Origin of the sequence: Bradyrhizobium hereditatis, assembly GCF_020329435.1 — a bacterium.
GTDB lineage: Bacteria > Pseudomonadota > Alphaproteobacteria > Rhizobiales > Xanthobacteraceae > Bradyrhizobium > Bradyrhizobium hereditatis.
This window is the reverse complement of sequence record NZ_JAGKJK010000010.1, coordinates 287581-342889: the sequence shown is the minus strand read 5'-3', so window position 1 is coordinate 342889 and position 55309 is coordinate 287581. Positions and strand designations below refer to the sequence as shown.

Annotated in this window: 62 protein-coding genes and 2 pseudogenes (1 of these 64 cut by a window edge); 41 read left to right on the top strand and 23 right to left on the bottom strand. The window is 59.6% G+C overall.

The features are described 5' to 3' along the window. Positions 1 to 688: 688 nt before the first annotated feature. Both J6524_RS38050 and J6524_RS38045 read right to left on the bottom strand, forming a co-directional pair. Positions 689 to 1171 (bottom strand): GTP-binding protein, encoded by a 483-nt coding sequence (locus tag J6524_RS38050; protein ID WP_376712072.1) that lies wholly within the window; start codon positions 1169 to 1171, stop codon positions 689 to 691. A gap of 132 nt (positions 1172 to 1303) precedes the next feature. Further along, positions 1304 to 1948 (bottom strand): annotated as a pseudogene (locus J6524_RS38045) (GTP-binding protein); the annotation flags it as partial. A 467-nt stretch (positions 1949 to 2415) separates the two neighbouring features. Between J6524_RS38045 and J6524_RS24340 the strand changes: the two are divergent. Then, the gene (locus tag J6524_RS24340; RefSeq protein WP_225675223.1) at positions 2416 to 2619 is read left to right on the top strand and encodes a hypothetical protein; all 204 of its coding nucleotides are present in this window, start codon (positions 2416 to 2418) and stop codon (positions 2617 to 2619) included. Between the two features lie 658 nt (positions 2620 to 3277). On the opposite strand, the gene J6524_RS24335 is transcribed toward J6524_RS24340, so the two are convergent. From J6524_RS24335 to J6524_RS24325, 3 genes are all read right to left on the bottom strand, one after another. Further along, positions 3278 to 3472: a hypothetical protein gene (locus J6524_RS24335; RefSeq protein ID WP_225675222.1), complete on the bottom strand. Its 195-nt coding sequence runs from the start codon at positions 3470 to 3472 to the stop codon at positions 3278 to 3280. A 400-nt stretch (positions 3473 to 3872) separates the two neighbouring features. Next, the gene (locus J6524_RS24330) at positions 3873 to 4292 is read right to left on the bottom strand and encodes a hypothetical protein (protein WP_225675221.1); all 420 of its coding nucleotides are present in this window, start codon (positions 4290 to 4292) and stop codon (positions 3873 to 3875) included. Positions 4293 to 4329: 37 nt separating this feature from the next. Beyond that, positions 4330 to 4503, bottom strand: coding sequence for a hypothetical protein (locus tag J6524_RS24325; RefSeq protein ID WP_225675219.1), 174 nt, complete (start codon positions 4501 to 4503; stop codon positions 4330 to 4332). A 63-nt stretch (positions 4504 to 4566) separates the two neighbouring features. Between J6524_RS24325 and J6524_RS24320 the strand changes: the two are divergent. Beyond that, positions 4567 to 5711 (top strand): annotated as a pseudogene (locus J6524_RS24320) (epoxide hydrolase family protein). A gap of 15 nt (positions 5712 to 5726) precedes the next feature. Here the strand turns inward: J6524_RS24320 and J6524_RS24315 are convergent. Beyond that, entirely contained in the window at positions 5727 to 6668 is a 942-nt protein-coding gene (locus J6524_RS24315) for a GAF domain-containing protein (RefSeq protein WP_225675217.1), read from the bottom strand. Positions 6669 to 6835: 167 nt separating this feature from the next. On the opposite strand from J6524_RS24315, the gene J6524_RS24310 reads away from it, so the two are divergent. Continuing rightward, positions 6836 to 7846, top strand: a complete 1011-nt coding sequence (locus tag J6524_RS24310; protein ID WP_225675215.1) for a glutathione S-transferase N-terminal domain-containing protein — start codon at positions 6836 to 6838, stop codon at positions 7844 to 7846. 14 nt (positions 7847 to 7860) lie between these two features. Here J6524_RS24310 and J6524_RS24305 read toward each other — a convergent pair whose 3' ends face one another. From J6524_RS24305 to J6524_RS24285, 5 genes are all read right to left on the bottom strand, one after another. Then, a complete protein-coding gene (locus tag J6524_RS24305) occupies positions 7861 to 8490 on the bottom strand; it encodes a 2-hydroxychromene-2-carboxylate isomerase (RefSeq protein WP_225675212.1) in 630 nt (209 codons plus the stop codon). Positions 8491 to 9023: 533 nt separating this feature from the next. Beyond that, positions 9024 to 10937, bottom strand: coding sequence for an NAD(P)/FAD-dependent oxidoreductase (locus tag J6524_RS24300; RefSeq protein ID WP_225675210.1), 1914 nt, complete (start codon positions 10935 to 10937; stop codon positions 9024 to 9026). A 14-nt stretch (positions 10938 to 10951) separates the two neighbouring features. Next, entirely contained in the window at positions 10952 to 11725 is a 774-nt protein-coding gene (locus J6524_RS24295) for an SDR family NAD(P)-dependent oxidoreductase (RefSeq protein ID WP_225675208.1), read from the bottom strand. After that, positions 11715 to 12371: a TetR/AcrR family transcriptional regulator gene (locus tag J6524_RS24290; protein ID WP_225675205.1), complete on the bottom strand. Its 657-nt coding sequence runs from the start codon at positions 12369 to 12371 to the stop codon at positions 11715 to 11717. Before J6524_RS24290 ends, J6524_RS24295 begins: the two co-directional genes overlap by 11 nt. A gap of 2 nt (positions 12372 to 12373) precedes the next feature. Next, a complete protein-coding gene (locus J6524_RS24285; protein WP_225675203.1) occupies positions 12374 to 13864 on the bottom strand; it encodes an AMP-binding protein in 1491 nt (496 codons plus the stop codon). Positions 13865 to 14033: 169 nt separating this feature from the next. Between J6524_RS24285 and J6524_RS24280 the strand changes: the two genes are divergently transcribed. The 10 genes from J6524_RS24280 (at position 14034) to J6524_RS24240 (ending at position 22359) form a co-directional block, all read left to right on the top strand. Next, positions 14034 to 15293 (top strand): ABC transporter substrate-binding protein, encoded by a 1260-nt coding sequence (locus J6524_RS24280; protein WP_225675201.1) that lies wholly within the window; start codon positions 14034 to 14036, stop codon positions 15291 to 15293. A gap of 99 nt (positions 15294 to 15392) precedes the next feature. Further along, complete coding sequence (locus J6524_RS24275; RefSeq protein WP_225675199.1) at positions 15393 to 16295, top strand: branched-chain amino acid ABC transporter permease; 903 nt, start codon at positions 15393 to 15395, stop codon at positions 16293 to 16295. Next, positions 16292 to 17317 carry a branched-chain amino acid ABC transporter permease gene (locus J6524_RS24270; RefSeq protein ID WP_225675198.1) on the top strand — a complete coding sequence of 342 codons (1026 nt, stop codon included), beginning with the start codon at positions 16292 to 16294 and terminating at the stop codon, positions 17315 to 17317. Before J6524_RS24275 ends, J6524_RS24270 begins: the two co-directional genes overlap by 4 nt. A 2-nt stretch (positions 17318 to 17319) precedes the next feature. Continuing rightward, the gene (locus J6524_RS24265; protein ID WP_225675196.1) at positions 17320 to 18078 is read left to right on the top strand and encodes an ABC transporter ATP-binding protein; all 759 of its coding nucleotides are present in this window, start codon (positions 17320 to 17322) and stop codon (positions 18076 to 18078) included. Continuing rightward, positions 18075 to 18791, top strand: coding sequence for an ABC transporter ATP-binding protein (locus tag J6524_RS24260; protein WP_225675194.1), 717 nt, complete (start codon positions 18075 to 18077; stop codon positions 18789 to 18791). The genes J6524_RS24265 and J6524_RS24260 overlap by 4 nt, the downstream gene beginning before the upstream one ends. A 31-nt stretch (positions 18792 to 18822) precedes the next feature. Next, complete coding sequence (locus tag J6524_RS37450; RefSeq protein WP_283843343.1) at positions 18823 to 18951, top strand: hypothetical protein; 129 nt, start codon at positions 18823 to 18825, stop codon at positions 18949 to 18951. Then, complete coding sequence (locus J6524_RS24255; protein ID WP_225675193.1) at positions 18948 to 19724, top strand: enoyl-CoA hydratase/isomerase family protein; 777 nt, start codon at positions 18948 to 18950, stop codon at positions 19722 to 19724. Before J6524_RS37450 ends, J6524_RS24255 begins: the two co-directional genes overlap by 4 nt. Next, complete coding sequence (locus J6524_RS24250) at positions 19724 to 20179, top strand: MaoC family dehydratase (RefSeq protein ID WP_225675191.1); 456 nt, start codon at positions 19724 to 19726, stop codon at positions 20177 to 20179. Before J6524_RS24255 ends, J6524_RS24250 begins: the two co-directional genes overlap by 1 nt. Positions 20180 to 20184: 5 nt before the next feature. Next, a complete protein-coding gene (locus tag J6524_RS24245) occupies positions 20185 to 21042 on the top strand; it encodes an HpcH/HpaI aldolase/citrate lyase family protein (protein WP_225675189.1) in 858 nt (285 codons plus the stop codon). Between the two features lie 84 nt (positions 21043 to 21126). Further along, positions 21127 to 22359, top strand: a complete 1233-nt coding sequence (locus J6524_RS24240; protein ID WP_225675187.1) for an acetyl-CoA C-acetyltransferase — start codon at positions 21127 to 21129, stop codon at positions 22357 to 22359. An 11-nt stretch (positions 22360 to 22370) separates the two neighbouring features. Here J6524_RS24240 and J6524_RS24235 read toward each other — a convergent pair whose 3' ends face one another. From J6524_RS24235 to J6524_RS24225, 3 genes are read right to left on the bottom strand one after another with little or no spacing between them, the layout of a single operon-like run. Beyond that, positions 22371 to 23963 carry an ATP-binding protein gene (locus J6524_RS24235; RefSeq protein ID WP_225675185.1) on the bottom strand — a complete coding sequence of 531 codons (1593 nt, stop codon included), beginning with the start codon at positions 23961 to 23963 and terminating at the stop codon, positions 22371 to 22373. Further along, positions 23960 to 24664, bottom strand: coding sequence for a response regulator transcription factor (locus J6524_RS24230; RefSeq protein WP_225675183.1), 705 nt, complete (start codon positions 24662 to 24664; stop codon positions 23960 to 23962). Before J6524_RS24230 ends, J6524_RS24235 begins: the two co-directional genes overlap by 4 nt. Positions 24665 to 24698: 34 nt before the next feature. Further along, on the bottom strand, positions 24699 to 26186 hold the full coding sequence (locus J6524_RS24225) for a DUF4153 domain-containing protein (RefSeq protein ID WP_225675182.1): 1488 nt from the start codon (positions 26184 to 26186) through the stop codon (positions 24699 to 24701). A gap of 293 nt (positions 26187 to 26479) precedes the next feature. On the opposite strand from J6524_RS24225, the gene J6524_RS24220 reads away from it, so the two are divergent. Then, entirely contained in the window at positions 26480 to 27781 is a 1302-nt protein-coding gene (locus tag J6524_RS24220; protein ID WP_225675180.1) for a glycoside hydrolase family 3 N-terminal domain-containing protein, read from the top strand. 42 nt (positions 27782 to 27823) lie between these two features. On the opposite strand, the gene J6524_RS24215 is transcribed toward J6524_RS24220, so the two are convergent. The 3 genes from J6524_RS24215 to J6524_RS24205 all read right to left on the bottom strand — a co-directional run bounded on the left by J6524_RS24215 (position 27824) and on the right by J6524_RS24205 (position 30248). Next, a complete protein-coding gene (locus J6524_RS24215; RefSeq protein WP_312002463.1) occupies positions 27824 to 28999 on the bottom strand; it encodes an OpgC domain-containing protein in 1176 nt (391 codons plus the stop codon). Between the two features lie 166 nt (positions 29000 to 29165). Continuing rightward, a complete protein-coding gene (locus J6524_RS24210; protein ID WP_225675175.1) occupies positions 29166 to 29441 on the bottom strand; it encodes a hypothetical protein in 276 nt (91 codons plus the stop codon). Positions 29442 to 29609: 168 nt separating this feature from the next. After that, entirely contained in the window at positions 29610 to 30248 is a 639-nt protein-coding gene (locus tag J6524_RS24205; RefSeq protein WP_225675173.1) for a S24 family peptidase, read from the bottom strand. A gap of 132 nt (positions 30249 to 30380) precedes the next feature. Here J6524_RS24205 and J6524_RS24200 point away from each other — a divergent pair, with 132 nt between their 5' ends. The 3 genes from J6524_RS24200 to J6524_RS24190 are packed head-to-tail and all read left to right on the top strand — an operon-like array spanning position 30381 to position 31711. Beyond that, positions 30381 to 30920 carry a GcrA family cell cycle regulator gene (locus J6524_RS24200; protein WP_225675171.1) on the top strand — a complete coding sequence of 180 codons (540 nt, stop codon included), beginning with the start codon at positions 30381 to 30383 and terminating at the stop codon, positions 30918 to 30920. Then, on the top strand, positions 30917 to 31087 hold the full coding sequence (locus J6524_RS24195; RefSeq protein WP_225675169.1) for a hypothetical protein: 171 nt from the start codon (positions 30917 to 30919) through the stop codon (positions 31085 to 31087). Before J6524_RS24200 ends, J6524_RS24195 begins: the two co-directional genes overlap by 4 nt. 48 nt (positions 31088 to 31135) lie before the next feature. After that, the gene (locus J6524_RS24190) at positions 31136 to 31711 is read left to right on the top strand and encodes a DUF6456 domain-containing protein (protein WP_225675167.1); all 576 of its coding nucleotides are present in this window, start codon (positions 31136 to 31138) and stop codon (positions 31709 to 31711) included. Here J6524_RS24190 and bamA read toward each other — a convergent pair. Continuing rightward, positions 31692 to 34037 carry an outer membrane protein assembly factor BamA gene (gene bamA / locus J6524_RS24185; protein ID WP_312002462.1) on the bottom strand — a complete coding sequence of 782 codons (2346 nt, stop codon included), beginning with the start codon at positions 34035 to 34037 and terminating at the stop codon, positions 31692 to 31694. The two genes, J6524_RS24190 and bamA, sit on opposite strands and share 20 nt — an antisense overlap. Positions 34038 to 34264: 227 nt before the next feature. On the opposite strand from bamA, the gene J6524_RS24180 reads away from it, so the two are divergent. Beyond that, a complete protein-coding gene (locus J6524_RS24180; RefSeq protein ID WP_225675165.1) occupies positions 34265 to 35317 on the top strand; it encodes a hypothetical protein in 1053 nt (350 codons plus the stop codon). 21 nt (positions 35318 to 35338) lie between these two features. Here J6524_RS24180 and J6524_RS24175 read toward each other — a convergent pair whose 3' ends face one another. After that, positions 35339 to 36895 (bottom strand): winged helix-turn-helix domain-containing tetratricopeptide repeat protein, encoded by a 1557-nt coding sequence (locus tag J6524_RS24175; protein ID WP_225675163.1) that lies wholly within the window; start codon positions 36893 to 36895, stop codon positions 35339 to 35341. 462 nt (positions 36896 to 37357) lie between these two features. Between J6524_RS24175 and J6524_RS24170 the strand changes: the two genes are divergently transcribed. The 4 genes from J6524_RS24170 to J6524_RS24155 all read left to right on the top strand — a co-directional run bounded on the left by J6524_RS24170 (position 37358) and on the right by J6524_RS24155 (position 40983). Continuing rightward, positions 37358 to 37780: a GFA family protein gene (locus tag J6524_RS24170; RefSeq protein ID WP_225675162.1), complete on the top strand. Its 423-nt coding sequence runs from the start codon at positions 37358 to 37360 to the stop codon at positions 37778 to 37780. Positions 37781 to 38077: 297 nt separating this feature from the next. Further along, entirely contained in the window at positions 38078 to 39340 is a 1263-nt protein-coding gene (locus J6524_RS24165) for a CaiB/BaiF CoA transferase family protein (protein WP_225675159.1), read from the top strand. Between the two features lie 145 nt (positions 39341 to 39485). Next, on the top strand, positions 39486 to 40619 hold the full coding sequence (locus tag J6524_RS24160) for an alpha-hydroxy acid oxidase (protein ID WP_225675158.1): 1134 nt from the start codon (positions 39486 to 39488) through the stop codon (positions 40617 to 40619). Between the two features lie 157 nt (positions 40620 to 40776). Next, a complete protein-coding gene (locus J6524_RS24155) occupies positions 40777 to 40983 on the top strand; it encodes a hypothetical protein (RefSeq protein ID WP_225675156.1) in 207 nt (68 codons plus the stop codon). On the opposite strand, the gene J6524_RS37445 is transcribed toward J6524_RS24155, so the two are convergent. Beyond that, the gene (locus J6524_RS37445) at positions 40984 to 41112 is read right to left on the bottom strand and encodes a hypothetical protein (protein WP_283843342.1); all 129 of its coding nucleotides are present in this window, start codon (positions 41110 to 41112) and stop codon (positions 40984 to 40986) included. It lies immediately after the preceding gene. A 343-nt stretch (positions 41113 to 41455) separates the two neighbouring features. On the opposite strand from J6524_RS37445, the gene J6524_RS24150 reads away from it, so the two are divergent. Further along, a complete protein-coding gene (locus tag J6524_RS24150; protein WP_225675154.1) occupies positions 41456 to 41809 on the top strand; it encodes a phasin in 354 nt (117 codons plus the stop codon). Positions 41810 to 41818: 9 nt separating this feature from the next. Here the strand turns inward: J6524_RS24150 and J6524_RS24145 are convergent, their stop codons facing one another. Next, positions 41819 to 42040: a hypothetical protein gene (locus J6524_RS24145; RefSeq protein ID WP_225675255.1), complete on the bottom strand. Its 222-nt coding sequence runs from the start codon at positions 42038 to 42040 to the stop codon at positions 41819 to 41821. 230 nt (positions 42041 to 42270) lie between these two features. Here J6524_RS24145 and J6524_RS24140 point away from each other — a divergent pair, with 230 nt between their 5' ends. The 18 genes from J6524_RS24140 (at position 42271) to J6524_RS24055 (ending at position 53984) form a co-directional block, all read left to right on the top strand. Further along, the gene (locus J6524_RS24140) at positions 42271 to 42555 is read left to right on the top strand and encodes a hypothetical protein (RefSeq protein ID WP_225675152.1); all 285 of its coding nucleotides are present in this window, start codon (positions 42271 to 42273) and stop codon (positions 42553 to 42555) included. A gap of 800 nt (positions 42556 to 43355) precedes the next feature. Continuing rightward, positions 43356 to 43517 (top strand): hypothetical protein, encoded by a 162-nt coding sequence (locus J6524_RS24135; protein WP_225675149.1) that lies wholly within the window; start codon positions 43356 to 43358, stop codon positions 43515 to 43517. After that, positions 43518 to 43781 (top strand): hypothetical protein, encoded by a 264-nt coding sequence (locus tag J6524_RS24130; protein ID WP_225675147.1) that lies wholly within the window; start codon positions 43518 to 43520, stop codon positions 43779 to 43781. A gap of 108 nt (positions 43782 to 43889) precedes the next feature. Further along, positions 43890 to 44363 carry a hypothetical protein gene (locus J6524_RS24125; protein ID WP_225675145.1) on the top strand — a complete coding sequence of 158 codons (474 nt, stop codon included), beginning with the start codon at positions 43890 to 43892 and terminating at the stop codon, positions 44361 to 44363. Between the two features lie 407 nt (positions 44364 to 44770). After that, on the top strand, positions 44771 to 45907 hold the full coding sequence (locus J6524_RS24120; RefSeq protein WP_225675143.1) for a hypothetical protein: 1137 nt from the start codon (positions 44771 to 44773) through the stop codon (positions 45905 to 45907). A 39-nt stretch (positions 45908 to 45946) separates the two neighbouring features. Next, positions 45947 to 46468 carry a phage terminase large subunit gene (locus J6524_RS24115; RefSeq protein ID WP_225675141.1) on the top strand — a complete coding sequence of 174 codons (522 nt, stop codon included), beginning with the start codon at positions 45947 to 45949 and terminating at the stop codon, positions 46466 to 46468. Positions 46469 to 47557: 1089 nt separating this feature from the next. After that, a complete protein-coding gene (locus tag J6524_RS24110) occupies positions 47558 to 47824 on the top strand; it encodes a hypothetical protein (protein WP_225675138.1) in 267 nt (88 codons plus the stop codon). Between the two features lie 8 nt (positions 47825 to 47832). Continuing rightward, positions 47833 to 48336 carry a hypothetical protein gene (locus J6524_RS24105; protein WP_225675137.1) on the top strand — a complete coding sequence of 168 codons (504 nt, stop codon included), beginning with the start codon at positions 47833 to 47835 and terminating at the stop codon, positions 48334 to 48336. Next, positions 48308 to 48508 carry a hypothetical protein gene (locus J6524_RS24100; protein WP_225675135.1) on the top strand — a complete coding sequence of 67 codons (201 nt, stop codon included), beginning with the start codon at positions 48308 to 48310 and terminating at the stop codon, positions 48506 to 48508. Before J6524_RS24105 ends, J6524_RS24100 begins: the two co-directional genes overlap by 29 nt. A 31-nt stretch (positions 48509 to 48539) precedes the next feature. Then, complete coding sequence (locus J6524_RS24095) at positions 48540 to 49514, top strand: phage tail protein (protein WP_225675132.1); 975 nt, start codon at positions 48540 to 48542, stop codon at positions 49512 to 49514. Between the two features lie 240 nt (positions 49515 to 49754). After that, complete coding sequence (locus J6524_RS24090) at positions 49755 to 50459, top strand: hypothetical protein (protein ID WP_225675130.1); 705 nt, start codon at positions 49755 to 49757, stop codon at positions 50457 to 50459. Continuing rightward, entirely contained in the window at positions 50456 to 50686 is a 231-nt protein-coding gene (locus tag J6524_RS24085; protein ID WP_225675128.1) for a hypothetical protein, read from the top strand. Before J6524_RS24090 ends, J6524_RS24085 begins: the two co-directional genes overlap by 4 nt. 1 nt (position 50687) lies before the next feature. Further along, positions 50688 to 50855 (top strand): hypothetical protein, encoded by a 168-nt coding sequence (locus J6524_RS24080; protein WP_225675126.1) that lies wholly within the window; start codon positions 50688 to 50690, stop codon positions 50853 to 50855. Next, positions 50846 to 51229: a hypothetical protein gene (locus J6524_RS24075; RefSeq protein WP_225675124.1), complete on the top strand. Its 384-nt coding sequence runs from the start codon at positions 50846 to 50848 to the stop codon at positions 51227 to 51229. The genes J6524_RS24080 and J6524_RS24075 overlap by 10 nt, the downstream gene beginning before the upstream one ends. Next, positions 51226 to 51525, top strand: a complete 300-nt coding sequence (locus tag J6524_RS24070; RefSeq protein WP_376712067.1) for a hypothetical protein — start codon at positions 51226 to 51228, stop codon at positions 51523 to 51525. The genes J6524_RS24075 and J6524_RS24070 overlap by 4 nt, the downstream gene beginning before the upstream one ends. A gap of 50 nt (positions 51526 to 51575) precedes the next feature. Next, positions 51576 to 52001, top strand: a complete 426-nt coding sequence (locus J6524_RS24065) for a GNAT family N-acetyltransferase (protein WP_225675122.1) — start codon at positions 51576 to 51578, stop codon at positions 51999 to 52001. A gap of 191 nt (positions 52002 to 52192) precedes the next feature. Beyond that, the gene (locus J6524_RS24060) at positions 52193 to 53419 is read left to right on the top strand and encodes an acyl-CoA dehydrogenase family protein (RefSeq protein ID WP_225675120.1); all 1227 of its coding nucleotides are present in this window, start codon (positions 52193 to 52195) and stop codon (positions 53417 to 53419) included. Positions 53420 to 53429: 10 nt separating this feature from the next. Further along, positions 53430 to 53984, top strand: coding sequence for a flavin reductase family protein (locus tag J6524_RS24055; RefSeq protein WP_225675118.1), 555 nt, complete (start codon positions 53430 to 53432; stop codon positions 53982 to 53984). 49 nt (positions 53985 to 54033) lie between these two features. Here J6524_RS24055 and J6524_RS24050 read toward each other — a convergent pair whose 3' ends face one another. Continuing rightward, positions 54034 to 54909: a polysaccharide deacetylase family protein gene (locus tag J6524_RS24050; RefSeq protein ID WP_225675115.1), complete on the bottom strand. Its 876-nt coding sequence runs from the start codon at positions 54907 to 54909 to the stop codon at positions 54034 to 54036. A gap of 13 nt (positions 54910 to 54922) precedes the next feature. Next, positions 54923 to 55309: the final stretch of an LLM class flavin-dependent oxidoreductase gene (locus J6524_RS24045; RefSeq protein WP_225675113.1), read on the bottom strand. 720 nt of this gene lie beyond the right edge of the window; 387 of the gene's 1107 nt are visible here — the last part of the coding sequence; its start codon lies beyond the right edge, outside the window; it ends in the stop codon at positions 54923 to 54925.

Genomic DNA, 55309 nt, shown 5'->3' with positions numbered 1-55309 from the left:
TATGACGGGTTGCAGTCGTGATGACTGAATGGATGCCGAAGCGACAGCTTTAATGGACGGGCCGTCCTTGGTTCGCTGGACAGCCATGGTGCGCTCTGCAGTGATCCTGAACGAGTGCGCATGCTGGGTCGGCGAACAACTGTGCCTGACCCGCTGCTCGGCCGCGATCGCGCCACTATCCGCAATGGTTGCTAAGATCGCCAGCAATGTTTAATTTCCATCGATTAAACCGAAAAATTAATCCGATTAATATATTTAATATCAAATTGCCGCCGTGTCGAGTAACAAGTTTTCGCCATTAACAAGATATCGATCCAAGTTGCTCCCGTCAGTGAATAGCTTTGATTTTCAAGAAGGTATTCCGGAAGAACGTTTGGTTTTGATAGCTATCCTGATTGTTATGAAAAGGAGAAATCAACCAGAGATTTACAAGCGCGTTCGGGAGAGGGCGCGCGTATTGTTCAAAAAGCGGCCCTGCTTCCCGCGCCACCATGAGCGGCTCGCCAAGCTGGAACTAGCGTTTTCATATCCGTTCGCTGTTGGCCGATGACGATCGGATGTTGTCATTTGCGAAGGCCGAGAGGCTCATGTGCAACGGTGGCCTTGTCGTTGGACGGGCAAGAATCGTCAATCGCTCGGTGCTCCAAGCGCCTCCTCGAGACCTAGGCCGGCAAGCGTTGAGCTCCAGCTAACGAAGGGAGGCGCCGATATTGTTGGTGTGATCGGGATATTGCCACGGAGGAAAAGGGTCGCTCAGATTGCGCCAGCTGTCCGGATCGAACCCAAACTCCGAATGGACAAGGCAGGCATCCAGCGCGGCTCGGATGTACCCTTCGTCCATGTCTGAACCGATGAACACCAGTTCCTGACGCCGGTCGCCCCAGGTGCCATCCCACCGGCTGTTGAGCTGTTCTTGAAACTGAGGATGGCTTGGCCAGCTCGGCCTTGGAACCGTCGCCCACCAAAAGCCCATGGGCTCGCACCGACGTTGTATCCCGGCAACGGAGAGAAGACCCACCCAATCCGGACGCGTGGCAAGCCAGAAATGTCCTTTGGCACGTATTACACCCGGCCAAGGCTTATTGAGAAAAGACAAGAGCCTTGCGGGATCGAAGGGACGTCTTTCCCTGTAAACGAAACTGGAGATGCCGTACTCCTCGGCCTCCGGCACATGAGAATCAGGGGTGTATAGTTCTCTATACCAGAGCGGATGTGTCGCAGCCTTCGCTTCATCGAAAAGGCCGGTGTTGAGAATCGCGCTGAGAGGAACCTTGCCGAAGTCAGTCTCGAGTTGGCGCGCCTGGGGATTGAGTGCGGCGATCACCTTGCGAATTTCGGCACGCGTCGCCTCTGTCGCTTCTGAAACCTTGTTGATCACGACCACATCAGCAAATTCGATCTGGTCAACCAGAAGATCAACCAGCGTTCGCTGGTCGTAACTATCGCGCAACTCGCCGCGGTCGCGCAGCAGATCGCGACTGCTGTAGTTGGCCAGCAGGCTCAGGGCGTCTACGACGGTGACCATCGTGTCGAGCCTCGCAACATCTGAAAGCGAGACACCAGCTTCGTCGCGAAATGAGAACGTTGCCGCAATCGGAAGAGGTTCAGCAATCCCAGTTCCTTCGATCAGAAGATAATCGAATCGCCGTTGTTCGGCCAATCGCCTTACCTCCACCAGGAGGTCGTCACGTAACGTGCAGCATATGCAACCATTACTGAGCTCGACGAGCGACTCGGTCGTGTGGGAAAGGTTGGCGCCACCGTTGCGGACCAGATTCGCGTCTACGTTCACCTGACTCATGTCATTAACGATGACCGCAACACGTAGGCCTTCGCGATTCGTCAGTACGCGATTAAGCAGCGTTGTCTTCCCTGCGCCCAGAAATCCGCTGAGCACCGTCACTGGCAGCCGATTGGCCTCGCTCGGTCTGTCGTTCATAAGTCTTCCTGGCCCAAGATCTGCAGGCGGAACGGAACGGCGCGCAGGCATGCAGCTCTATGCGTTCGCAGTTCGCTCCGCGATTAAATATCGGATTTGATTTAATACGGCGTCGCGGATTATGTAAAGTTTAGTCGCGCCCAGAATTAAATGACAGGTAATACCTGGTTTCCTGCTGTGAGTCGATTTGGACCATCAATGGCTTTTCTTACAAATAACGAGCGACCAGATGTGAACCTCGCATAGGTGCGCATGGAGAGGCAGAACACTGATTGCTGAGTACATCGGGACACGCGTTGCAGAGTTGATTGCTAGCAAACGTCTTTCTCGGTTTTGACGCGCTTATGCATGTTTCCATGCATATGAGCGTAGCGCAAAGTAGAAAGGCAATGGTTGCCACCGTGCTCTCCAACTCTTGCCAAGATTGCTGGTCAGCAGAGAGGGCCAGTAGAGCAAAGGAGCATCGAGGACTAGCCGTGACCATCAAGAACATTGTCATCCCCTTGGAAGTTGAATATCTCCAGGAGGCTGCAAAACAGCGCGGCGTCTCGCGCACGCGACTTGTGCGGGCTGTGATGGAGAAGGTGGTTAAGGATGAACTGGTCGCGGATATTTTGGGAGAAAACGGAGTGCCGGCCGAGGCGGCCCCGACCAGATATCGACGCTTTCGAGATACTTAGTAAATCCTATCCTTTTTCATTGATATGAAGCCGTGCGCTTTAGCAAAGTGGCTTGGGGTTCTCAGCGGTTGCGATCACAGCCTAGTAGCCAATTCGGCGACCGCTTCATGCGCACTTGGTGACTTAGCTCGAGCAGTGATTGCGCGACACTCTCCTTTCGAAGTCGAGCCGCAGCGAAAAGTTGGAGCGGGACGAACGTTGATCGGCAACGCCCCCTGATTGGGCGGTGCAATCTCGCCGTGTCGGCTCACCGGCTCCCATTGACGATTTCGCTCAGCGGACCGGCTGGAAGGAGTGATCAAACCGTTGCTAATGGCTTGATAAGCGTGAAGCCAATTGGCACCCTGTGGTGTGTTCGCTCCGGATTGGGGTTCCTAGAAAAAAATACTCTTTGCAATTGTTGGCACGGTCATTTCGCTCGTTATCGTTTCAAGCAGCCGCGCTTACAGCGGTCCTTATCCCTTCGGGGATGAACATTACCGGCTGGATTGGGGATATGACCCGGCAGTGGAATCTGGATGCTTGAAGTGGAATTGGCAACTGCATCAGTGGAACGATTACTGTACGCGCTACGTCCAGCCCAAAGCCCTACATGTACCCCCGCGCTTCGCGCGTCGTGGTCCGCACAAGGGGTAAAGGGTGGCCTGTTTACGTGCAGTCAGCGCGTGATCAGGAGCGCTGCGACCTGGCTGTGGTTTCCGAAGTTGAGCCGCGCGTTCTTGCGGAAGCCGTCCAGCCACAACCCACGCCCGTCATATCGGTAACCGGCGCCCATCGGGACCAGCCGAACGTGAATGCCCTCGCGGTGGCCAGTGCGCAGCGAGGCGGTAACGACTTCTACGACGACGCTCACTGCAATCGGGCAGAGCGGATACTGTTTGCCATTCTCGCAGGTGAAAACGATTTCGGAGCAATTACCTATTGAGCCGGGCCCCGCTGTCATCAAACCGAGGTCGGCTGCGCCAGCCGGATACGTGCTTGCCCATGCGGTGAATCCCAACGAAGCTGCGATCAAAACGAATTTGCCCAATGCGGACCGCGTGGCTGCCCCCAAATCGAAAAAGAGAATGCAGTCAACAGAGCAAGAATCAGCCGTATCGTCAAACTGATAATCCGTTGTGCACCGGCAGGACCATATCTTGGCGGAGCTTGCTGTCGCAGATCGAGCCCGCCTGGGCCATGGCGGTTTGTCGTTGAGGACAATCTCCCGACGAGCCCGCCATCAGGTTCGGTGCGGACCAATCAAATCGCGATCAGATTTTTTGCCCTGCGCCTGCACTCATCACGTTCACCGTGATTTTCTGGATTTCAGTACGGCCGCCGGCGTATTTGACCTCGATCGTCAACACATCGTTGCCGAGAAAGTCTGCAGGCGATTTGTAGAATGCGACATAGGCCGGCACTTCCAGCGCCAAGCAGGCCTTGTAATTGGTGGCCTTCACCTTCGCGTTCTTGACGACAACCTTGCCGGAGGCGGGCGGGCTGACCAGTCGAATCGTTGGCAACGGCCCAGATGTGCAATCGGGCTGCACGTTGAGGTAGACCCCAATCTGGGTGTCCCTGTTTGGCACGCTCTTGACCGTTCGTTCGATCGTGCGGGACTGCTCCTGGGCCCAGGCGGAGCCTGCCAGACCAGCGACAAACAGGGCGCCGGCAAATAGTGAAACCTTCATCTGTTGATCCTTGCTCGGCCGCCAATATTGGCCAGTTTTAGGCAAGCCGGTTCATTTCAAAGCCATTTTCAATGGCGGTCACCCGCCGTTTCAAGTTTACCACAGCGAGGTAAAAAACAGACGTTAACCAATTGATTTTGTTGACCCGCCGTTGCCGTAGCATTTCGGCCGCCATGGCCGCTTGCCCCGCCAGCAAAAGGCAATCGCTCACGACCTCGCTTTTTTCGGTAGCATCAGCTTGGAGAGCGCGACATCCATCGGAGCTGGAGGCTTCATGAGCGCTGAAATCAAGCCTTATCGTATTTCGATCGGCGATGCCGTGCTGGACGATCTCAAATCGCGGCTGCGCAACACGCGCTGGCCGGAAGCCGAACTCGTCGACGACTGGGCGCGCCGCTGAAATGGGTCCGGGATATCTGCCGCTACTGGGCCGAGGAGTACGATTGGCGGCAGCGCGAGGCACGGCTCAATCGTTTTGCCCAGTTCACCACGGAAATCGACGGCCTCGACATTCATTTCCTGCACGTCCGCTCACCGCATCCGGACGCGATGCCGCTGGTCATCACGCATGGCTGGCCGGGCTCCGTGGTCGAGTTTCACAAGGTGATCGAGCCGTTGACCGATCCGATTGCACATGGCGGCAATGCTGCCGACGCGTTTCACGTCGTCTGCCCGTCGCTGCCTGGCTTCGGGTTTTCAGCCAAGCCGAAGACGACCGGCTGGGGCGTCGATCGCATTGCGTCAAGCTGGGCGGTGCTGATGGACCGCCTCGGCTATGCGCGATACGGCGCGCAGGGCGGCGACTGGGGATCGGCGATCACCACCGCGCTTGGCGCGCAGGATCCGGAACACTGCGCGGGCATTCATATCACGCTTGCGATGTCAGTTCGGCCCAATGTCGAGGGACAACCAACGCCTGAGGAAGCACGGGCGTTGAAGGGCATCCAGCATTACGCCGATTGGGATTCAGGCTATTCCAAGCAGCAATCGACTCGGCCGCAGACGCTTGGATATGGTTTGACGGATTCGCCGAGTGGGCAGGCCGCTTGGATCCTGGAAAAGTTCTGGGCCTGGACCGATTGCGACGGTCATCCCGAAAATATCCTGGGTCGCGATGAACTGCTCGACAACGTCATGCTCTACTGGGTGACGGCGACGGCAGCTTCATCGGCGCGCTTATACTGGGAAAGCTTCGGGCCGAAGCGACGAACGGCGCACAAGGTTACGGTCCCGACCGGCGTCGCCGTCTTCCCCAAGGAGATCGTCACGCCGGTGCGAAAGTGGATGGAAGCGAGCTACACGAATATCCAGCACTGGAGCGAAATGCCGAGGGGCGGCCACTTCGCAGCTTTCGAGCAGCCGGACCTGTTCGTGCGTGAGGTGCGGGAGTTCTTCCGGACATTGCGAAGGGCAGGCTGACCTTTCCGACGCGCCTCAGAGGTACCAGGCGAGTACGGCCTTGAGCTGAGCGTCTTCGATCACCGGAAGCACGACGATCTGGTTCATGCCGGCCGCGCGCGCCTGGCGCGCCGCAATGGATTCATCGACGTTCAGATGCTCGTTGATGGCCGGCATGCCCGTCGCCCAAGCGCCGCCGATGCTGCCTTCGCCCTTGCGGATCGTCTCTGACGCATAAAGCGAGCTCAGATCGGCATTCTTGCTGCAATCGCCAGACTGAAACACCAGTTCCGTTCGCGCCGGGTTCGGTACCCAGATCTCAAAACGCCTGGCGATCGGCGTTGCCTGTGCGGATAGGAACGTCATGACCCAAGTTTGGTCCGACGCTGTCCGATAGGGAATGCCGACGCCGCAATTGATTCCGATCTCGGTTGCTTCCTCCCAACGCAGGAAGCTTTTCGCGTTGTGCAGGTCCTTGATGATGAGTGGCATGCCGGCCTTCCAGGCACGGCCGGGCAGGCCGAATCCGCGCGGGAACTTGGTGTGCCTGGAATTGAACTCGAACATGTCGGCGGTGCCATAATAACCGTCAACCAAGCTCATCTCGTGCGACTTCTCGGGATCGTTGTGCCAGAGCTCGATGGCGCCGACGTGCTTTTCGTCGTCGCCGCAGAACAGCACCATGACGGCCATCAGGAACTCGCCAGCAAAAACCGGCAACGCGACACCGCAGGTCAATCCGGCTTCGATCGCCTCGTCCGTGCGTCTGAAGTAAGAGTTTGCGAATTTCGTGAGGATAACGGGATGGCCGGAGGCCCAGGCCTTGCCGGGTAAACCCTCGCCATAGGCGAACAGCGCGTTTTCGCTGACGGCCTTGAACTCCGAATACTGCTCGCTGCAAAGGCAGCCGCCGAATTCAAGGCGGGTGCGGGTTCGGTCGGGGACCCACAATTCAACCACGCGAATGAATGTCTTCATCGGAACGCACCTGTCGCTACGACGATCTCAGCATCGGCGATTTAGCGACGGCATGTGCGAACAAATTACAGGCAGGTGCCGCCCAAAGATCGTGCGGGGCCGGCGACAATATTGAGGAACTGGCGGGCGAAGTTTGAATGCGCTATTGACCCGGTGAGGTGAATGCCATGACCGAGGGACGCTACCGGCTGATTGGCTCGACCGCATCGCCCTATGCGATCAAGCTTCGCGCCTTGCTGCGCTACCGGAGAATTCCGTTCGATTGGGTCATCATGACCAAAGCGCTGCGCAAGGCGACCGAGCATTTGCGCCCCAATCTAATTCCGGTACTGCAATATCCAGACGGTACTTATCGCGGCGAGACCACGACGCTGGCTTACGATCTGGAACGGCGTCACAAGGGTCGTTCCGTCATTCCTGATGACAAGGCGGTCGCGTTCGTCTGCGATCTCCTGGAAGACCTTGCCGACGAATGGGCGGTCAAGCCGCTGTTTCTCTATCGCTGGTGGGATGCGGAGGACCAGGCCTATGTCTCGCGCTGGGCCGGCGAAGAGTGGTCGGTTTCGGAAGCTGAAGCCGGCAGCGCGGAGGAGATCGAGCAATTCAGGCAGCGGCAAATTTCGCGCATGGTCATTCTTGGCGCGACCGCAGAAAACAGGCCGCTTCTCGAAGAGAGCTACTTGCGTATCCTGGCGGCGTTCGAGCCGCATGTCGGCATGACCAACTATCTGTTCGGGAGCCGGCCTTCGCTCGCCGATTTTGCCTGGTTCGGCCAGCTCAGCGAGATGGCGACAGACCCGACGCCGATGCGGATCATGCGTGCAAAAGCACCGTTCACCGATCACTGGGTGCGGCGGCTGGATGATGCCTCCGGCGTCGAGGGCGAGTGGTATCCGCGCGAGCGGGCGCTCGGCGGCATGGTGGAAGTGCTGTTGAGGATATCAGGCGAACTTTATCTGCCGTTCCTTGTTGCCAATGCCGAAGCCTTTGCCAAAGGCCTTGAACGGCTGGAGATGAATATTTGGGGCCTGCCTTACGCGCTGGCGCCGTTCAAATATCAGGTGAAGTGTCTGCAACGGCTTCGCGACAAGTTTTCAGCGCTCGATGCGGACAGCCGGGCTGCGTTGCGGCCGGTGCTGGAACGCACCGGATGCTGGCAGCATCTGGCGAGCGGCTAGCAAAAAGAGTGGCCTCACTTCCGATGGCGGTTGCCCAGCGCCGTCGCGATCGATTCCGGATTCCTGATGCGCTCGATCAGCATGTCGATGCGATCGCCGCCCCAGAACAATTCGCCATTGAAGACCATGGTCGGCACGCCGAACACGCCGAGCGCTTCGGCGTCAGCGATGATGCGGTCGTGCTCCGCTCGTGCCGAGCCGTGGACGTAAGCTTCGAATTCTTCCGCTGAACCGCCGAGCGATGCGATGACGCCGGAAATGGCCGACAGCTCGTCAATTTCCAAATCATGGCTCCAGAAGCGACGGAATACCGTATCGTGATAGGGACGGAAAAGGCCGTGACGTTGGGCGAACAGCATGCCGGCACTGGCATAGAAGGCGTCGTAGATGCGCCGCGGACCTTTCATGACAAGGCCTTGCGCGTTGGCGTAGCGGCGCGCGTCCATATAGGCGTAGCGCACCTTGCGCCAGAAATGCGGCGTGCGCTCCTCCACCGTTCCCATGAACTCAGGAATGCGCAGTGTGTATGGCAGCCATTCGAGTTCGACGCCGTGAGCTTCCTCGAGCTCGAACAGTCGCTTGTTGGCGACAAAGGCGTAGGGGCTTTTGTAGTCGGTGTAGATTCGCACGCGCGGTTTATCCATGGGCCTACCCTTGTTCGATCGGATCAGTATCTTCGATCTGAATGGAGCAGGGAACTGCGCGACGCATTCTGATTGATTCAAAACGAATGGGCCCCGGTGCATGAGAGCATCGCGGGGCCCGACATCTTCGTTATAGGCGAAGGATTTCTGGTAGACACCAGCATTTTTATCAGGATTCGGCAGCGCGTGGCCTTTGCGCTCCGTCCAGCAGATGTGTTCGAATTGTTGAAGGCGCGATGAGGCTGGCAGCTGCTTATGACCTCAACCGCACCTGGACCTTGCGCTGAGCAAGGTCACCGGTCTGACCCGGTGGCGTCATGCTCCTCTCCAAGAAGTTGGCCAACGGACCACAGGTCCGCTCCTGCTGCGTGTCGTCTCGATCATTTAACCGGGGCGCCAATGCCCGCGAAGCGGGGAGCGCGCACGCTCCATGGCTCCAACAGGTGCAGCACGCGAAATGCTGCGGCAGACGCCGGCCGGTGTCAAGTCATCCCAAAGACGGTCGCGCGATGGGTTCCCGGGAACAACAATTCTCAAGCCTTAGTCTGCCGGTAGTCGTGTAGGTCGGGATCATGGGTCATTGCCCAGTAATCCACAAATCGCCAAGGCATTGCTGAAAACACGCGGCCCTGCTTGTTGCGGTAGTAGGTAGTCATGCCTGGATGAGTCCAGATCAACTGCTCATGCTCGGCATCGACTTTCTTGATGTACTGATCGTGCGCCTCGGGGCGCACATCGATCGCGGCGATGTCTTGCTCGATCATCTCGACGAGGCAGGCCGAGATGTAGCGGCTCTGGCATTCCGACTGGAAGATCACGCTGCCGCCGTGTGCTGGACCTGAATTGGGACCAAGCATGACAAAGAGATTGGGAAAGTCCGGCACGGTGAGGCCGAGATAGGCGGTCGGATTGTCGTTGGCCCAGGCCCTCCGCAGATTTTTTCCGTCACGCCCCGTGATGTTGAGGCGGGCGGCCATTTCCGTGACCTTGAAGCCCGTCGAGATGACGATGATATCCGCAGGCCGCAACTTGCGGTCTGAAGTTACGATGCCGTCTTGCGTGAAGTGGTCGATCTTTTCGGTGACCAGTTCAACATTCGGCTTCGTCAGCGTCTTGAACCAATTGTTGTCGAGCAGAATGCGCTTGCCGTAGGGCGGATAGGTCGGCACGCATTTCTCGATCAGGTCAGGGCGGTCCTTCAGTTCCGACAGGATGAAATTGGTCAATTCCTCTCGATGGCGGTCGTTGCCCTTGTTGACGGCGCGCTCGGGATGCGGCCAGTCAGGGTTCTTGCGCAGGAACGGCAGCAGGCCATCGCCATAACGCCAGAACATGTTGAAGCGATACCATTGCACATAGAACGGCAAATGCGCGAGCAGCCACTGCGCGCCCTCGGTGATCGGATCGGAATAACCCGCCACGGGGCGCGCCCATTGCGCAGTCCGCTGATAAACGGTGACCGAGGCCACGCGGTCGGCGATCGACGGCACCAGTTGCATCGCAGTGGCGCCAGTGCCAATGACGGCGACGCGCTTGCCGTCGAGTTTGATGTCATCGGACCAGAGAGCGGAGTGCAGCGTAAGACCTTTGAAGTCTTCCTCGCCCTTGAAGTGCGCCGGATGTGGGTCGTTGAGCTGACCGATCGCGCTGACCAGAATCGTCGATTCAAATATCTCCTCGCCATGGTCGGTCTTCAATGTCGATATCCAGCGCCGCTTGGTTTCGTCCCACCGTGACGACGTCAGCTCGGTGCTGAGGCGTAGATGATTTCGGATATCGTATTCGAGCGCGACTTTCTTGAGATAGTCGAGCAACTCCTCGCGCTGAGCGAAGTAGCGGGTCCAGGCATTACGGCGGCCGAACGAGAAGGAATAGGAATGGTTGGGCGTGTCGACGCCGCAGCCGGGATAGCGGTTGACGTACCAGGTACCGCCGAGCTCGTCGTTCTTCTCGACGATGGTGTAGGGAATGCCGAGCCGGCCAAGCGCGACGCCAAGCGCAATGGCGCAGACGCCGGCGCCGACGATCAGCACATGCTGCTGTGCCAGCTTCTCGTTCGAAGGCGGCCTGGTCCAGCGCGCATCGCGGGGAATGAAGCCCATTTCCTCGCGCATCAGCGGCGCATATTCCGGCGCGACATTTTCGCCGAGCGTGGCGCGCATCATCTTCAGCATCAGCGCATTGCCGGGGTCGGTGATGACGGGCTTCGGCTCTCCATTCGCGAACAGTTTCACCACGGCAGCACGGATCTCGGCCTGGACCTCCGGGGGCACGCCGGCTTGGGGGTCCGGAATCAGGCGCACGTCGCGCTTGGGCTTGTAGGGCGGCTCGAGCCATCGTTCGTCGCCGGTCATGTGCACCAGCACCATCAGCAGCACGCGGATATCGCCTTCGGCAATCGCCGACGACAGATCGAGTTTCTTGCGCGGTAGCAGCTCGATGTTCATGCTGGTGTCCTCGTTTACGCGCCTTGCGCTTCCGGCAAGCCGCCATAGGCGGCCCAGGTGGTGCCGGCGATATAGCCAGCATCGACAGGAAGATTGATTCCGGTGACGCCGCTGGCCATTGGCGAGAGCAGCCAAGCGATCGCCTGTGCGACCTCGATCGGCTCGACCAGCCGGTTCATCGCAGTCGGGCTTTCGAGCCATTTTTTGTTCAGCGCGCCGGAGGCGATGCCGGCTTCGAGCGCAGCGGTGCGGGTGAATCCCGGCGAGACGGCGTTGACGCGTACGCTGCAGCGGCCCCATTCGGCCGCGAGCGTCTGCGTGATCTGGATGACACCGGCTTTCGCGGCGGTGTAGGCATGGATCGGGCCGGAGGTCATGCCAGCGACGGAGGCGACATTGACGATTGCGCCATGACCGCGCTCGGCCATCTTCACGCCGACGCTGCGAGCGACCAGGAACGTGCCGCGCAGGTCAATATTGACCTCGCGATCCCATTGCTCCATCCGCACGCGTTCGATCCGGTGCATCTTGCCGAAGACGCCGGCAGCGTTGACGAGGCCCGTGATCGGGCCGTGCGCGGCCTCGATGTCGGTAATGCCGCTGACGACGACGCTTTCGCTCGCGACATCGAAAGGCGTGGGCCACAGGACGACTTGCGTTCCAGCCAATGGCTCCGGCGCGATATCGACAATGACGACCTTTCGGCCCTGGCCAGCGAGAAGCGTTGCGGTGGCCGCGCCAATGCCGCGGCTGCCGCCGGTGACCAGAACGATGCCTTCAGCGTTCACTGCTGCTGCCCTTATCCAGCGTGAACAGACCGCGGGTGATCAGCTTCCGGTACGCGGAGATGACGTGCTCGGGGACTGCGGTGACGGCGCCGTTGGCATAGGAGTAACGCCGGCTAAGATAGCCACGCGCGCCCATGAACATGTGAACGATGGCTTCGAACTCCTCGTCGCTGAAATCCACGATGGCGCCGGTCAGGCGGGCGCGCCGGAGAATGCGGACATAGGCGGTGGAAACATTGTCGAGGTGCTTCTGATAGCCGCTCGGTGCAAAGAACTCGGCTTCGTTGAGGATGCGCAGGAACTCCGGCACTTCGCGGATGAATTCGAAGAAGGCAGTGAAGCGTTCGATCTCCTGCCTTGCCGCATGCGCGTTGCCAGTGCGCTCGCGGATGAAATGAACCATGTCGATGCCGATCTTCGGCAGCAATTGATCGAGCAATTCCTGGCGGTTCTCGAAGTGATTGTAGAACGTGCCCTGGGCGACGCCGGCCTCCTCCGTAATGCGGGCGACGGAAGCTTCGGCGTAACCATACTTGCCGACGACCTTGGTCGCGGCGTCGAATATCTTGCGCTTGGTCCAGGCGTTGCGCTCGACACGGTTGAGTTTCGTCAATTTGCCCGATGCGGCTTGCGATGATTGTATCATGGTTAAGATTCCAGTTCAGCGCGCAGCACGCGCTTGAGGACTTTGCCGGACGGATTGCGTGGCAGGCTGTCGCGGATGATCAGTTGCTTCGGCACCTTGAAGCCGGCGAGGCGCGCGCGGCAGTGTTCGACAAGGCCAGGCAAATCCAGCGTGGCGCCATTGCCCAGCACGACAACGGCGACCGGCCTTTCGCCCCAGCGCTCGTCGGGGATGCCGATGACGGCGACTTCGCGCACCTGCGGCAGCTCGTAGATGACGCGCTCGACTTCGGAGGAGGCGATGTTCTCGCCGCCGGAGATTATCATGTCCTTCTTGCGATCGGTCAGATAGAGGAAGCCGTCTTCATCGAGATAGCCGATGTCGCCGGTGCGGAACCAGCCGCCGAAGAACGCCGCCGCGCTCTTTTCCGGATCCTTCCAATAGCCTTGCGTGACCTTCGGTCCGCGCAAGCAGATCTCGCCATTCTTGCCGGGCGGCAGTCGATTGCCGGCGTCATCGCGGATATCGATTTCGATATGGGCGATGGCGCGGCCGGTCGAACCGATCTTCTCGATCTCGCGGCCCGCTTCCATGAAAGTGTCGCCACCGCAGGTTTCCGTCAGTCCGTAGGCATCGATGTAGCGGGCGTTTCTAAAATACTCTGAGAAGGCGCGAATGCGCGCTTCCGGGGTTTTCTCGCCGCCGCCGATCGCCCAGCGCAGGCTGGAGACATCGTAGCGATCGCGGGTAGGGCAGGTGAGGAGCGCTGTGGTCATGATGGGCGCGAACCATGCAGCATTGAGCTTCTCGGCTTCGATGGCGGCGAGCGCTTGCTCGGGCTCGAAGTTGCGGTGAATGGAAAGCAGGCCGCCATGCCAGAGCACCGCAATTCCCGGCAGGTCGAGCGCGCCGACATGGTAGAGCGGGCCGACCACCAGCAATCGCGTTTCTGCGTTCAATCCCAGTACCAGCGTCTGATCGGCCGACTTCCAGTACATATTCTCGTACGTGAGCATCACGCCCTTGGGACGGTCGGTCGTACCTGACGTGTACATCAGCCGCATCAGGTCGCGCGGCTGTCGTACGTGCATGGGAGCTGGCGCAACACCGGGTGCGAGGAGGCAAGCATTCGACTGCGCAGCTTCGTTGAGAAGGACCACTGGCGCGCCGCCGGCTGCTGTGCCGGAAAACTCTTCGTCCGCGATCAGGATGCGCGCGCCGGAATTGCCGACGATGTAGCCGACTTCGTCCGCCGACAGGCGAAAGTTGATCGGCAGAAACACCGCGCCGACATGGCTCGTCGCAAACACCAGTTCGAGAAATGCCGTGCTGTTCTTCATCAGCACCGCGACGACGTCGCCCGGACCGATCCCGCGCGATCGGAGCCATCCGCCCACCTGCCGGACACGGCGGTGGAACTCGGCATAGGAGATATCCTCGCCGCGATATTTCAGCGCACAGCGGTTCGGTGTCCGCCGGGCGTGAAACGCGATGAAGCTCGAAAGATTGATCATTTCCCGTTCAAAAGGCCGATTCCACGGCCCTTTCTCGTTTGATGAATTCTGACTCGTAATTCATCTTCGGCTTGACGTCACCCCCCTCGCTCTGAAATTCTCATTCCGTACGGAGACGACACGATCTCCGGCTGGGACTTGGGAAAGCCAACCCCATAGGGAGGAAGCAATGACGAGAACCCGCAAACCGGGCGTAAGCCGACGTGCGACGTTGGCGATGATGGGCGCCGGTGCCGTAACGTTCGCGACGCCCTGGGTGGGGCGCGCGCAAGCCAAGACCATCAAGATCGGTATGCCGACCATCCTCTCCGGGCGCGTGGCGCAGCTCGGCACATCGTCGCGCAACGCGGTGATGCTGGAGATCGCAAAGGTCAATGCTGCGGGCGGCCTGGCCGGCCGGACGATCGAAATGGTGATCCGCGATTCCAAGGGGCAACCGCAGGAAGCCGCCCGCGTCGCCCGCGAACTCGTCAACACCGATGGCTGCGAAATCCTGATCGACGCGGAAGCATCGTCGGGCGCGTTCGCAGTGCACGAGGTGGCGCGCGACCTCGGCGTGCTCTGCATTCACACCAATTCGGAAACCTCGGCGCTGACCGCCGATCCCAAGCAGCACATTCCGAACGCGTTCCGCACCGCGCGTCAGGGTGTGCATGATTCAATCGTCGGCGGCAGTTATGCGGCGGCGATTGCCAAGGCCAAGGGGCTGAAGAAATGGGCGACCTGTTCGCCCGACTACGCCTATGGCCGAGACACCACGGCCGAATACGTCACCTATCTGAAGCGCTTTGCGCCCGACGTCGAAATCATCAGCGAGTCCTGGCCAAAGCTGTTCCAGCCCGACTACACTGAGGTCGTGACAAAGATCCTGCAGGCCAAGCCGCAGGCGCTTTATTCCTGCCTTTGGGGCGGCGATCTCACGTCCTATATCGATCAGGCCAACATCTATGCGCTGTTTAGTCAGATGGAGGTGTTTGCGGTCAACATGGCGGACTACACCGCGCTAACGGTCGTGAAGAATCTTCCGAAAGGCATCCACTCCGGCAATCGCTACATCAAGACCTATCCAGCAACCCCTGAGAACGCTGCGTGGGGCGATGCCTACAAGGCGAAATACAACGAGTATCCCACCAATTGGTCCTGGGAGAATGCAACCGCGATCATGCTGCTGGCTGAAGCGTCGAAGAAGGCAAACTCGGCCGACGGCAAGAAAGTCGCGGAAGCTCTGCGCGGCCTGAAAATCAAGTCTCCATTCGGCGCCGACGGCACCGTCACCATGCGAGCCGAGGATCAGACGCTCGTTGGTTACGCGATCGGCTGGGGGACAACGATCCCGCAGGAGCCCTATGTGCCGCAGGTTCAGGCGGGCGACTGGAAGACGATCTTCGAGCTCGAAGCCGAATGGAAGAAGAGCAAGGGCTACGCCTGATCGGACGGCAATGACGGAGGCGGGTAAGTCGCCTCCGTTTCGCTGCAGAATGTTTCTCGCGTGCCGCTCTCGTCAGGCACGCCGCAATGGATGCTTCCCTTGGACCTCGACGCGCTTACCGGCTGTCTCGCCAGCTCTGCCTGTCTGGTGACGCAAACCACCAGCGGCTTCATTATCGGCATGTTGCTGTTTCTCGTCGCCGTCGGGCTGACGCTGATCTTCGGCGTGCTCAAGGTCGTCAATTTCAGCCACGGTGCCTTCTATATGTTCGGCGCCTATTTCGCGATGACGACCTATCAGTTCTCGGGCAGTTTCGCCCTGGCGATGCTGTGCGGTGCGGCGGGTACAGCCATCATCGGTTTGATCTTCGAGCGCGGGTTCATGAGCCGCGTCTACGGCGCTGACGTGCTGATGCAACTGCTCGTCTGTTACGCCTTCGTGCTAATCTTCGATGACGTCGTGCGGATGATCTGGGGCCCCGAGTTCAAGTCGATGGGCATGCCCGCAGCTTTCCAGGTGGCGCCCTTGTTCATCGCCGGAGGCGTGGTGCCGCCATATTATCTGCTGCTGATCGGCGTTGCGCTCGCGGCTGCCGTGGTGCTCGGGCTTGGCCTGGTGCGCACGCGAATTGGCAAGGTGATCCGGGCGGCCGCGCATAATCCCGGTATGGTATCGGCGCTCGGCATCAACACGGGTTTGATCTATGGCGGCGTGTTCGCACTGGGTGGCATGCTGGCAGGCCTCGCGGGGGCGCTTGCGGCGCCGGTGCGCTCGCTGACCCCGGGAATGGGATTCTCGGTCCTGATCGAATCCTTCATCGTCACCGTCATCGGCGGGATGGGCTCGATCCTGGGCGCGCTGATCGGCGCGCTCCTGATCGGCCTGATCCGCTCGTTCGGATCGCTCGGCTTTCCCCTGTTTACGGAAGGCCTGATGTATCTGTTCATGGTGATCGTGCTGGTGTCGCGGCCGACTGGCCTGTTCGGCAGGGAGGTCGCATGACCGAGTTGCAGGCCGAGCAGGGCACGCCGGCACTCGATGTTTCCCGCGTCGAGGCAAAGCCGCGTCGCAATCGGGATGCGCTGATCGCGCTTGCGGTCTTTGTCGTGCTTGCGCTCTTGCCGATGGTCTTCAGCAGTAAATTGCTGCTCGACTTCGTGATCCGCTGCGCGGCCTATGGGCTGTTCGCGACGTCGCTCAACCTTCTGGTCGGTTACACCGGCCTGACTTCGTTCGGCCATGGCATGTTCTTCGGCCTTGGCGCCTACGGTTTCGGGTTGATGATGCAGAAGACCGGTGTTCCCATCCCGGTGGCTTTCGTCGCAACGCTGGCGATCACGTTTGGTGTCGCCCTCGTCATTGGGGCCATCTGCGTGCGACTGAAGGAAATCTATTTTGCCTTCGTGACGCTCGCGTTCCAGATGCTGATCCACTCGACGATCCTGTCCTGGGTATCGCTGACTGGCGGCGATCAGGGATTGCGCGGCGGGATTCCGCGGCCGTCATTTTGGGGCATTGATCTATCGAACCATTTGCATCTCTACGTCATGAGCTGCGCGCTGCTGGTGATTGGACTGCTCTTGATGTGTCAGATTGCGCAGTCGCCGTTCGGCTACACCCTGCGCATGATCCGCGATAACGCCACACGTGCGAGCTTCATCGGCATCGACGTCTGGCGCGCCAAGTTGACGATCTTTGTACTTGCGGCGCTGTTCGCCTCCACCGGAGGGATCATCATGGCGCTGTTCGTCTCAGGAGCCTATCCGGAATTCGCCTATTGGACCATGTCAGGCGAGGGCATCTTCATCAACATGCTCGGCGGCGTCACGACATTCCTGGGGCCAATGGTCGGGACCGTATTGTTTCTGGTCCTTAACGACACCGTCACCCGGCTGACCGACTATCATGGCCTCGTGCTTGGGATCGTGATCCTGTTTTTTGCGATCGGCCTGCGGAAGGGTCTGATGGATTTCGTCATCGAATGGTACGCGCAGCGCCGCAATGGCCGCGGGGAGCGCGATTAGCCATGCTGCAAATCCGCTCCCTTTCCAAATCGTTCGGCGGCGTGAAGGCGACCGATAACGTCACGCTCGACTTTGTCGACGGTTCGCTCACGGCCGTGATCGGCCCCAACGGCGCCGGCAAAAGCACCTTTTTCAATCTGATCACCGGCGCGCTGCGACCGGACGCCGGGCAGATCCTGCTCAACGGCGTCGATCTGGCCGGGCGCACACCGCCCGAAATCGTGCGTCACGGCATTGGCCGGGCGTTCCAGGTTGCGAGCATTTTTCCGTCACTGACGGTGCAGGAAACCATGTTGGCCGCGGTCTGTACCGATCAGCGCAAGGCCGGTGTGCTGTATCGGCGCTTCCCCTTGGCCGAGACGCGTGATCGGGCCGAGCATGCCATGGAATTGCTGGGGCTCGCAGGGAAGCGGAATCGCGTTGCGGCGACGCTGTCGCATGGCGATCAGAAGCTGCTCGATATCGCGCTGGCGCTGGTACTCGACCCGAAGGTGCTGCTGCTCGATGAGCCCACTGCCGGAATGGGCACCGAGGAGCGCTGGCGGATGATCGACAAGGTGAGGGAGCTCTGGGAGAAGCAGAAGATCACGGTGGTGTTCATCGAGCACGACATGGACATTGTGTTCAAAATAGCACCCGACATCGTCGTGCTCTGCTACGGCAGGATTCTCACAACAGGCGCGCCGGATGCGATCCGCCGCAACGAGGCTGTGATCGAAGCCTATCTCGGTGCTGAGCATCATGCGGAGGCCGGGGCATGAGCGCGCAGCCCGTGGTGCAGGTCGAGGATCTCGACGTCTATTACGGCACCAGCCAGATTCTGTTCGGCGTCAGCCTTTCCGTGCGGCAGGGCGAGACGATGGCGCTGCTCGGGAGAAACGGCGCGGGCAAGTCGACCACCATGAAGGCGATCATGGGTCTTGCTCCCGCGCGGCGGGGCAAGGTTTCGCTGCACGGCAAAGTTGTTTCGGGGCTGAAGCCGCATCACATCGCGCGGGCCGGGCTCGGCTTTGTGCCGGAAGACCGGCAGATTTTCCCGGAGCATACGGTCGAGGACAATCTGATCATTGGCGCCAAGAAGGGGCCCAATGGCGAAGACGAATGGCCGATCCGCCGCATCTATGATGTGTTTCCGGTGCTGGAGCCGCTACGTCACCGGATCGCGGGAAGGCTTTCCGGGGGCGAACAGCAGATGCTGGCGATTGCCCGCACGCTGATGGGCAATCCTGCGCTGCTGCTGCTGGATGAGCCGAGCGAAGGTCTGGCCCCGATTATCGTGCAGCGGATCGGCGAATTGCTGAGGCAGCTCCGCGGCACGGGCGCAACCGTGCTGATCGCCGAGCAGAACATGCATTTTTGCCTTGGCCTTGCGAGCCACGCGACGGTTATCGACAAGGGGCAGATCGTCTACACCTCCGGTATCGAAGAGCTGAAGGCCAACGTAAACATTCGTCAGCGCTACCTCGCGCTGTAGCTTTCGGCCGGCGAGCTTCTCGGAAGCTGACTTGCGCCCCGCACCTGATATAGGCCAGGACAGTTTTGAGGTGTTGCTCGAAGCGGGCTTCGAGCAAGGCGCCATCGACGATCTGGTCAAGGCCGGCGCGGTGCGTCAGGCCAAGGGAGGCAAGGCATGAGCACCGAACTCGTTCGTTATTCCGTTTCGGGAAATATTGCCGAGATCATGCTCGATCGCCCACCGGTCAATGCGCTCAGCATGGACTTGATCGACGCGCTGCTGGCGGCTCTGGCGAGGGCGAGAGGCGACGAAGCGGTGCGCGCCGTCATCATCGGCAGCGCGCACAAGGTGTTCTGCGCCGGTCTCGATCTCGACATTGTTCGGGGCAAACCCGGAATCGAGACCAAAAAATTCCTTGAGCGGCTATATTTCGCACTCAACGATACCCAGTATCGCTTGGGTAAACCGACGATCGCCGCGCTCGATGGTGCGGTACGCGCCGGCGGGATGACGATTGCGATCTCCTGCGACATGATCATCGCGGGCGATGCCTGCACCTTCGGCTATCCCGAGATCGATGTTGGCTTGATCCCAGCGATTCACTTCGTGCAATTGCCGCGGCTGGTCGGCAAGCACCAGGCCTTTGGGCCGCTATTCCTGGGCGAACCCTTGGATGCCGCGACGGCGTTTCGCATGGGTCTGCTCAGCGAAGTAGTGCCGAAGGGGACCGCGCTCGAGCGCGCGCGGGAGATTGCGTGCAAGCTAGCTGAAAAGTCGCCCATCGTCATGAAGATCGGGCGCGATGCCTTCATGCGGGCGGTCGACGCCGATTTTCGCCGCTCGGTCGAGAATGCGGCCGAGAGCTTTGCGCTTGTTGCCACGACGGAAGATTGTCAGGAAGGCTTGAATGCGTTCGTCGAGAAGCGAACGCCGCACTACAGGGGGCGCTAATGGCTGGATTGTATTTCGAGGAGTTCGAGATCGGCCGGGAATTCCATCACGAGTTCAGCCGCACCGTGACCGAGATGGACAACACGATGTTCAGCCTGCTGACCATGAATCCGCAGCCGCTGCACATCGATGCACATTTCGCTGAGAATACCGAATTCGGCCAGCGTTTGTTCAACAGCATTTATACGCTCGGCATCATGATCGGTATGAGCGTTTACGACACAACGCTTGGCACCACGATCGGCAACCTTGGCATGACCGACGTCAAGTTTCCAAAGCCGGTGTTTCACGGCGATACGCTCAAGGCGCACACCAAGATTATCAGCAAACGCGAGAGCAAGTCGCGGCCGAACCAAGGCATCGTGGAGTTCGAGCACACCATGACCAACCAGCGCGGCGAGGTGGTGGCAAGCTGTCGCCGCACCGGCCTGATGCACTGCAAGCCGAAGGCATAAGACCAATGCGATCGTTCCTGTTCGTTCCCGGCGACAGCCTGCGCAAATTTGAAAGCGCCAAGAAGACCGCGGCTGATGCGCTGATCCTCGATCTCGAAGATTCGATTGCGCCGGAGGAGAAAGTCGGTGCGCGGAAGACGGTCCGCGAAATGCTCGACGCCCGCAATCCGAACCAGAAGGCATATGTCCGCGTCAACGCGCTCGATACCGGCCTGACGCTTGGTGACCTCGCCGCCGTGATGCCGGGCCGGCCTGACGGCATCGTATTGCCGAAATGCGCCGGCGCCGCCGACGTCAATCGCCTTTCTCTGTATCTGGACGCCTTCGAGGCAGCCGCGGGGATTGAACAGGGAACGACGCGAATCGTTACGGTAGCCACTGAGACGGCGCGGGCGGTCCTCAAGCTGCTCGATTTCGAGAACATGAGCCCGCGGCTATGGGGCATGATGTGGGGCGCCGAGGATCTCGCAGCCTCGCTCGGTGCGTCGCGCAACCGGACTGACGGTCGCTTTCATGGACCATTCCTGCTGGCGCGCGATCTCTGCCTGATCAGTGCGGCTGCGGCCGGCGTTGTTGCCATTGATACCATTGCGACTGATATCAACGATCTCGACGCGCTCAGGGAAGAGTCCATTGCCGCGCGCCAAGACGGGTTCCTCGCCAAGGCGGTGATCCATCCCAAGCATGTCGACGTCGTCAACGCGGCCTTCATGCCGACGGACGAGGAAATCGCCTGGTCGGAGAAGGTCGTGAAGGCGTTCAATGAGAATCCGACTTCCGGTGTCGTCAAGATCGACGGCAAAATGATCGACAAGCCGCATCTGCGCGCCGCAGAGAAGATCCTCGCGCTGCGAGGAAGGTAACGAAATCCGGCTAACCTTGATTAGATTGACTTTACAGTTTGGTCGGCGGCAAATGCGGCCGATCGACATATTCGAGGACACACCATGGTTGACGCGCTGATCATCGACGCATGCAGGACACCGCGGGGCATCGGCAAGGCTGGTAAGGGCGCCCTGTCGGGAATCCATCCCCAGCAGCTCGGCGCCACGGTGTTGCGTGCCCTGGCCGATCGCACCGGCATCAACACGGCTGATGTCGATGACATCATCTGGGGTACCAGCTCGCAGCGCGGCCAGCAGAGCGGTGATCTCGGGCGGATGTCGGCGCTCGATGCCGGCTATGACGTCCGGGCCAGCGGCGTGACGCTCGACCGGTTCTGCGGTTCCGGCATCACCAGCGTCAACATGGCCGCTAATGCGATCATGTCGGGCTCGGAAGATCTCGTCATCGCCGGCGGCACCGAAATGATGTCAATGGAGGGGCGTCGCGGCGAGGGGCCGTTCATGATGGACAACGGTAATCTTCGCCTGCGCGCCCGGCATCCGCAATCGCATCAGGGTGTCTGCGCCGACGCGGTGGCGACGCTGGAAGGCATCACGCGGCAAGATGTCGATGAACTCGGCCTCGAGAGCCAGAAGCGCGCGGCAGCCGCCATCAAGGGCGGCTATTTCGACAAGAGCCTCGTGCCGGTTTATCGCGAAGACGGCAGCCTCGCGCTTGACCGTGAGGAATACCCGCGGCCGCAGACCACGCTCGAAGGGTTGGCCGCCCTGAAGCCGGCATTCCCGGCTATCGCCGACTATCCGCTTGACGACAAGGGCACGACTTACCGCAAACTCATCCTGGACAAATACCCTGATCTCGACATCAACTTTGTGCATCACGCCGGCAATTCTTCCGGCGTCGTCGACGGCTCGGCGGCCATCCTGCTGGCGTCGCCGAGTTATGCAAAAGCCCATGGCCTTAAGCCGCGCGCCCGTGTCGTTGCCATGGCGAATATGGGAGACTCCCCGACGTTGATGTTGAACGCGCCGGTGCCGGCGGCCCGCAAGGTGTTGGCCAAGGCCGGCCTCACCATCGACGACATCGATCTGTTCGAGATCAACGAGGCGTTTGCGGTCGTCGCCGAAAAGTTTATCCGCGATCTCAAGCTCGATCGCGACAAGGTCAACGTCAATGGCGGCTCGATCGCGCTCGGCCACCCCATCGGTGCAACCGGTTCGATCCTGATCGGGACCGTGCTGGACGAGTTGGAGCGGCGCGATCTCAAGCGGGGCCTGGTGACGATGTGCGCCGCCGGTGGCATGGCGCCGGCCATCATCATCGAGCGGGTCTGAAGCTAGCGGCCTCAGGCTGCCGGAAACTGCAGTTCGAACATAACGCCCTGGCTGGTCGGCAACAGCCTGATCGATCCGCCATGGCTGGTCATCACGGCGCGGACGATCGAGAGTCCCATGCCCGTGCCGCCGGTGTCGCGGCGGGTGGTGAAAAAGGCGTCGAAGATCTTCTCCCGGTTCGGCTCTGATATCGGATCGCCGTCATTGCTGACGGTCATTCTCACGGAACTGTCCTCAGCGACCGCTTCGAGCCGGACGTTCTTCGCATTGTGACGAATGGCGTTGTCGGTCAGGTGTGACAGGACGATCAGGGCTTTTTCGTTGGACATGCCGATCGAGCGGTCCAGACAGCCCGTTGCGTCGATTGCGCGTGTCGGAAACCGGCTCTTCAATCCGCCGATCACCTGTGAGAGTTCGGTATGCTCGTTCTGCGGCGCGGTCTCGGCGCGCGCCAGCTCGCGCAACCGCTGGGTCATGACTTCCAGACGCCCGGCATCGCTCAGAATGTTCGAGATGAAGTTCTTCTGCTCCATCCGGGTGAGGTTGTCGGATTTGCTTTCAACGGAGTCCAGCAGCAATTCGGCGGCCCCCTTGATCGACGTCAGCGGCGACTTCAGCTCGTGGGTGAGGTGCGACGAAAACGTCGCGATGTAGTCCGACCGCCGCGATAATTGCTCGGCCATATCGAGGAAGCTGTCGGACAGCTGGGCGAACTCGCGCGTGCCGTAATGGGCGAGCGGCTTGAATGCGTCGCGGTCGCCGCGGCCGATGCGCTGGGCGCGATCGACCAGCTCGCGCATCGGCCGGGTGACGGTTCGGGAGAAAATCAGGCCGATGGCGATGGTCGCCAGAACGACCGTAAGGCCCGCCAGAATGAACTTGCGGCGCTCCTGATAGAAATGATCGAAGATATTGCTCGGCGTTCTCGACGTATAGACGACACCGGCCACGCGGTTGTTGACGATGACAGGCATTGCCGAAAACACATGCACGCCCACGCCGCGGCTGATCGAGTAGATCGGAGGCGGAGGCTTGTCGGGTTTGCGAATGCGCAGCACCGCCCGGTACTGTCCCTGCATCGCCCTGGCCACTTCGTCGATGTGGGCAAGCGATTGGCCGACCTCGTCACGGCCGGCGATGACGACGCCACGTGGATCAAGGATACGGAATCCGGCCAGCGTGACCTTCTGCGTTTCCAGGATGATCGGCATCAGGCGCGTGCCGATCTCGACATAGGCAGGCGAAGCTGGTGCGCTCGCGGGAAGGGCATTCGGCCGTCGCCGGAGCAGATCGCCGCCGGCGGCGAGATCGAGGGCGGGGCGGATCGGCGTTAGCTGGTCGCCCCGGTCGGGGCGCGCTTCGGGTGGAATTTCTACGCCGAGGGCAATGCCGGCGGCGAGAATTGCTTCCACCTCGCGCGCATAGACCGCCGCCAGCACGCGGCTTTGGGCGATCAATTCGGCCTGGGTTTGATGGATGAGCTGATTGTCATAAAGGCGGAAGAAGAATAGTCCAACGAGGGGCAGCATCGCTACCGAGGCGAGCATGGCGAAAATGACCAGTCCCAATGACGGTCGCCATTTCTCGCGTGCGCGCGATGTCATGCCTGCGGCTCGCATCGGCCGAGCTTAAAGCCGACGCCGTGAATGGTTTCGATGACGTTGTCGCAGTTCACGGCCGACAGCTTGGCGCGGATGTTGCGGATGTGGCTGTCGATGGTGCGATCCGATACCTGGATGTTGAGCTGGTAAGCGGCGCCCATGATCTGCTCGCGGCTGAAGACGAAGGTCGGCCGCGTCAGGAAGGCTCGGAGAATACCGAACTCGATGGCCGTCAGCCGCAGCGGACTACCGGCAAATTCCGCGACATGCTGTTCGGGGTCTATGGATAGCCTGCCTTGCGATAGCGCAGCTGTGGACGTTCTGCCATCCTGGCCACGCTGCGCGATGCGGCGCAGGATAACGTTCACGCGCGCGACCAGCTCGCGCGGGCTGAACGGCTTGGTGACGTAATCGTCGCCACCAATTTCGAGGCCCAGGACGCGATCGATCTCGTCGTCGCGAGCGGACAGAAAAAGGATCGGAACGCTTGAGGACCTTCTGATTTCCCGGCAGACGTCGAGGCCGTCGAATTCGGGCATGCCGATGTCCAGAACGATCAGGTCCGGCTTGTCCGCGGCAAAGCGGGTCAATGCTTCCTTGCCGTCGCGCGCTTCGAAGACGGTCATTCCGGCCTTTTTCAGTGCGACGCGGATGACCTCGCGGATATGAAGATCATCGTCAACGCTGAGAATGCGGTGCGTCAAACGTTTCTCCCGGCGCAACTGGTCTGCGATCGAATTAGCCTGTGGTCAAACTCTTTTGGGCGTCCATGGCGCGCTGGAGGCGCCAGCTCCGAAATCCCCAGGAGCGCCAGGATGCCGTATTTTTCACTTGCTGTTCTACAAGGCAACCACGGCGGGAAACAAGGGTGGGATCGATTCCACGAAGCGTAAGGGCCCTGTCGATCGCGCGCAATGCCTGCGGCCCCAGGGAAAACAGATAGTTCATATCGATCGCTACGCCTTTGCCGGTGGCCTCGCGGCTGTGGCTGACATTGTAGTCAGCGATGATGGCCGCGAAATTGATCAGCGAGCAGACGTAGAGCGTTGCCGTCAGAGTGATGAGGTTAGCGCGGATCAGCCAATCATTCGAGCGGTTCAGAACGATGCGGGCGACGATCAGCATGAGTCCCAGGGCGACCAGTATCATCCAGATGAACGCCGCGACGCGCCACCATGTCAACAAATAGACTTGAACATAGAGATCGAGGCGCAGGATCGATGACAGCACGAGCAGGATATTTTGTGCCACCCAAAGATAGACCAACGTTCGGATCAGCCGCGATTGCTCGGCCGGGCCGCGCGGCCGCATGGCGGCGAGAACGAAAGCTGCTGCCAACAGGGCCGTGACGATGAGAGGGTAGGCGCCGCGATGCGCATACGAGGCGTAGCTGATATCGGCGGGCAAGGTCGCGTTGCCCCAGAGATAGACAACGTCGAGGATGGTCTGAACGGCAAACAACAGGTTGAACAGGATCAGTGATCGCAGGATCGTTGCCACACCGAAGAAGTTGTTTTGGCTCGATGGTACTCCCTGCGCCAGTGCCGCCGCTTCGGTCAATCCTGCCGATATCTCGCGTTTGCTCCTCCAACGGACGTGGATAATGGGCCATACCAGTGAGAGCGCCAAGGTCCAGAACAGGACGCGTCCGAGACTGATGTAAGAAGTCGTGTTACCCGGGTTCAGCAGGCTGATCCACTTCTCCAGCAATGGATTGGCCGATACGAGCAGAAACACGAAGATGCCGCTGAGGACTATGGGAATGAACCACAGGGTAAATCCGGTCTTCAGTGCCGGCAGGTTGAATGCACCGATGGCATCGCGAAAAAATCTGAACGGGCCGACCAGATAAAGGTCGCATAATGCAGCGGCTCGCTCACCGAGATGATGTTGATCGCGATTGGTCGTCAACAGCAGGCCAACACCCAGTCCCAGCACCATGAAAGTCAAAGACGCGATGTTGAATTCCTCCACGGCCGGGACGAGGGCTCCGAGCAGAAGCGCGAAAGCCAGTGGCACCTTCTTTCGGTTCAAGATTGCGATGTTGGCCAGCAGCGAACCGCAGGCCAAGACCACCGCAAAAATAGCGGCCGATATACCGATGCCGTATCCGTAGAACAGCCAGTCGGCCAGCGTAGCCAGCGCCAGAACGATTGCTGTTTTGACGGGAAAAGTACCTTCCTGAGTAGAGCCCGCATCGGATGCCGGCGTGGTGATATCGGTCATTATTGCATCACCTGTCTTGAGAGGAAAATTGCAAACCAGCGCGGCGGTGGGGCGCTCGCATAGCCACCACCCGTCATTGGCTAGTCTTGTGGGAATGGACATTTCGATGATCACCGCTGATCCGCGAGACGGACTATCTGGCGGCGTTGTGCAATTGATTGGACTACCGTCTGCAAGAGTTCAGGATTTTTATGCAGTTTCCGTGCAGCCGCGGTTATGCGCTCGCGCTAACCAGACAAGTTTGATACGGGCAATGGTCTCGTCCTTCCTCGCGCAAGCCCTCATCGAGTTTCATGCAAATTCTCAGACGTATCGGCCTCATTCTGGTCTGGCTCGCCGGAGCCGTCTTCGTTCTCGCTGCAGCCAATAAGAATGATCCGTATCTGATCTTGCTGCGCGGTACGGGAAATATCGTTCTGTTCGCGGCGAGCATCATTGTCGCTGTCATCCTCATCCGCCGCGGCTATTGGAGGAGAGGCGTGGCGGGAAGGGCGCTCATTCTGCTGTGGAGCCTGCCATCGCTATCGATGCTCGGTGCGGACACTGCGTTTGAATGGCGCAAGCAGCGTGTCCTGCTGGCCGATGCCCCGCAGGTGCGAAGCCTTGGGCGACACTTTGTCGTCGGATACTCGTCATTCCCCGAAGTGGCTGTCCTTGCCGAGAAGGGGCTGATTGCCGGCGTCTATATCACGAAGCACAACGTCAAGGGATCGTCGCCGGCGCGTCTGAAGGAGGAGCTCTCGGCACTGCAGGAAAGACGTCGTGCCACTGGCCTGCCGCCGCTGATCGTTGCGGCCGATCAGGAAGGCGGCATCGTCTCGCATCTGGCGCCACCGCTGACCAAGCTGCCGGCGCTATCGACGCTTGCGAACTTGGCGCCGGCTATCCGCGCCGAGAAAGCAGAGGCGTTCGGGCGCACTCACGGGCAGGAGCTGACGGCGCTTGGCGTCAATCTCAATCTTGCGCCGGTGCTGGATCTGCGACCTGAAGCGAAGCGCAATCGGTTCGATTTCAACACGCTGATCGGCCAGCGCGCGATTTCCGACGATCCGGCTGTCGTCGCCGACATTGCACTGGCTTATGTGAGCGGCCTCGAAGCGTCCGGCGTTGGGGCGACGGTGAAGCATTTTCCGGGGCTCGGGCGCGTACGAACGGACACCCATCATTTCAGCGCCGAGCTCGATACGTCTGTCGACGAACTTGAAGCGTCCGACTGGATGCCGTTCAAAAGAGTGCTGGCTGGCTCGAAAGCGCAACTGATGGTCGGACATGTGACGCTGACATTGGTCGATCCCGATCGCCCAGCGTCGCACTCCAAGAAGGTCGTCGACGGCATCATTCGCAGGACATGGAACTATCAGGGTGTCGTCATGACCGACGACCTCGTGATGGGTGCCATCTATCAACACAATGTCTGCACGGCCGTGGTAGAGGCGCTCAATGCCGGCGTAGATCTGCTGCTGGTCGCCTTCGACGGGGCGCAGTTCTATCGCATCTTTGGCTGTGCCATGGCGGCCTCGGCCGAGGGAAGGCTCGACGCTGCCATGCTGGGCGAGAGTGCGATGCGGTTGAAAACGGCATTCCCGGTCGACTGAGAGTACGGCCGGGATGGGGGGCGTGGAGGCGATCCCGCGCAATTACTTCGCGAACCGGCCTTGCTCCGGCAGTCCCGTCATTGCATGGGTCTTAAGCGCGGGCTTGTGATCCTGCCTTTTTGACCAGGACACATAGTAAGCGACGGCCGTCATGATCGAGATTCCGGCGATGCTCACCAGGATGTGCAAGACAAGTGAATCGGGTCCTGTGATCAGCACGAGGTGTCCGGCAAACGAAAGAAACACGCCGGCGCAGAATACAGCCAACCATTCCTGGCCGCATTTGATGATCGGCTGCAATGCCGACCATCGGAATCCGCGCCAGTCCCGCGGCACCAGGTAGGCAAAGAGAAACGCCAGCGCGAGAAAGTGAAGCACCCTGTGCGGGGCGAGATTTTCCTTATCGTCGGGTAGAAACACATCGCGCAGCAGATCCGGGACGAGACCACCCTGAGGAAATTTCCCTGCCACCGTCACGGCCAGAGCAAAGAGGAGGTATAACCAGGCGACGGCGCGGAGGATCACGAATTCCTGAAGGGTACGCAGCGCGCGCATTTGATTCGCGCCGCTCAATGCCAGCCAGGCGCCGAATACGAACAGGAGTTGCCAGCAGAACGGATTGAGGTACCACTTTCCATCCGGAAACGACGACAGATTCCAGTCGAAATGGCAGGCCGCGGTGTAGAGGCCGATCGACCCCGCCATCGTGATATTCGGCCGCCGCACCATCCCGACCAGAACAAGCGGGAAGATCGCCAACAGCACGATGAATAGTTGTAGTACATCGAGATTGAGCGGCTTCGCCTGCAGCAGCAGGCCATGAATCAGAGTTCGGATTGTATGATCGACGATCCCCGTCACGTTGAATTCGCCAATCAGTTCGGATGCGCGGGATTTGCGCGCGACATATCCGATCAGATCGATGTAGATCACGAACAGGACGATATAAGCGGCATAAAGCTGCCACAGCCGCTTGAAGATGCGGGTTGCCGTCACGACGAACCCGCGCTCCAGCATCATCCTTCCGTAGAGAATTGCGGCAGTATAGCCGCCAATGAACACGAACAGGTCAGTGGCGCCACTGAACCCGAAATTGCGCATGGTCAGCAGGCTGACCGCATTGTGCGGAACGTGATCCAGAAAAAGAAACCACGCCGCGATACCAAGCAGGAGACAGAGTCGGAGATCGCCGTCGCGCGCAGCGAGCTCAGCCTTCATTGACAGATACATTGAGAGTTAAGAACTTTGCAGGTCCGAGGAATCGAATCGCAACGATATCGCGATTGTCCGCACCGTCCGAATAGACTTTACGTGAAGAATATTTAAGCGGGCTGTCGGCTATTACAGCCGCTCATCAATCACAATCTTTTGAGAGGTGAGAGGCTCAGGCCTGCTCGTGCTTGCGCAGGTCGCGAATGTGATCGAAATGGCTGGCTCGCAGATCGGCACCGGTCGCGCCGATGTCGGGCAGAGTCGCCTCGCCGAGAATCTCGGCAGTGACGTCCTCGACCGAGTAATCTGCGATCTCATGGATGAAGCTGATATTCCTGTATTCGCCCGACGCGACCCGGGAGACCACCTCGCGCCTGGTGACTTCCGGATCGACGATGGCCTCTCGGCCGCGGCGGCCGTAGTCAATCATCACGACGAAATACTGCATGCTGGCGATCTGTCCATTCTGCGTCCCAGAAAATCGATGGGCGCAGTATTTCTGAAAAACAGAAATAGGTCAAGAAAAAATTCTGAAAAGCAGAATTGAGCGGCGGGCTTAAAGTATTGGTGCCTCGCATGAACAGAATCGTCGATCCGGAAACCGCGGCAATGGACGCTATTTGTCCGACGCTCGGCCGCCCGTCGTCCTTGCCGCCTTGCGCGCCCGCGCCGCGGCCTTGCTCCGCAATCGCTCGATCTGACCTCTGGGCAGCGTGACGCAGATCTCGCCGATCCATTCCAGCTTGACGCCCGTGATCGGCTTGGCGTTGAAACTCGTGAGATTGACCATGGTCGGCGATTTTCCCCGCTCGATCGTCTTAAGGTAACGCTCGCCGGTCTTCAGGCGGACAGCGGCTTCCTCGCCGTAGAAGCTCGACAACGGATGACGCTGCTCGCGATAGACCACGATGATATCGCCATTCTCGTACTTCGGCAGCATGGAATCGCCGGATACTTCGAAGGCGATGGTCTCTTCGGCAATCGGGAAGGGCAATTCGACCTCGCCAAGGCCTTCCGGCGGCACCTGCTCGAGTTCCGGCTCGATCGATGCGCCCGCGCCGACACGTCCCATGATCGGCACCGAGTTCAGCTCGAGATATTCGATGATCGGCGCGATTTCGGATGCCTTTATCAGGCGTATTCCCGACAGGATTTCGGAAACTGCGCCCGGGCGAACGCCCATCGCGGCGGCCAATCCGCCCTTGGTCTTGCCCGGTTTTTCCAGGCCTCGTTCGATCAATCTCACATCCAGCATGGCCGAATCTCTCCGAATTTCAGAAATCATAGCAATTACGATTATCGGAAATCAAGCTTGACTTTCATTTCGGAATATCCGAAATAGATTGCCGACGTCGGGCGGCGTTAACAAGAGCAAGGACAAACAAGAATGGAACTGTCGAACTGGGCGCCCGAGCACTCGGACGCGCTGCGGGAATTTATTGCCAAAGGCCTGAGCTACTCGGAAGCTGCGCGCGCCATCAATTCACGATTTAACACCGCATACTCGCGCAGTGCTGCACTCGGGCGTGCCCGACGTCTGGGATTGGGAAGATTGGGACCCGACGATCGTCAGCACCCGTCGATGCCGACCAAGCCTGCAGATGCGCAGGCCATCGCAGCCCCCGCTAGCGAATTCAGGGCGCCCGCGCTTCCCTGGCCGATACCGCCGTTCAGGGAGACCAAGCCGGTCAAACTCCGCTGCGTGACGATCGAGCCACGGCATCTCTCTCTGATCGAACTGGAGAGCAGTGACTGCCGTTATCCCTACGGCGGCGATGAAGAGGGCGAGCCCATCACGTTTTGCGGGCACCCGCAGCGTCCGGGTTCGAGCTACTGCACGCCTCATTTTCACCTGAGCCGCGAGCCGATCGTGCCGTCCGAACGTGCCGTGAGCACCGCATTGCTCCGTTTGGTGGAGACAGCATGAACAACTGTAGTTTGACATGCCTGGCCGACAGGCTGAAACGGCTGCCGCGCCGTCACCGGATCGCCCATCTGCGAGCGCTGATCGGCCTTCAACCTGAGGAATGCAGCCGCCGGGACGAATTGTCCGACTTGCTGCGTCAGGAAATGTTGCACGCGTCAGCCGACTAGCAAGTTTCGTCCGAGCCCGAATTCCACTGGTTTCAAGGAGTGCATGAGATGCCGAGAGCCAAACGCCGAAAGCCATACGATCCCGCCAGGGCGCATGATCGAAGGTCCCGCGACTTGCCACGCAATGCCGAAGTCGCAACCGTCGAGGTCGATAATCCCCTGGCGCTGGACCCGGGCGAGAAGATCGTTGCCCTGCGTTCAATCCGCAACGACCCGCTCGCCCGGTTGCACTCCCATCGTCAGATCGATGAAGCGCAGTTTCAGGCGGGGCGCGCGTTCCAGAGCGACTGGGAGAAGGCCGAGCGCGGACCGCGCGCCGTCGATCCGACCCGTGAATATGTCGACGGCGGGCAGGGGCGTGAACCGATTACCGAAGCGCAGCGCAAGGCCGTGCTGCGGCTGAACCGGGCTGAACGCGAGCTGGGCGCAGACGGCTCGGCGCTGGTGCATGATGTCCTGGTTCAGGGCATGACCATGGAGCAGGTTGGCGAGCGGAGAGGACTGCGTACCAAGCGATGGCACGACTACTTTTCAAGACGATTGCGTGAGTGCCTCGATCGGCTGGCGCTGCTGTATGGCTTCGCGACGGAGCATCCTGTTCCCGTCAAAAGCCTCCAGCGCTGAATCGCATCGGCTGCACCACATCATAGGCCGCCTTGGTCAGCGGTATGGCGTAGTCGACGGTAAGGGCGCCGAACGGCGAAGCCCAGGTCAGGCCTGCCCCGACCGACGAGCGCACGACATTTTTGTTGGCGACCTGAAGTCCTGCCGTTGATCCGCTGTAGCGGAACACGCTTCCGGCATCGACGAAGGCGGTGGCCCTGAGGCCGTATTCATTGGGTATACCGGGGATCGCGCTCTGCAATTCGGCGGTCGTGGCCCAAAAGGCACTGCCGCCGACGTTGTCCATCGTGGTGCCGGGCGTGAGATCGCGTGGGCCGAATCCGTTGGGGGCAAATCCGCGCACCATGGTCGGCCCACCGAAGAAATTGTTCATCAGAGGCACCTGCTGACCACCCCAACCAGTGACGTAGCCGCCTTGGGCTCGCACCATTCCGACCAGGTCGCTGCTGAGCGACTTATAGTAGCGCACGTCTTCTGTGGTCTTCAGAAATTTTACGTCGCCGCCAAGTCCCGCCAGATCCTGGCTGAGCTGCGACCTGATTCCGCTGGTTGGGCTCTTTGTATTGTCCAGCGTGCTGTAAGTCACCGTGCTGCCGGGAGCGGAGACCCAGGTCGGACCAGCGGCGGCCGCCTCGCGGACGGCAAGCGACGAGGTCAAGCCAGAACTATTGGGCGAGAGTGTGATGTTCTGATTGTAGATCGAGTAGCGCCACTGCACGCCGATTTGCTCGGTAATAGGCGTGCCGAACTGCAGCCTCGCGCCATAGGTGGTGCTGCCATAGGATTGGTAGCTGCTGACATCGGCTTGCCGCCCGAAGAGTTCGATTCCGGCGGCGACTTTGGTGCCGAGGAAGTAGGGTTCGGATGCGGCCAAATTGATCCCGCGCGCGTACTGGCCGAGGGTAAAGGAAGCCTGGACATTCTTGCCAGTGCCGTAGAAATTGCGCTCGCTCACTTTGACCTCGACGAGCGCGCCGTCGACGGTCGAGTAGCCGCCGGCCACGTTGAAATCGCCGGTCGGCTGGTCGACCGCCTCGATATCGAGGATGACGTGGTCCGGTGCTGAGCCTGGCCTGTTCGATATCTTGACCGATTTGAAGTAGTTCAAATTCTTCAAGCGCCGTTCGGCCCGGTCGATCAACGTCTTGTTGTAGGGATCGCCCTCCGCGATGTCGAATTCGCGCCGGATCACGTAGTCGCGGGTCCGGGTATTGCCATGGATCTCGATCCGTTCGACGTAGGCGCGAGACCCCTGGTCGATCACGAATGCGACGTCGACGCGCTGCGCGACGGCATCGCGGGTGAGGCGAGGGGTCGCCTGGGCAAAGGGATAGCCGAGCTTTGCCATTTCGATCGCCAATAGCTCGGTGGACTTGTCGAGCGCGTTGCCGTCGAACACTGCGCCTTGGCGGGCAGTGGGGAGAGAGCGAAGTTTGTCGCAATCCATGCCCGGGATATTGCAGGTGACGCTGACTTCCCGGAAGTGATAGAGCGGACCCTCCTCGATCGCGAAGTTCAGCGTGAAGCCTTTCGTCGCAGGATCATACTCGACCTTCGCCGGTCCGACGTCGACATCGGCATAACCCTTGCTGCGATAGTAAAGTCGTAGCTGCTCCTGGTCTTGCGCGACGCGGTCGGGATCGTAGACGTTACCGCCGGTCAGAAAACTCAGCATATGGGTGGCGGATGTCTTGATGACGGCGCGGAGCTGGCGTTCGCCGAAGGCCTTGTTGCCCGTGAAGTTGATCTGCCGAACCGGCGTCTTTCCTTCTTCTGAGATGGCGTAGATGAGATCGACCCGGCCGTTGCCGCGGTCGATGATTTGTGGATCGACGCGAACCTCGGCTCGGCCGGCACGTCGGTACGTCTCGATGATCCGGCCGACATCGGACTGCACAGTAGCTCGCTGCAGCGAGCCGCGCGGCTTTGACTCTACGGCGGCGGCAAGGTCGGCGTCCTTGACCTTCTTGTTGCCTTCGAAAGCGACGCGGTCGAGTACTGGCGCTTCGGACAGATGCACGACCAGCCGATCGCCGGCGCGTTCGATGGAGACTTTTTCGAACAGGCCCGTTGCGATCAGCGCCTTCAAGGCGGCGTCACGTGCGGCCTCGTCGAAATGCCCGTTGGAGGACGGACGAAAATGGGAGCGGATGGTTTCGGCGTCGACGCGGCGGTTTCCTTCGACGATGATCGAGCCTCGCGTTGGCGCAGCGGTTTCGGCGACGGCGGGCGTCACGAAGGTCAAGCCAAGGGCGCCGGCAAGCCCGCAAACGGCCACCCCCGATCGAAGCGATCGGTTGCGCTGCGTGATGCGTCTGATCTCCACGTCCCTGCAGGACTCCCAGTTGGTGACCGAGATCGAATTGCCCACGCGGGGCGAAAAAATGTCTGGGATAAGGTGAGTTGCGGGCGGATATGCCGCAATTTTGCCGTCTTTTGTTAAGGTCGATTTTCTCAGAATTGTCGCAATGCACGCTTCATGCTTCGCCATAGAGAGAGCCTCGGTCGCTCGCGCAGGGACCGCGCAGGCGTCGATGCTCGCAGGAGCATCACATGCGTTATGCAGCTTTCGTTGTCGCCGCGCTCATGCTGATTCAGCCCGCGCATGCAGGGAAGGCGCCGGAGGTCGATCCGAGCGCCTCGCTCGGCGTGGTCCAGCGATGGATCTACAACTACCGTGCCAAGCCAGATTACGCCCACGTCCCGGCGGCTGTGCGTGTGCTGCTTCATTCGCAGACGTTCAAAGAGCCGGAGAACGCCGGAATCTATCTCGGCTTTATCGCCGGCGCGATCGGCTCCAACCCGGCCAAGGCCGAGCAGCTCGTTGCCAGCTTCTTTCCCGTTCGACCGGAAGACGAGTGGGTGATCGTTCGGGCTATCGCCTATTCGGGGTTGCCCGACTGGAGAAACGTCCTGCGCCGGGTCGCGCCACGCATGCCGGGCCGGCGGGTCATGATCGACAGCTACCTGACGGGCAAGTTGCCGACCTTGACCGAGATTCCGCTGGAGGAGACGAAGCCCGGAATGATGGACAAGCTGCGCGGGGCTTTCACCAAGAATCCTTTCGCCAAGGACGAACGCAAGCTAAACACGACGCTGACTTTTGCGAGCAACCAGGATCTCTTGGATACGCTGTGGGGCTACTATTTTGCGACCGGCTCGCTTGCGCCGATACAACGCATCGTCCAGATGCTGCCATGGAGCAAGAGCCGCGATACGGTTGACAAGCTGACGGTCGGAAGCATGGCGCGCTATACGCTTGCGAGCTACGCGATCCGTGACGCGAACTTGCGCGAATATCTCCGCAGCGAACTTGCCAGACAGCCAGCGGCGGTGAAGGCGCCGCTCGCGGAAGTGGTCGAAGCGGCGGACACGGTTCAGATCGCAGCTCTTCGCAAGGATGCGCTGGCCGCCGTGGAGGAACTCAAGACAAAGGGCTCCGATAGCCGCCGTGATCTCAGCTTCTGGGGACAAGTCGGCGTTGGCGCGGTCGCGCTCGGCTGCGTGTCAGCGGCTGCGCTGGGTCAAGTCGCGGTCGGCATTCCCTGCGTGATCGGAGGCTCGGCCTCGCAAGGGCTACTGTCATTCTGGGAAAAGCAACAGTAAGGCAGGACGCGGTAGGGCGGTTCATTCCAGCCCGGCGCGACGAAAACCTTCGAGATAATGTTCTCGGTCGGCGTCGAGCTTCCAGGGTAACTGCGTCGCGATCCAGGCCAGCGAAATATTGGGCTGAGTCCGGCGCAACTCCTGAAGCGCTGACTGGGCGAGTTCGATCTGGCCACTCATACCGGCAGCGACCGTCAATACCCGATAAGCGCCGGTGAGATCGCCGCGCTGACGTGTCGCCTCGCGCGCCAGCGTAATTGCTTCCTGATAGTTCCTTCCAACGAACTGGGCATAGGCGGCAACGCCATAATGGATCGCTGAAGAGGGATCGCGCGGGCTCTGGCGGATCGCGCGTTGTGTCGCCGCATACGCATCGGTCCACCGTCCGGTATAGGAGAGTGCCAAAGCATAGTATCCCTGCGCCAGCGAAAAATTCGGATTGAGCTGGAGCGCCAGTTCGAATTCGGCCAGCGAATGTTCGAAGCGGCGCGTGGAAAAGTACACGCTGCCAAGTGCTGTATGTGCCCACACATCCTCGCTGTCAGCGACAATCGCAGCCAGCGCCGCTTGCTCCGCGGTGGGCGCCGCAGTTGCAAGATCGCTCCAACCCAGATGCACGCCAAACATATGATTGGTAGCGAACAAGGCCAGCGCCTGGCCGTAGTTCGGATCGATCGCAATGGCGCGTTGCAGTAGTTCTTGCGCGGCAAGACTGTCGGGTCGCGTCACGCGCCAGTGATGCGACAATGCCCGCATCACAAGGTCCCATGCGTCGATGCTGTTGGGCGGCTTGCGGCGGCTGCGAAAATTCTCCGCTGCGTAGATCTGCGGCTCGATCGCAGCGACGATCGCGTCGGTGATCTCATCCTGCACGGCGAATATGTCGGTGAGCTCTCGGTCGTAATGCTCTGCCCAGATGTGACTACCAGTCGATGTGTCGTTGAGTTGGGCCGTGATACGCACGCGGTCACCGCTTCTTCTCACGCTACCTTCGAGCACGTAGCGCACGCCGAGCTCTGCAGCGACGCGATTTATGTGGACCGGCTTACCCTTGTAGGTGAATGACGAGTTGCGCGCGATCACGAAGAACCAGCGCAATTTGGAAAGGGCGGTGATGATGTCTTCGCTGATACCGTCGGAGAAATACTCTTGCTCCCTGTCGCCGCTCATATTGTCGAACGGCAGCACAGCGATCGCGGGTCGGTCAGGTAGTGTTAGTTCCGGAAGCGATTGCTCTGCTCTTACCTGCGATGCCGCCTTCGCATCACGGGGGCCATTCACGGTACCTACGAAGCGAAGCCCCTTGCGCGGAATGGTGCGGATGAGCCGCTGGTCCTTGCCATTGTCGCCTATCGCGCTCCGGGCAGCGTTGATCCGGCTGTCCAGTGTGGAGTCCGAGACGATCCGTCCGCCCCATACTAGCGCAATGAGATCATCCCGACTGACCACTCGATCGCGATGCCTTAACAGGTGGATCAGCAAGTCGAACACTTGCGGCTGCATCGCCACCAGCTCGCCGCCACGGCGTAGTTCGCGACGGTCCGTGTCCAGGATGTGATTATCGAAGCTGAATTTCACGTCTGCTTCTCAAGAGACAATCAAGTTAGTCTGAAGAAGAGCTGAAGCACAAGGCAAAGTCCCGTGGACGCTCCTCGGGCATTGTTTCAAGGCCGGCAGCTTCAATCCCATTGCCGGTAGCGGAAACAATTTCATGAGGGAAACCTAAGCCGTTAGTCCCGACGCCGGGCAATCGAATACTAGGATTCACTGCATTTCTGTTCGAAGGTGTGGCCTATTTCACATTTCTGTTCACGATTCTGTACGCCATCGGCTTCGTATAGGGGTTTGCTGCGCCGAAGACGATCGATACTGGCGCGAAACCGCCTACATTGGAGGCGATCGTCGTCAAGGGTATCCTTATTTGCCATTCAACATAGCGTCATGGCGCGCAGGTGGCTCAAACACTGGTGGACGCATTTTATTCCGAGGATTGTCAAGCGCTGATCTGATCGATTTAACGTCGTTTTAAGGAGGAAGGTCATGAAGCATACCGGAAGCTGTTTTTGCGGTGCGGTCGAGATCCAGGTCACGGGTGAGCCGGAAGGCATGGGTTATTGCCATTGCCGTTCCTGCCGCTCGTGGTCTGGCGCACCTGTGAACGCGTTCACCCTGTGGAAGCCGGACGCGGTCCGGGTCACGGCGGGGGCACAGCATGTTTCGACGTTCGCGAAGACTCCGATGAGCCAGCGCAAGTACTGCTCGGAGTGCGGCGGTCACCTGATGACCAATCATCCGACGCTTGGACTGATTGATGTGTTCGCCGCAACCCTCCCAACGCTTCCCTTCAAGCCCGGCGTGCACGTCAACTATGCCGAGACGGTGCTGCCGATGCGGGACGGGTTGCCCAAGCTCAAGGATTTTCCTGCAGAGCTTGGCGGCTCCGGCGAAATGATTTCCGAGTAGGGTACGGGAGTTTCAACGGGTCTATTGGCGTTGCGAACGATGTTCGCGTCGCCTGCTTGTCGGCACGGCGCCGCTCTACTCCTTGCCAGACCGGGAGGCGGCCGGCGTCGTCCTTTTACCCTCAGGGGCCGAGAGCATTGCGGCGGCCCGGCATGCCTTGTTGAGAGCTATGTCTGCGGAAAGTCCCGCCCTGCAAAATCGGGGTTTGGCGTTACCCCTCCGGTTCCGGTAAGAAAGCCTTGAACTAGCGGCGAAAATCTTCATTTCGCCAGGCAAAATAACAAGGAAACGCCGGAAATGACTGCCAGACCGCAATTGCCGGAGCGCACGCCGCGCGCAAAGGGAGAGCCCACCGCGCTGGACGGTCTGCTGGTCGTCGACTTCACCCGGGTCGTTGCCGGTCCGGCGTGCACGCAAACACTGGCCGATTTCGGCGCCGAGGTGATCAAGGTCGAAAACCCCGATGGGGGCGACGATACCCGCCACTATGAACACGCTGAAATCGGCGGCGAGAGTGCGGCCTTCCTCAGCCTTAACCGCAACAAACGCGGCATTACGCTCGATTTCAACAATCCTGCAGCGCTCGAAGTCGCGCGCGAACTGATTGCGAAAGCGGACGTTGTCGTTGAGAATTTCTCAGGCGGCGTGATGAAGAAGTTCGGCCTCGACTATGCCTCCGTCGCGCCGACCAACCCGCGGCTGATCTATTGCTCTATCTCGGCCTATGGCCGCAATGGCGAGTTCGCCTTGCGTCCGGGTTTCGATCCGATCACCCAGGCCGAAAGCGGTTTCATGTCGCTGAACGGGTTTCCGGATGGGGAGCCGGTGCGGACCGGGCCGCCGATCGTCGACATGGCGACGGGTATGTCGGCATGCAACGCGATACTGCTGGCGCTGATCGCGCGCGAGCGGCTGGGCCGCGGCCAGGAGGTCGAGGTCGCGCTGATCGACACCGCAGTCGCGATGACCGGATTCTACGGCATGGCCTATTTGATCAGTGGCGCAAACCCGGGCCGCTTCGGGAATTCGCCTAACGGTTCACCTACCGTCGGCGTCTATCAGGCATCCGATGGGCCGCTCTACATGGCCTGCGCCAACGATCGCCTCTACCGCCGGCTTGTGGTCGACGTGCTCGATCGGCCGGACCTCGTCACCGACCCTCGGTTCGCTCACCGGAAGGACCGAACCGCCAACAGGGAAAAGTTGCGCGCCATCATTGCCAGCGTCTTTGCCAGCGACAGTCTTGAGAACTGGATGGCGAAGATGAAGAAAGCCAACATACCGGTCGGTTATCTGCGCACCGTAGCGGAGGGCTTCAACGCGCCGGAAGTGCGTGACCGCCATCGTCTCAGCCGGATTCCGCATCCCACCGCGGGCACTGTCCCCAATATCGAAACGCCATTGCAGATGAGCTTGACGCCGAGCATCGATCCAGTGGCGGCGCCACTGCTCGGCGAACATACCAGGGAAGTGCTCCGAAAGACGCTCGGCTACGACGACCGACGTATTGCTGATCTGGCCGAGGCGGGGGCTTTTGGGAAAGCGGGCAATACAGGCTGAGGTGTGCTGATCGTCCGGCTCACCACTGAAGCATCTCGCAAACGAATAACATCCCTGCGTTTGCACGACGCCTAACTTGTTCAAAACCGGTAGCTTTTCCCATTTATCTCCGGCTAATGTGCCGCCGAAGCGGGAGAGAAACATCATGAACGACGCGATCCCCATCCGGCCGGCGAGAAACGTCGAACTCGGCGCCAGCGGTGAAGAATTCCAGAACCTTCACGAATTCATCCGGAAGGCCCGCGCCCGGCTCAACCAGAACGCCTGGGACTATATCGTCGGCGCGTCGGAGACGGAGACGACTATGCGCCGCAATCGCATGGCGCTCGATGAGATTGCATTCCGGCCCCGGGTACTCCGCAACGTTATCGATGTCGATCCCTCTACTGATATGTTCGGTCGCCGGCTGCGTCTGCCGGTCATGATCGCGCCGGTTGGCGCCCTCGAGATTTTCGATCCCGATTCAGGTGCCGCGGTGGCACGCGGGGCGGGACGGTTCGGCGCGGCTCACATGCTGAGCTCGGTATCCGAGCCGGGTCTCGAGGCGACCGCCAAGGCCGCGCCCGACGCTCTGCGCATTTATCAGCTTTATGTGCGAGGGGACGACGCCTTCGTCGAAGACGTTGTCAGCCGCACCATCGACAATGGCTATGCCGCGTTCTGCCTGACCGTCGATACCGCGCATTATAGCCGGCGCGAGCGCGATATCGCCAAGCGTTATGTCCGCGAAAGTCGCATCAGGGCGACCGGCGGCGACTTCCAGAAGGGGCTGGAATGGCGCACGGTGAAGCTGATCAAGGACAAGTATAAAATTCCGCTGGTCATCAAGGGGATCGCCACAGCGGAAGATGCCAAAATCGCAATCGATCACGGTGTGGAGTGGATCTATGTGTCCAACCATGGTGGCCGGCAGCTCGACCACGGCCGCGGCGCCATGCATGTCCTGCCGGAAATCGTCGATGCGGTGGCGGGCCGCGCCAAGATCATGATCGACGGTTCGTTCTGCCGCGGCACCGACATCGTGAAGGCGATCGCATCCGGCGCCGACCTCGTCGGCATCGGCCGTCTGCAGTGCTGGGCGCTCGCAGCTGCCGGCGAGGGCGGCATCATGCGGATGCTTGAATTGCTGGAAGACGAGGTGATCCGCTGTCTCGGGCTGCTCGGCGTCACCGGCTTTGCCGAACTCGACAAGTCTTACCTACATCCGGCAACACCAACCAATTTGCCGAGCGTGTTCAGCGCCTTTCCGTTGGTGGATATCGAACCCTATCGCTACTGATGATCAGGCCGCAGCCTGGAATTACCCCCGGGACCTCGTTACCCCCGGGGGCGACATCGACATGGCGGGGAACCTGAGGGCGGGTTGTCGCATTATTAAGCGCGTGCGCCGCCGCAACGACAGATCCTGATCCAACCGGCGCAATCGTTGGAAGCGGATGGCAGACAATCCTTTCGCTGAATTCAGCCTCGAGAAGGCCATCGGCCTTCGCTGGACGCTGCGGGATATTCAGGCGCGTCGCCTGAAACTGTCGCCGGTCAGCGACGAAGACTTGAGGATATTGACGGGACTTGGCCTGGTCGAAGTGCGCGACGAGGGGATCGTGCTGACGTCGGCCGGGACTGCTGCGCTGAACGGATCCTGATCAGCGCGCCTTCAGGAAGCTCTCGCCGGAATCGCAAGGCGTGCAGCGATAGGTCAACACGTCGTAATTCTGGTCGCGCGGCTCGACAGCGGCCAGCCGCATCTGCGCGCCGCATTTCATGCAGGGCATTTCTATGCTGGTTTGAAAGCGCGTGCAGGTTGGCGTCGGTCGAAACGTTTGCAGCATCGTATCCCCATGTCTCGAGAGAGACTCAAAAACAGAGACGCAACGCCACCGACAGTTGATGATTCCTCACCCCGAATCACTATGCCACACTGTTGCCACCATTGGAATCGGGCGTTGCATCCGTACGGCTACGGACGGAAAGGGAAAATTTCCCTGGCTCGGTCCGCGGAGTCGGATCGGCCAAATGCCGGTGTTCGCGGTGCAGCGCGGCGGGCTTGCTCCAACACGAAGCAGACGGACCCCGGATTTATGCTAACCTGCCGAAGTCGATACGGGAGAAGCGACGATGACTGAACCGAAACTCGAAGTCCCGGCCGAGCTGCGCGAACTGGCCGAGAAAACCATCGATCAGGCGGAAAAAGCATTCAGCATGTTCTTCGATGCCGCCGGGAAATCCATGACAGCGATGCCGGGGGCCGGTACGGAAATTTCCAAGCAGGCGCTATCGTTCACTGAGCAGAACATGAAGGCCGCGTTCGAGCATGCCCGCAAGCTCGTTCATGCGACCGACCTTCAGGAGGCGTTGCGGATCCAATCCGAATTCCTGCGCAGCCAGTTCACCAACGCCGGTGAACATATGCGACAGATCACCGGCGGCGTCATCTCGGCCGCAAAAGATTCGACGAAGGACAAGTTCTGAGACGACGTGCTAGCGGCGGCGTCCGATCGCGACGCCGAACAAAAAGGCGATGAACAGGCTGGCCAACGGCGCTTCGCGGGTAATCGCACTGATGGTCGAGAGCGGCATTCCCGGTCGCCGCGCCGCTGCGATCACGTCACTCAGGCGATCGACCGCAGCCTGCAGCCCCGCCGATACCTCCGTCAGCGTGCGTGATATGTCCGTCGCGGTGTCGATGGCGCGTTCGGCCATGCCGGGCTGCGGTGGCTCTTCAATGCTCACGTTGTGCAACTCGCTCGATCGCCCGACCTTGGCAAAGCCATGGTTTGCAAAAATCACGGGCTGCCTGACAATGCGCGGCAGCGACATTTGTTCCCGAATGGCATTACTTGATAGCCGGTGCGGAACCTTCTCTATCGCCGTGATTTGACCCCAAAGGAAATCGACATTTGGTCCAAAAGCAAATCAACGCGGATGTTCAGATGGCGAAAGATTTGACGGAAGATCGTTTGAGCCGAACCGGTGGCGTGCCGCTGAAGGTCGCGATTGCCGTCGCAGTCTTCGGCGTGCTCAGTATGCTGATCGTCGACCATGGGCCGTGGAACAAACCGAAAGTACAGCATCCGGTGTTCGCGAACTACAGCACCACTGGCGAAGCGGCGCGCGCGGCCGGAGCGCAGGTGATGCCGACCGAGCCCAGGCTCGATGTGGAGCCTGAGCCGCCCGTGCCAAAGCCGGTTCATCCGGCTAACCCCGCGCCACGCTAGCGAACGGCGTTTGACATGTCGGGCAAATCACCGGCATAAGCGCATCATCACGGAAGCTCGCGCACAGCGGAACGAGCAGGTTTGCGCATGCTACTAACAAGCGTGCCCACCGTGCAGCCCACAGGAAAGCAAGCGCGGCAGCAACAAGAACATCGCGGGCTTGCGCGCATTGGGTCGCGGGTTGCGCCACCCGCTCGATGTCGCTAACGCGCGGATTTGAATCTGTTTTCGCTTCGGCACTTGACGCGTCGGGCAAATCAGGTGCATATTAACACCATCGCAGATCTTATAGAGCCCGCGCCGGAAATGGCAGCGGGCTTTCTCATTTCTCAAGCCAGCCAGGGCGGTCGCGATTTGTCGACGCAGTTGCGTTGAACTTCCCGCAATCGGTGAGCGCTTGAGAAGGGCAGAGACGCTGTGTCGCCTGCATAACGCCATTATAGCGAAAACTGCAAAGCCCGCGCGGAGAAAATCCGCCGCGGGCTTTTGCTTGGAATCCTCGAATCGGACGGCGGCCGCACATCGACGCCGCAACTCCCAACGCCCCCGCCCGGGCGTCGCGAGCGAGCCGCCGTCCGAACCCACTCCATTGGCCGGCATGCGCGAACATGCCGGCCCGCGGCGCGCATCGTCACGCGCCGCTCGCGGCCCCCGACGGGATAAGGTTCGCGCCCCAAATGATCTGCGCCCACACCGCGATCATGCCGCACATTTCTTTTTGGAGAGACGCCGATGACCGCCTACCTGATCTCGCTTGCGCTCATCGGCCTCATTGTCATCGCCGTATCGGAGGAATTCTCGTGAGCATCGACAGCATTCAAATCATTCCGCGTCCCAAACGCCATGACGTACAAACCGATTTTCCGACAATTGCCTTCCGCTCTGCGCGGCAGGAAACCGTCACCGATCCTGTCGATGCTGCACCAGACAAACGCGCCGGATCGGTCAGCCGAGAAGCCTAGATGGGAAAGGCAAAGGCCCTCCTCGAGATTCGCTCTCTCGCACGCAGTCACACCCGAACCGCGATCCGCGTTCTCGTCGGCATCATGCGCAGCAACGACGCAACGCCGGCCGCCCGCGTGTCAGCCGCCAACGCGATCCTCGATCGCGGCTGGGGCAAGGCCACGCAGCCGCTGGAAAACAGCGGCGACGGCGCGCTCGAACTGATTCATCGGATCGAGCGCGTCATCGTGCATCCCGAAAATGGGAGCGGTGAGAGCGTTTGAGGCGTCAATTATTGTCCCAGCTTGACAGACGTTCTCGCTTTGTTCTAGCTCGGATAGTAGCTTCAAGTAGCTTGCGGAAGTGAGCAACCAAACAAGGCTAATGCTCTTATGAACGCCGCCTCACTGCAGAGACGCTTAGATTCGTTACGCTTGGCAGCGGGAGCGGCGCTCTTCGTTTTCTTATCGGCGGACGTAGCGCTTGCTCAGAACTACAGCGTCGACTTTGGCGCCGACACGGAGCGAGGCAAGGACGCTGGCACGCTTGATTGCCGCTTTGGGCAAGCATGTCAGGTGAAAATGGAATCGCTGGGATTCTCGGTCCGCGTGGAGATTTCTCGCGAGCCCGCGTTTGCTGATGTCAGCATGGAAGGCGACGATCTTGGCTGCTGCTATTTCACTAATGGCAAAAGCAAGATCGGTATTGATGCACGTCAGCCGTTGTCCCGAGTGCCGATCTTCAAAGGGGGAGGACCCAAGGGCGGCTTGTTCATTCAGAACGAGCGCATGGGCTATCTTTATCTCCGATTCCACTTCGATCAAGCTAGTCCATCCAGTAGGGCTCAATCCGACAGTGTGCTTTAGATGGAAGCGACTCGCTGAGAAGTCCAATTGCGTGTCGAAGGCCACGTTGATGCCGGTGCGAAGCGAGGCACCACGCTGGCACGCTTCATCTTTATTTTCGCCAATCAGGTCAAGCGAGGATGGGCTCGCTGGGGTCGACGATTGGCCTCAATATATATCGAAGTAATCCAAGCGTGCCCGCTATGTGACGGCGCACTTAGCTGTTGCTATTTCGTCGGCGCAGCAGACTGGACAATTACCGATCCACACAAGCCAGTGTGTCGAGAACCGTTCTTTAAGAGACCTCAGTCAAGGGCGGCCTTGCTGTTCAGACGCGAGGCTCCTCTACCTCAAATTCTGCTTCTCTATCTTAGATTCTATTGTCCCTGACGCCGCACCGATAATTTACAACGATCGGAAGTTTGAGCATGGCCACTATCGAAACAAAACCTCTACCGCCACCGAATTCCTCAGCCATTACGATGGCCGAGGCGGAGAGAGCTGAAATGATGGCTCGCGCAAACGCTGTCATCGATTATTATTTGAACGGTCCAGGATCCTATTGGGACGCTGGAACGCGAAAGCCCCTTGTAAGTGACGATGAACTTCGTGACGCTGATACCACGGTCAACGATTTGAAGAAATTTAAGGACCGGGTAATTGCCGCGAAGCAATTTGCCGACGATCCTGGTTTGATCATGGATTCTATCATCGCCTTGATCAACAAGACGATGCAGCAAATTGAAGAGGCGGCACGATACAGTGAAGGCAAAAATAGCATTGTGCATCCTCCTCCAAGTACAAATGATCCGATTGATGATCCCAGAGTGGTAAGTCCCAGAGCATTAAATAATGCCGCTCTACCCATTATGTTTGAGGAGGAACAGCGAGCGACGCCGCTGCATGTTAGCGAAACGTCCGAGGTGTCCGGCGCCAGCCCGGTTCGAATCTTGAGCCGCAAGACTGTCAGCCATTCGCCACCTTCTACGTTTGAACTAGGCGGTGTACTGGCGTCCGACTTCGGGGAGATGGCAGCTCGTCGCTCGGATGCTCAGAACATCCGCGTTTTGAGCGGTCGTGTCGTGCCGCGTGATGACACCAGAAATGGCAACTTTTCTACGCTCGGCATTCCTAACCCAGCCGCATCGTCCTCTCAACCGATCCTCGGGCTCCTCACCGACAAACCGATGTCGCAATGGATCCTTCCGCCGTCGGTTTTCGGTTTTTCGAATCGCCCCGGCTCGTCTGGCAGCGATGTCGCGGACTGGCCGGCTGCTCTAGTGGGCCTTTCCAAAGCCCGCGCCAAATCGCCGGCATCGGCATCGGACACAGGCGAGCCCGCAGTGCCGTCCAATCAGTTTCGTTCTCCCGATCGTCGAAATTTCCTTGGTGGCGCGAGCGACGCTTCTTTCCCGGATACGCCGGGTGATCTTGCAGGCCGGATCGCCGCCCGCGTAGGCATTGACAGCACGAGTCCGGAGTCGCAAGCGGCGCAGGAAAATGGGTTCTATGACGACGATCTGCCGCAGCCGTGGTTGCTTCGGGCGTTGGCCGGCCGTCGCTAGGGCTGCGCGCTCGACCTTATTTATCGAACAGGACTGCCATTGGCCATTCTGAAAATTTTAACGGCGGGCGTTTTCGAGCCGCTGCTCGCGCCTTCGCGCTATAAGGGGGTTTACGGCGGGCGCGGTTCGGGTAAATCGCATTTCTTCGGCGAGCTCCTGGTCGAGACTTGCCAGGCCGAGCGCGGAACGCTCGCGGTCTGTATCCGCGAATCGCAGCGGACGCTGGCGCAATCCTCGAAGCGGTTGATCGAGAGTAAGATTGCTTCGCTCGGCGTCGGCAGCGGCTTCAAGCTGTTTACCGACAAGATCGAAACGCCCGGCGACGGCCTGATCATCTTCCGTGGGATGCAGGACGACGCCGCGAAATTCCGCATCATGATGAAGGCGAAGGATGCCGCTGCGGCAAGACCGCTGCCGCCAGTCGTGCGGCCCGGCACGTCGCGTACGCCCTCGGAACGGCAGCAGGCAGATCTTCGAACCCTCAGCGCCAAGCTCTCGACCTCCGGCGACATCAAGGATGCGGTGGCGCTCTATCACGCAAGAAAATCCGGCAGACGCTGAGAACGTGACGCAGGCAGGACAAGGCGTCTGCACAACAAATCCTGAAATCATGCGCGCAAAGCCTAGGTACTGTTCGCGAATAATCCAGACGGCAGCCGCACCATTCCGCCTCGTAGGACTAAACATCAGCATGAAGAGATTGTTTCGCGGTCGATATGTATTGCTTGCGCTGACGCTGTTGCTAGTCGCGTTGGTGGCCGGATACTCCTACAGCAAAAATTAGGTCTGCGCACCGGGTGATCGCCCAATTCAATCAGAGGCGGACGCGATCAAGCAAGCAAAGATTCGCTTTAGCCGAGCTCGTTACGGCCATGATGCTAGTTACGGATCTGAGAGACCTGAACTCGTGGTGTGGGATAAGAAGAATGATTGCTGCGGGGTTATCAGAACAAGGAATATCTACGGCGTGATCATCTGGGGAGTGTCTCTTCACGGATGCATCGTTCATATCTGCCAAGCCCGAAGAACGTGGACCGGTAGGGAAGCAAATATCCAATATCGCGAACAGGGACGGTTCGGAGAGCCGGCTTCAGATCGTGGAATTGGACGCATCTATCATCTCTTCACGGATGCACAGTTGAACTCCGCTCGCAAGAAGTTCGACTATCCCGGGAGCTTTCCATCAGGATTGCTGCCGAGCTATACGGCTGCTCCACCTGCGGCTATCAACGAACATCTTGCATATCTTGATCAATCGAGTGGACAGCAGGCGCAGGTAGCAGCGCTTAGTGCTGCTGGCCCGACGGCCAGCCCCGCATCTTTAGCCAAGCGAAATCCGTTCCCCAGCGACGTTGGCGACTGGGCAGCGTCGCTGGCGGGCGTTGATCCCGCAGAGCCGACACGACCGCAGCAGGCGTGTCCTTCGGCAGCGACTCGCCAACGCAAAGATTGCTGCCGCCCTGGGTTTTCTTCGGCTTGCGGTAGGTACGCCAGCCAACTCCAATCTGCATCAGGTTCTTAGGATGCCCGCGCGTGGCTGTTGTCCGCACGTTTATGCACGCAAATCCATGAAACCGACCATCGCTTCCGTAACCTCGCGGGCCAGCTCTCGGGAGAGCGGCGTGCGCTGTTCAAAAAGGGAGCCCATCAATGTCAAGCGATGACCGCGACTTTATCGAGCGCGCCGAATCTGCTGCTGAAAAGATCCACGGTGAGCCAATGACGACTGAGGAGATCGCGAAGAACTTCGCGCTGTACGGACTGCAGAAGCGCGCGGAGGCCCTCGAAAGATTCGACGCCGAACTGCGCGGCGAGATCGACTCCAGTCCCCACAGCCTGCGCAGGCGCGTGCAGCTGATGGCTTTGCGCAAGAAGATGGGCGGCGTTCATCAAGCGCTGTGCAAGGCGAGGCGCTAGAACGCCCGATGCGCCCCACCGTAAATCCGGTGCTTGCCGCACTGGCGCAGGCGCGGCTACGCGCTGCGCCGATGTTCGCAAAATGGTGCGAACTGAACGGCCTCTTGCCTTGTCCCGCAACGCCGGCGCATGTCGCGCGTTTTGTCGCGGACTGCGCGCCGCTTGGCATCGAGCGGCTTTGGCTCGCGGTTCAGGAGATATCGCGGCTGCATGTCTCGGCCGGTTTCGCCGACCCGACGCTCGGCGGCGTCGCGGCCAAAGCAATCAGCGATCTTGCCGGAATAGAGCCGCCACGCTCCTGGCCGGCCGATCACAAGCAGCGTTTCAAATCACTGCCGTATGACCTGCAGGTCTATGTCGCAGCCCACGAGGCACGGCGCGAGAACGTGCTGCGGCGGGCGCAGAACGAAGCAGCCAGCGCCAAGCGGAAGCTGGCGGCGCACTTCAAGAACGAGGCCGGTCCAAATGAGGAAACCAAACCCGATGAAAGCAACACGCCACCCGACGCTTGAAGAGCGTATTGTGCAGATCAGAGCGGACATAGAGGCAGTTATCGCTGAACGCGTGGAAGCGGTGGCGAAGGATAGCCCTGGCGTTCCGTCCGGCGTGATCCGCAATCTCCTGACCGCGCGTGCGCCGGCATGCCCCTGCGCGCAATATCTTGAGCTGAACGACAAGGCATAGCCGGCCGCCTGGCCGGATACGGAGGACGAATATGACGCTCTACAAATGGTCGCAGACGGCGGCCAGCAACGCGACGGCCGACCCTTCGATCAATTGGCAGGAAGGGCAAGCGCCCTCCAGCGTGAACGACTCGGCGCGTGCGATGATGGCATCCATCGCGAAACATCGCGACGATATTGCAGGCGCGATCGTCACAGGCGGGACGGCGAGCGCATATACGGTCACGTCCTACGAGGCGTTCGAATCGCTTGCCCGTCTTAATGGACAGATCGTGGCTTTCACGCCGCATGTGACGAACGGCGGGACGGTGACGCTCAATGTGGATTCGCTGGGGCCTCGGCCGCTGCGATCGGCGCCGGCAACGGAACTGCTGGCGGGAACGCTGATCCAGGGAACGCCGTATCTGGCGCTCTATAACAACTCCGATGCTGCGTTTTACTTGCACGGATTTTATGGAAATCCGTACAATGTACCGCTTGCGGCGGGGTTAGACTATTGGGGGCCGACAACGCCGAATAGTGCGTTCGCTTTTCCGATGGGGCAGGCGATTTCGCGTACGACTTACTCAGCTTTGTTTGGAATTATTGGAACCACCTATGGTCCAGGGGACGGGTCAAGTACATTCAATTTGCCAGACAAGACTGGTCGTGTGTCAGCGATGAAGGAACCGAGTGCATCGCGGCTGACCTCGACTTATTTTGGGGGTAGCTCGACGAGCTTGGGCGCAACTGGCGGTTCGGATAGTCACACGCTTACAGTTGCTCAACTTGCTTCACACGCTCACCCCAACACACTGAGCGACCCAGGACACACTCACAGTGGCACCGTTGGTGGAGTAAACATTTCAGTGACTTCGAATGTTGGTGCAACTGTTATGCAGCCTGGCAGCTCGGTCGGGAGTAGTACCACCGGAATTACTATCACAAATGCAAATGCCGGTAGCGGTAATGCACACAATAACGTGCAGCCAACAATCATTTGCAACTATGTCATTCGCATTGTCTGACTACTGAAACTCCGACAACAATCTGTAGAATGGATACCACCAGCGCTGCGAATCGAACTCGCGGTTCCGATTCACGATTCCATCGTGGGCTGCTTGAACCAGGCAGAAAAACAGCGTTATCGCTAGCAGCGCACTGAAGCCATCGAGCCACTCCCGTAGGCTCGGGCCCATCTTCGCGCGGATTCTTCGAAGCATCTGCATATAAACTCCTTTACTATTCCTTCCCCCTGCGAGCAATAGATGACCGACCTTAACGCCCTCACCGCGGCGAATGCGAAACGCTGGGCTAACGCCAAGCCGACCCGTAATTTTGCCTCCGTCGCCCGCCACCTAATCGCTTCAAACGCGAAGGCTCGCTACCAGGCCGTTTCAGCCAAAACGGGCGTGCCGTGGGCCGTGATTGCCGTCATCCATCAGCGCGAGTGCTCGCAGGATTGGAGCAGGTCGCTCGCGCAGGGCGATCCCTGGAACAGGGTTTCCGTCCGCGTGCCGGCCGGTCGGGGCCCATTCAGATCATGGGAGGAGGCCGCGATTGACGCTCTCGTCAATTGCGCACCTTATGCCGCCCGCAACAAGGAGTGGAGCATTGGCCGGACGCTGGCCAAGCTCGAGCAATACAACGGGCTTGGATACGCCGCGCGGGGGAGGCCGTCACCCTACATCTGGTCGGGCACCGATCAGTATCAGTCCGGCAAGTATGTTCGCGATGGTGTTTACGATCCAAACGTCGTCGATAGCCAGCCTGGCTGTGCCGGCTTGCTGAAGGCGATGATGACGCTCGACCCGACCATCACGTTCACGGGCGCAACGATCACCCCATTTACTGTGGATAGGCCGATATCGACCGAAAAACCTGTCTCACCCTCGATCGTCAATCCATCGCCAGGCTCCATCGGCGCATTCATCGCAAACATTTTCAATGCGATTTTCAGGAGGAGAGCATGATCAGCATCTGGAACGAGATGAAGGCGTGGTTCAGGGATTCCCTGACGATCCTTTGGGCGCGTATTCAGTACGTCATCGGGATCGTCGGCGCCGGGTTGATCGCCGTCTTCTCTGACTACGATTTCACACAGCTATCGACCATGGACGTCCAATCGGCATTCAAAGTGCTGGCGTTTGCTGCGCTGGCTGGCGTGATTACCGAAGCCTGCCGCCGACGGACGCTCTGAGATGAAGATCGTACTTGCCCTGCTGATGTGGGTGGCCGTGCTCGTCGGCGGATGGATGATCTGGATGGCGAGCCAGCTCTATCACATCCGGCCTGGTGTGTTTGGCGCCGTAGGATTGGCGATCGTATTCGCGATATGGGTGACGCTGGAGGCGCGCAAATGTGGATGACCATCATCAGTTTCATCGGCGGTCCCGTCATCAAGGGCCTGATCGATGGCTACAAGGCCAAGCTCGCGGCGGGTAACACCTCGGAAAGGATTGCGAGCGAAACCGCATCTGCCGAGATCGCAGCGCAGGTGTCGGAGGCCAATGCGATCATGCGGTATCGCATTGCCGAGATCGGGCACTGGTATGAGCCCGACAAGCTGATGGGATATTTTGTAGCGATCTATTTCGGAAAGTTGCTGATCTGGGACAAGGTTCTCGGCCTGGGCTCGACCGATCCGCTAGCGGGTTTTGCGGCGATCACCGCGAATCTCGTAGTGTCCTTCTATTTCGCCAAAAGAAGTTTCGAGAATGTAGCACGGATTATCAAGCGATGACGGGCATGCAGGCTGCAGATATCAGAGCCATCGTTATCGAAACGCTTGCTGAACAACAAAGACTTCGTCACGAAGATATCGATGCCGTGGTTCTCAAGGCAATTGAAATGACCTTGGTCTCGTTCGGGATAGACGAGGACCGCAAAGAAGTACGCGCTGATTTTCAGCACCTTAGGCGCTGGCGCAGAAGCGTCGAGCAGGCACAGAGTTACACTTTCAAGGCTGTCATTACCGTGATCGCAACGGGCTTTGTCGGGGCCGTCTGGCTCGGCATCAAGGCGACGCTCGGCAAATAATCTGCCGGCGTGTCGGACACAGACGACGAATTTGAACTCAGGCGGACGGAATGTATCGGATTTGTCAGGTTGACGGAGCTGATGATGGTATCGCGGATACACTCGCGGAGCTACATCAGCTGACCTTCCTTGACGCCGCGCCAGTTCCGAAATTTGATCAGGGGAACTGGTGGTTAGCCTTTTGCGGAAACAAGCCTGTCGCCTTCGCCGGTGTCATTCCGTCAACCCATGTTTTCAATGCGGGATATTTTTGCCGTGTTGGTGTGCTGCGCAAGCATTGTGGGCATCGGCTTCAATTGCGTCTGATGCGAGCCATGGAGGCACGGGCCCGGTTGAATGGATGGTGTTCGATCATCTCCGACACCACTGACAACGTCCCTTCAGCTAACAATTTCATTCGCGCGGGCTATCATCTGTTCATTCCAACGCATCCCTGGGCGTGGCTGAATACGCTTTATTGGCGCAAGGACGTGTAAAAGCGCTTCGACCAATCCAGACCTCAAGATTCTTCCCGCCCGGTGGCCTTCTGGCCACCGGGCTTTTTTGCGTTTCTGGGCTCATCCTCTGGCGGAGTAGCCATGCTTCCTGCGTCTTGATCATTGGCGATCAACCGATAGACTGAGAAAAGCTCGGGCGGCGTAGAGCAACGGAGCAGGCGAGGAAACCTATGGCTGGAGACGGCGGCAAGCCGGATGCGAGCCCACCCGCGGGACCGGGCACGGCCAGCTACGACGCCATGGTCGCGCGGGCGAGGGCCCTGATCCCAGAATTGCGCAATCGTGCTTCAAAGACGGAAGAGCTTCGGCGCCTGCCGCCCGAGACCGAGCGTGATTTGCACGACGCCGGCCTGTTCCGGGTCGTACAGCCCAGACGCGTCGGCGGTGCCGAGCTTGACTATGTAGCACTGGTCGACTGCGCCGACGCGCTGGGGCAGGCGGACGCTTCCGTCGCGTGGAACTTTGCAAACTTGGCCAGCCATCACTGGATGCTCGCCATGTTTGACCCGCAGGCGCAGGACGCTGTCTGGGGCAGGAGTGCCGATGCGTTGATCGCATCGTCCTTCATCTTTCCGGCCGGTCGGGCGAGGAGGGTCGCGGGGGGATACATATTGCGCGGTCATTGGCCATTCTCGTCGGGAGTTGAATCCTGCGATTGGAATATGCTCGCAGGCGTTGTGGCCACGGACGACGAGGCCGACGGCATTGAATACCGGATATTTCTGCTCAACAGGAACGACTACAGGATCAACGACATCTGGAATGCGACGGGGCTCTGCGGCACCGGGTCGAACGATGTATGGGTCGAGAATGCCTTTGTTGCGGAGAACATGACGGTCGCAGTCAGCGATCTGACCGGCGGACCGACGCCGGGAAGCGCTGTCAATCCAAACGCGCTCTATGCCCTGCCGGTTTTCTCGCTGTTTCCTTACGTATTGTCGGGTGTCGGTTTGGGCAATGCGCAAGCCTGCCTCAATGATTATACCGAATTTGCGCGCCATCGGGCTTCGACTTACAATCGCGCCAAGCTCAGCGACCTGCAGACGACCCAGATCAAGATCGCGGAAGCATCCGCCAAGATCGACGCGGCCCGTCTCGTGATGCGCACGAGCTGCATCGATGCTATGGCCGACGCCAGGCGTGGCCATATTCCCGACCTTGTAGGCAAGACGAGGCTGCGGCGGGATGGCGCCTTTTCGGTCAACCTCTGCACCGAAGCGGTCTCGTTATTGTTCGCTGCAAGCGGCGCTCGTAGCCTGTTCACGTCAGGTACGCTGCAGCGGCAATTCCGCGACGCTCATGCGGTGAATTCGCATCTCGCATTCAATTTCGATGCGGCGGGAACTAACTATGGACGTGTGGCGCTCGGTCTGCCGTCCGAAAATCTGACGCTCTGAGGTTCGGCGGATGTCTGATTCACCCAAACATCCGGCCGATCCGGCCAATGAATTTGCCAGTGACAACTCGGCGATCGATCCACGCGATTTTCGCAATGCGCTCGGCACGTTTGCTACCGGTGTTACCATCGTCACGGCGATGTCCGCGGAGGGGAGACCGTACGGCGTGACCTGTAATTCTTTTGCCTCGGTGTCGCTCAATCCACCACTGGTGCTGTGGAGTCTTGGGATGTTTTCTCAGGGACTCACGATCTTCCAGAATGCCAGTCACTTCGCGGTCAATGTTCTCGGGGCTTCCCAGCAGGCGCTGGCGTCGCAGTTTGCAAGATCGTCGGACGACAAGTTTGCCGGCGTGAGCTGGACGCCGGGCCTTGGCAACGCACCAGTGCTGACTGACAGTGTCGCCAACTTCCAATGCAGGGCGGCCAATCGGTATTACGGTGGCGACCACATCATCTTTCTGGGGGCGGTTGAAGCGTATGCCTATAATCGGCAAGAGCCTCTCCTGTTCGCGCAGGGCAGCTTCGGACGGTTTGTCGCCGGGGATGGCAACAAGCCCTCGTAAGCGCACCGCTGCATTTGACAACTGTCCGCGGCCTTGCGGAAGGCAACGTTCAGTTCTTTGCCATCTCCGCGCGATACCAGTCGCCAATCTCGCTCGCCGTCATCAGTGCCACACCATCGTGGCTGAGCACATAGTCGAGCAGGGCCTCCAGATACTTGATGCGATGTGGCACGCCCGTAATGTATGGGTGGATAGAGATGGCCATGATCCGCGCGTTCGATGCGCCTTCGAGATATAGCCGATCGAACTGATCGGTGCAGCGTTTCAGAAACTGCTCGGACGGCAAGTGCTGCAGCGCGTGGATAACGATATCGTTGGTCTCAACCGAATAGGGGATCGTCGTGATGACGCCGTGAGGGGTGGCGATATCCTGCGGTAGATCGTCGATCACCCAGTCCGCGACATACTCAATGCCGTTGAGGCGCAGCAGATCGAGGGTCTCCTCGGTCTCGGTGAGGCCGGGACTTTCCCAGGAGCGGGGCGGTTTTCCAGTAAAGTTCGCAATGATCTCGACCGAGCGCTTAATCGCATCTGCCTGGTTCTCGACCTTGTGCATGGGACCTTGGACAAAGCCGTGGCCCATGAACTCGAATCCGGCTTCAAGCGCAGCCGATGCCACGCGCGGGTAGGCGTTACAGACGTTGGCGTTGATTGCTAATGTCACGGGTATTCTGCGATCAGTCAGTGCCTTGAATTGCCGCCAGAAGCCGGTACGCATGCCGTATTCATGCCAGGACCAGTTCGGCACGTCGGGTAAAAGCGGCTGACCCACCGGTGGGCTCAACACCGTGCGCGGCATCGCATTCTCGATCCGCCATTCCTCGACATTGAGGACGATCCATACTGCGAGCTTCTTGCCGCCCGGAAATGTGAGCTTCGTCCGGTCTACTTGCGCTTGGTAGGGGATGCGGTCGCTCAGCATCACGGCAAGCCCTTCATCATTCGGCGGCTTTCGAACCACTCGATCCGCTCGCGTTGATCCTCGGCATGACCTTTTCGGCCATCAGGATCATCGATTGACGCCCCAGTTCGCGGTCCTTCCAATCCTTTCCTGCATAGAGGAGCGTGCCGAAAGGTCCGATCTCTTCCTGAAAGGCCAACAGTTGATCTGCGACGCTCTCCGGCGTCCCGTAGATGATCAACTTGTCGCAGATCGATTCCAGCGTCACCTCGTCGTCAGGTTGATCGCGACGTGCCTTGAACAGCTCTATACGCCCGCCACGCGTCAGTTTGGTGAGCAAAGAGCGATAGTAATAGACGTAGGGCCCATTTGGATCGGTGGCATAGGCCTTCGCAGTGGCGGCATCCTTGGCGACGAAAACGCT

Excerpts from the sequence above, each read along its gene's own strand:
- J6524_RS24070 (WP_376712067.1), top strand. The coding sequence starts at position 51,226 with ATGACGGGCATGCAGGCTGCAGATATCAGAGCCATCGTTATCGAAACG.
- J6524_RS24100 (WP_225675135.1), top strand. The coding sequence starts at position 48,308 with ATGAAAGCAACACGCCACCCGACGCTTGAAGAGCGTATTGTGCAGATC.
- J6524_RS37445 (WP_283843342.1), bottom strand. The coding sequence starts at position 41,112 with ATGCCCTGCATGAAATGCGGCGCGCAGATGCGGCTGGCCGCTGTCGAG.
- J6524_RS24060 (WP_225675120.1), top strand. The coding sequence starts at position 52,193 with ATGGCTGGAGACGGCGGCAAGCCGGATGCGAGCCCACCCGCGGGACCG.
- J6524_RS24180 (WP_225675165.1), top strand. The coding sequence starts at position 34,265 with ATGCGTTATGCAGCTTTCGTTGTCGCCGCGCTCATGCTGATTCAGCCC.
- J6524_RS24055 (WP_225675118.1), top strand. The coding sequence starts at position 53,430 with ATGTCTGATTCACCCAAACATCCGGCCGATCCGGCCAATGAATTTGCC.
- J6524_RS24170 (WP_225675162.1), top strand. The coding sequence starts at position 37,358 with ATGAAGCATACCGGAAGCTGTTTTTGCGGTGCGGTCGAGATCCAGGTC.
- J6524_RS24250 (WP_225675191.1), top strand. The coding sequence starts at position 19,724 with ATGGCTGGATTGTATTTCGAGGAGTTCGAGATCGGCCGGGAATTCCAT.
- J6524_RS24155 (WP_225675156.1), top strand. The coding sequence starts at position 40,777 with ATGGCAGACAATCCTTTCGCTGAATTCAGCCTCGAGAAGGCCATCGGC.
- J6524_RS24220 (WP_225675180.1), top strand. The coding sequence starts at position 26,480 with ATGCAAATTCTCAGACGTATCGGCCTCATTCTGGTCTGGCTCGCCGGA.
- J6524_RS24140 (WP_225675152.1), top strand. The coding sequence starts at position 42,271 with ATGGCGAAAGATTTGACGGAAGATCGTTTGAGCCGAACCGGTGGCGTG.
- J6524_RS24125 (WP_225675145.1), top strand. The coding sequence starts at position 43,890 with ATGAACGCCGCCTCACTGCAGAGACGCTTAGATTCGTTACGCTTGGCA.
- J6524_RS24215 (WP_312002463.1), bottom strand. The coding sequence starts at position 28,999 with ATGAAGGCTGAGCTCGCTGCGCGCGACGGCGATCTCCGACTCTGTCTC.
- J6524_RS24260 (WP_225675194.1), top strand. The coding sequence starts at position 18,075 with ATGAGCGCGCAGCCCGTGGTGCAGGTCGAGGATCTCGACGTCTATTAC.
- J6524_RS24110 (WP_225675138.1), top strand. The coding sequence starts at position 47,558 with ATGTCAAGCGATGACCGCGACTTTATCGAGCGCGCCGAATCTGCTGCT.
- J6524_RS24300 (WP_225675210.1), bottom strand. The coding sequence starts at position 10,937 with ATGAACATCGAGCTGCTACCGCGCAAGAAACTCGATCTGTCGTCGGCG.
- J6524_RS24145 (WP_225675255.1), bottom strand. The coding sequence starts at position 42,040 with ATGGCCGAACGCGCCATCGACACCGCGACGGACATATCACGCACGCTG.
- J6524_RS24205 (WP_225675173.1), bottom strand. The coding sequence starts at position 30,248 with ATGCTGGATGTGAGATTGATCGAACGAGGCCTGGAAAAACCGGGCAAG.
- J6524_RS24315 (WP_225675217.1), bottom strand. The coding sequence starts at position 6,668 with ATGAAGACATTCATTCGCGTGGTTGAATTGTGGGTCCCCGACCGAACC.
- J6524_RS24235 (WP_225675185.1), bottom strand. The coding sequence starts at position 23,963 with ATGACATCGCGCGCACGCGAGAAATGGCGACCGTCATTGGGACTGGTC.
- J6524_RS24195 (WP_225675169.1), top strand. The coding sequence starts at position 30,917 with ATGAACAACTGTAGTTTGACATGCCTGGCCGACAGGCTGAAACGGCTG.
- J6524_RS24225 (WP_225675182.1), bottom strand. The coding sequence starts at position 26,186 with ATGACCGATATCACCACGCCGGCATCCGATGCGGGCTCTACTCAGGAA.
- J6524_RS24200 (WP_225675171.1), top strand. The coding sequence starts at position 30,381 with ATGGAACTGTCGAACTGGGCGCCCGAGCACTCGGACGCGCTGCGGGAA.
- J6524_RS24240 (WP_225675187.1), top strand. The coding sequence starts at position 21,127 with ATGGTTGACGCGCTGATCATCGACGCATGCAGGACACCGCGGGGCATC.
- J6524_RS24105 (WP_225675137.1), top strand. The coding sequence starts at position 47,833 with ATGCGCCCCACCGTAAATCCGGTGCTTGCCGCACTGGCGCAGGCGCGG.
- J6524_RS24245 (WP_225675189.1), top strand. The coding sequence starts at position 20,185 with ATGCGATCGTTCCTGTTCGTTCCCGGCGACAGCCTGCGCAAATTTGAA.
- J6524_RS24305 (WP_225675212.1), bottom strand. The coding sequence starts at position 8,490 with ATGGATAAACCGCGCGTGCGAATCTACACCGACTACAAAAGCCCCTAC.
- J6524_RS24080 (WP_225675126.1), top strand. The coding sequence starts at position 50,688 with ATGAAGATCGTACTTGCCCTGCTGATGTGGGTGGCCGTGCTCGTCGGC.
- J6524_RS24095 (WP_225675132.1), top strand. The coding sequence starts at position 48,540 with ATGACGCTCTACAAATGGTCGCAGACGGCGGCCAGCAACGCGACGGCC.
- J6524_RS24210 (WP_225675175.1), bottom strand. The coding sequence starts at position 29,441 with ATGCAGTATTTCGTCGTGATGATTGACTACGGCCGCCGCGGCCGAGAG.
- J6524_RS24150 (WP_225675154.1), top strand. The coding sequence starts at position 41,456 with ATGACTGAACCGAAACTCGAAGTCCCGGCCGAGCTGCGCGAACTGGCC.
- J6524_RS24285 (WP_225675203.1), bottom strand. The coding sequence starts at position 13,864 with ATGATCAATCTTTCGAGCTTCATCGCGTTTCACGCCCGGCGGACACCG.
- J6524_RS24120 (WP_225675143.1), top strand. The coding sequence starts at position 44,771 with ATGGCCACTATCGAAACAAAACCTCTACCGCCACCGAATTCCTCAGCC.
- J6524_RS24310 (WP_225675215.1), top strand. The coding sequence starts at position 6,836 with ATGACCGAGGGACGCTACCGGCTGATTGGCTCGACCGCATCGCCCTAT.
- J6524_RS24280 (WP_225675201.1), top strand. The coding sequence starts at position 14,034 with ATGACGAGAACCCGCAAACCGGGCGTAAGCCGACGTGCGACGTTGGCG.
- J6524_RS24330 (WP_225675221.1), bottom strand. The coding sequence starts at position 4,292 with ATGAAGGTTTCACTATTTGCCGGCGCCCTGTTTGTCGCTGGTCTGGCA.
- J6524_RS24160 (WP_225675158.1), top strand. The coding sequence starts at position 39,486 with ATGAACGACGCGATCCCCATCCGGCCGGCGAGAAACGTCGAACTCGGC.
- J6524_RS24165 (WP_225675159.1), top strand. The coding sequence starts at position 38,078 with ATGACTGCCAGACCGCAATTGCCGGAGCGCACGCCGCGCGCAAAGGGA.
- J6524_RS24130 (WP_225675147.1), top strand. The coding sequence starts at position 43,518 with ATGGGAAAGGCAAAGGCCCTCCTCGAGATTCGCTCTCTCGCACGCAGT.
- J6524_RS24255 (WP_225675193.1), top strand. The coding sequence starts at position 18,948 with ATGAGCACCGAACTCGTTCGTTATTCCGTTTCGGGAAATATTGCCGAG.
- J6524_RS24085 (WP_225675128.1), top strand. The coding sequence starts at position 50,456 with ATGATCAGCATCTGGAACGAGATGAAGGCGTGGTTCAGGGATTCCCTG.
- J6524_RS24075 (WP_225675124.1), top strand. The coding sequence starts at position 50,846 with ATGTGGATGACCATCATCAGTTTCATCGGCGGTCCCGTCATCAAGGGC.
- J6524_RS24090 (WP_225675130.1), top strand. The coding sequence starts at position 49,755 with ATGACCGACCTTAACGCCCTCACCGCGGCGAATGCGAAACGCTGGGCT.
- J6524_RS24270 (WP_225675198.1), top strand. The coding sequence starts at position 16,292 with ATGACCGAGTTGCAGGCCGAGCAGGGCACGCCGGCACTCGATGTTTCC.
- J6524_RS24290 (WP_225675205.1), bottom strand. The coding sequence starts at position 12,371 with ATGATACAATCATCGCAAGCCGCATCGGGCAAATTGACGAAACTCAAC.
- J6524_RS24190 (WP_225675167.1), top strand. The coding sequence starts at position 31,136 with ATGCCGAGAGCCAAACGCCGAAAGCCATACGATCCCGCCAGGGCGCAT.
- J6524_RS24265 (WP_225675196.1), top strand. The coding sequence starts at position 17,320 with ATGCTGCAAATCCGCTCCCTTTCCAAATCGTTCGGCGGCGTGAAGGCG.
- J6524_RS24065 (WP_225675122.1), top strand. The coding sequence starts at position 51,576 with ATGTATCGGATTTGTCAGGTTGACGGAGCTGATGATGGTATCGCGGAT.